Source organism: Psychrobacter sp. H8-1 (genome assembly GCF_904846575.1).
GTDB classification, from domain to species: domain Bacteria; phylum Pseudomonadota; class Gammaproteobacteria; order Pseudomonadales; family Moraxellaceae; genus Psychrobacter; species Psychrobacter fulvigenes.
Genome location: NZ_CAJHBG010000001.1, coordinates 115344 through 173014, shown reverse-complemented (window position 1 = coordinate 173014; position 57671 = coordinate 115344). Strand labels below are relative to the sequence as shown.

The 57671-nt window shown below is 44.3% G+C and carries 52 protein-coding genes (2 of these 52 cut by a window edge); 26 read left to right on the top strand and 26 right to left on the bottom strand.

The annotated features are described in order from the left end of the window. Window positions 1-786, top strand: the 3' portion of a protein-coding gene (locus JMY01_RS00785; protein WP_201573581.1) for an adenosine kinase. It extends 234 nt beyond the left edge of the window; 786 of the gene's 1020 nt are visible here — the last part of the coding sequence; its start codon lies beyond the left edge, outside the window; its stop codon occupies window positions 784-786. 154 nt (window positions 787-940) lie between these two features. On the opposite strand, the gene JMY01_RS00780 is transcribed toward JMY01_RS00785, so the two are convergent. Both JMY01_RS00780 and nfuA read right to left on the bottom strand, forming a co-directional pair. Beyond that, the gene (locus tag JMY01_RS00780) at window positions 941-2239 is read right to left on the bottom strand and encodes an O-acetylhomoserine aminocarboxypropyltransferase/cysteine synthase family protein (protein ID WP_201573579.1); all 1299 of its coding nucleotides are present in this window, start codon (window positions 2237-2239) and stop codon (window positions 941-943) included. Between the two features lie 195 nt (window positions 2240-2434). Continuing rightward, entirely contained in the window at window positions 2435-3118 is a 684-nt protein-coding gene (gene nfuA, locus JMY01_RS00775; RefSeq protein ID WP_201573570.1) for a Fe-S biogenesis protein NfuA, read from the bottom strand. Between the two features lie 455 nt (window positions 3119-3573). Between nfuA and JMY01_RS00770 the strand changes: the two genes are divergently transcribed. The 6 genes from JMY01_RS00770 (at window position 3574) to JMY01_RS00745 (ending at window position 9387) form a co-directional block, all read left to right on the top strand. Then, window positions 3574-3921 carry a carboxymuconolactone decarboxylase family protein gene (locus JMY01_RS00770; protein WP_201573563.1) on the top strand — a complete coding sequence of 116 codons (348 nt, stop codon included), beginning with the start codon at window positions 3574-3576 and terminating at the stop codon, window positions 3919-3921. 234 nt (window positions 3922-4155) lie between these two features. Continuing rightward, on the top strand, window positions 4156-5136 hold the full coding sequence (locus tag JMY01_RS00765; RefSeq protein WP_201573561.1) for an alpha/beta fold hydrolase: 981 nt from the start codon (window positions 4156-4158) through the stop codon (window positions 5134-5136). An 83-nt stretch (window positions 5137-5219) separates the two neighbouring features. Beyond that, window positions 5220-5870: a dual specificity protein phosphatase family protein gene (locus tag JMY01_RS00760; protein ID WP_201573559.1), complete on the top strand. Its 651-nt coding sequence runs from the start codon at window positions 5220-5222 to the stop codon at window positions 5868-5870. Between the two features lie 177 nt (window positions 5871-6047). Further along, the gene (locus JMY01_RS00755; protein WP_201573549.1) at window positions 6048-7106 is read left to right on the top strand and encodes a bifunctional nicotinamide-nucleotide adenylyltransferase/Nudix hydroxylase; all 1059 of its coding nucleotides are present in this window, start codon (window positions 6048-6050) and stop codon (window positions 7104-7106) included. A 32-nt stretch (window positions 7107-7138) separates the two neighbouring features. Then, window positions 7139-8536, top strand: coding sequence for a nicotinate phosphoribosyltransferase (locus tag JMY01_RS00750; RefSeq protein WP_201573547.1), 1398 nt, complete (start codon window positions 7139-7141; stop codon window positions 8534-8536). Beyond that, on the top strand, window positions 8530-9387 hold the full coding sequence (locus tag JMY01_RS00745; protein WP_201573545.1) for an SGNH/GDSL hydrolase family protein: 858 nt from the start codon (window positions 8530-8532) through the stop codon (window positions 9385-9387). Before JMY01_RS00750 ends, JMY01_RS00745 begins: the two co-directional genes overlap by 7 nt. A 182-nt stretch (window positions 9388-9569) precedes the next feature. Here JMY01_RS00745 and JMY01_RS00740 read toward each other — a convergent pair whose 3' ends face one another. Continuing rightward, window positions 9570-9839 (bottom strand): type B 50S ribosomal protein L31, encoded by a 270-nt coding sequence (locus JMY01_RS00740; protein ID WP_201573543.1) that lies wholly within the window; start codon window positions 9837-9839, stop codon window positions 9570-9572. 668 nt (window positions 9840-10507) lie between these two features. Here JMY01_RS00740 and JMY01_RS00735 point away from each other — a divergent pair. Beyond that, window positions 10508-12136, top strand: coding sequence for an FAD-dependent oxidoreductase (locus JMY01_RS00735; protein ID WP_201573534.1), 1629 nt, complete (start codon window positions 10508-10510; stop codon window positions 12134-12136). Between the two features lie 314 nt (window positions 12137-12450). Here the strand turns inward: JMY01_RS00735 and JMY01_RS00730 are convergent, their stop codons facing one another. Then, entirely contained in the window at window positions 12451-13128 is a 678-nt protein-coding gene (locus tag JMY01_RS00730; protein WP_201573532.1) for a TIGR00730 family Rossman fold protein, read from the bottom strand. Between the two features lie 404 nt (window positions 13129-13532). Here JMY01_RS00730 and JMY01_RS00725 point away from each other — a divergent pair, with 404 nt between their 5' ends. Then, the gene (locus JMY01_RS00725; protein ID WP_265089830.1) at window positions 13533-14516 is read left to right on the top strand and encodes an alpha/beta fold hydrolase; all 984 of its coding nucleotides are present in this window, start codon (window positions 13533-13535) and stop codon (window positions 14514-14516) included. Between the two features lie 202 nt (window positions 14517-14718). Here JMY01_RS00725 and JMY01_RS00720 read toward each other — a convergent pair whose 3' ends face one another. Next, complete coding sequence (locus JMY01_RS00720; protein WP_201573530.1) at window positions 14719-15435, bottom strand: putative quorum-sensing-regulated virulence factor; 717 nt, start codon at window positions 15433-15435, stop codon at window positions 14719-14721. Between the two features lie 210 nt (window positions 15436-15645). Between JMY01_RS00720 and JMY01_RS00715 the strand changes: the two genes are divergently transcribed. Continuing rightward, on the top strand, window positions 15646-16236 hold the full coding sequence (locus tag JMY01_RS00715) for a M23 family metallopeptidase (protein WP_227677610.1): 591 nt from the start codon (window positions 15646-15648) through the stop codon (window positions 16234-16236). Here the strand turns inward: JMY01_RS00715 and phoR are convergent. The 3 genes from phoR to dtd form a co-directional block, all read right to left on the bottom strand. Further along, window positions 16233-17315 (bottom strand): phosphate regulon sensor histidine kinase PhoR, encoded by a 1083-nt coding sequence (phoR, locus tag JMY01_RS00710; protein WP_201573520.1) that lies wholly within the window; start codon window positions 17313-17315, stop codon window positions 16233-16235. The genes JMY01_RS00715 and phoR overlap by 4 nt on opposite strands. Before the next feature lie 160 nt (window positions 17316-17475). Then, a complete protein-coding gene (gene phoB, locus JMY01_RS00705) occupies window positions 17476-18180 on the bottom strand; it encodes a phosphate regulon transcriptional regulator PhoB (protein WP_201573518.1) in 705 nt (234 codons plus the stop codon). Window positions 18181-18348: 168 nt separating this feature from the next. Next, a complete protein-coding gene (dtd, locus tag JMY01_RS00700) occupies window positions 18349-18804 on the bottom strand; it encodes a D-aminoacyl-tRNA deacylase (protein WP_201573508.1) in 456 nt (151 codons plus the stop codon). 118 nt (window positions 18805-18922) lie between these two features. On the opposite strand from dtd, the gene asd reads away from it, so the two are divergent. Beyond that, the gene (gene asd / locus JMY01_RS00695) at window positions 18923-19777 is read left to right on the top strand and encodes an archaetidylserine decarboxylase (protein ID WP_201573506.1); all 855 of its coding nucleotides are present in this window, start codon (window positions 18923-18925) and stop codon (window positions 19775-19777) included. A gap of 211 nt (window positions 19778-19988) precedes the next feature. Here the strand turns inward: asd and JMY01_RS00690 are convergent, their stop codons facing one another. The 4 genes from JMY01_RS00690 to fadB form a co-directional block, all read right to left on the bottom strand. After that, the gene (locus JMY01_RS00690; protein ID WP_201573504.1) at window positions 19989-20591 is read right to left on the bottom strand and encodes a DUF1287 domain-containing protein; all 603 of its coding nucleotides are present in this window, start codon (window positions 20589-20591) and stop codon (window positions 19989-19991) included. 103 nt (window positions 20592-20694) lie between these two features. Further along, entirely contained in the window at window positions 20695-21273 is a 579-nt protein-coding gene (locus JMY01_RS00685) for an isochorismatase family protein (RefSeq protein ID WP_201573502.1), read from the bottom strand. A 271-nt stretch (window positions 21274-21544) separates the two neighbouring features. After that, window positions 21545-22717 carry an acetyl-CoA C-acyltransferase FadA gene (gene fadA, locus JMY01_RS00680; RefSeq protein WP_201573500.1) on the bottom strand — a complete coding sequence of 391 codons (1173 nt, stop codon included), beginning with the start codon at window positions 22715-22717 and terminating at the stop codon, window positions 21545-21547. A gap of 229 nt (window positions 22718-22946) precedes the next feature. After that, complete coding sequence (gene fadB / locus JMY01_RS00675) at window positions 22947-25106, bottom strand: fatty acid oxidation complex subunit alpha FadB (RefSeq protein WP_201573491.1); 2160 nt, start codon at window positions 25104-25106, stop codon at window positions 22947-22949. Between the two features lie 587 nt (window positions 25107-25693). Here fadB and JMY01_RS00670 point away from each other — a divergent pair. The 3 genes from JMY01_RS00670 to JMY01_RS00660 all read left to right on the top strand — a co-directional run bounded on the left by JMY01_RS00670 (window position 25694) and on the right by JMY01_RS00660 (window position 28120). Then, a complete protein-coding gene (locus JMY01_RS00670) occupies window positions 25694-26734 on the top strand; it encodes a polyprenyl synthetase family protein (RefSeq protein ID WP_201573482.1) in 1041 nt (346 codons plus the stop codon). 37 nt (window positions 26735-26771) lie between these two features. After that, window positions 26772-27587 carry a DUF72 domain-containing protein gene (locus tag JMY01_RS00665; RefSeq protein WP_265089829.1) on the top strand — a complete coding sequence of 272 codons (816 nt, stop codon included), beginning with the start codon at window positions 26772-26774 and terminating at the stop codon, window positions 27585-27587. Between the two features lie 191 nt (window positions 27588-27778). Continuing rightward, entirely contained in the window at window positions 27779-28120 is a 342-nt protein-coding gene (locus JMY01_RS00660) for a hypothetical protein (RefSeq protein ID WP_201573480.1), read from the top strand. Here the strand turns inward: JMY01_RS00660 and JMY01_RS00655 are convergent, their stop codons facing one another. The 3 genes from JMY01_RS00655 to JMY01_RS00650 form a co-directional block, all read right to left on the bottom strand. Next, window positions 28121-28663 (bottom strand): IS630 family transposase, encoded by a 543-nt coding sequence (locus JMY01_RS00655; RefSeq protein WP_265089828.1) that lies wholly within the window; start codon window positions 28661-28663, stop codon window positions 28121-28123. Beyond that, window positions 28614-28967, bottom strand: a complete 354-nt coding sequence (locus JMY01_RS14005; RefSeq protein ID WP_227677608.1) for an IS630 transposase-related protein — start codon at window positions 28965-28967, stop codon at window positions 28614-28616. The genes JMY01_RS00655 and JMY01_RS14005 overlap by 50 nt, the downstream gene beginning before the upstream one ends. Window positions 28968-29723: 756 nt before the next feature. Then, window positions 29724-30353 carry a superoxide dismutase gene (locus tag JMY01_RS00650; protein ID WP_201573479.1) on the bottom strand — a complete coding sequence of 210 codons (630 nt, stop codon included), beginning with the start codon at window positions 30351-30353 and terminating at the stop codon, window positions 29724-29726. 536 nt (window positions 30354-30889) lie between these two features. Between JMY01_RS00650 and rdgB the strand changes: the two genes are divergently transcribed. The 6 genes from rdgB (at window position 30890) to JMY01_RS00620 (ending at window position 38241) form a co-directional block, all read left to right on the top strand. Next, window positions 30890-31531, top strand: a complete 642-nt coding sequence (rdgB, locus tag JMY01_RS00645) for an RdgB/HAM1 family non-canonical purine NTP pyrophosphatase (RefSeq protein ID WP_201573477.1) — start codon at window positions 30890-30892, stop codon at window positions 31529-31531. Between the two features lie 398 nt (window positions 31532-31929). After that, a complete protein-coding gene (gene tig / locus JMY01_RS00640) occupies window positions 31930-33273 on the top strand; it encodes a trigger factor (RefSeq protein WP_201573468.1) in 1344 nt (447 codons plus the stop codon). Window positions 33274-33611: 338 nt separating this feature from the next. Continuing rightward, window positions 33612-34244, top strand: coding sequence for an ATP-dependent Clp endopeptidase proteolytic subunit ClpP (gene clpP, locus JMY01_RS00635; RefSeq protein ID WP_201576976.1), 633 nt, complete (start codon window positions 33612-33614; stop codon window positions 34242-34244). 116 nt (window positions 34245-34360) lie between these two features. Further along, window positions 34361-35635, top strand: a complete 1275-nt coding sequence (clpX, locus tag JMY01_RS00630; RefSeq protein WP_201573466.1) for an ATP-dependent protease ATP-binding subunit ClpX — start codon at window positions 34361-34363, stop codon at window positions 35633-35635. A gap of 225 nt (window positions 35636-35860) precedes the next feature. Beyond that, a complete protein-coding gene (locus JMY01_RS00625; RefSeq protein WP_201573456.1) occupies window positions 35861-36883 on the top strand; it encodes an SDR family oxidoreductase in 1023 nt (340 codons plus the stop codon). A 407-nt stretch (window positions 36884-37290) separates the two neighbouring features. Further along, complete coding sequence (locus tag JMY01_RS00620) at window positions 37291-38241, top strand: c-type cytochrome (protein ID WP_201573447.1); 951 nt, start codon at window positions 37291-37293, stop codon at window positions 38239-38241. Between the two features lie 104 nt (window positions 38242-38345). Here JMY01_RS00620 and JMY01_RS00615 read toward each other — a convergent pair whose 3' ends face one another. The 3 genes from JMY01_RS00615 to argS all read right to left on the bottom strand — a co-directional run bounded on the left by JMY01_RS00615 (window position 38346) and on the right by argS (window position 42254). Continuing rightward, window positions 38346-39437: a PTS transporter subunit IIC gene (locus tag JMY01_RS00615; RefSeq protein ID WP_201573445.1), complete on the bottom strand. Its 1092-nt coding sequence runs from the start codon at window positions 39435-39437 to the stop codon at window positions 38346-38348. Between the two features lie 125 nt (window positions 39438-39562). Beyond that, window positions 39563-40372: an SPOR domain-containing protein gene (locus JMY01_RS00610; protein WP_201573443.1), complete on the bottom strand. Its 810-nt coding sequence runs from the start codon at window positions 40370-40372 to the stop codon at window positions 39563-39565. Between the two features lie 52 nt (window positions 40373-40424). Then, window positions 40425-42254 carry an arginine--tRNA ligase gene (gene argS, locus JMY01_RS00605; RefSeq protein WP_201573441.1) on the bottom strand — a complete coding sequence of 610 codons (1830 nt, stop codon included), beginning with the start codon at window positions 42252-42254 and terminating at the stop codon, window positions 40425-40427. 577 nt (window positions 42255-42831) lie between these two features. Between argS and JMY01_RS00600 the strand changes: the two genes are divergently transcribed. Beyond that, window positions 42832-43050, top strand: a complete 219-nt coding sequence (locus JMY01_RS00600; RefSeq protein ID WP_201573439.1) for a DUF2788 domain-containing protein — start codon at window positions 42832-42834, stop codon at window positions 43048-43050. A 36-nt stretch (window positions 43051-43086) separates the two neighbouring features. On the opposite strand, the gene cmoB is transcribed toward JMY01_RS00600, so the two are convergent. Continuing rightward, on the bottom strand, window positions 43087-44133 hold the full coding sequence (gene cmoB, locus JMY01_RS00595; protein WP_201573437.1) for a tRNA 5-methoxyuridine(34)/uridine 5-oxyacetic acid(34) synthase CmoB: 1047 nt from the start codon (window positions 44131-44133) through the stop codon (window positions 43087-43089). Window positions 44134-44195: 62 nt separating this feature from the next. Next, entirely contained in the window at window positions 44196-44981 is a 786-nt protein-coding gene (cmoA, locus tag JMY01_RS00590) for a carboxy-S-adenosyl-L-methionine synthase CmoA (RefSeq protein WP_201573435.1), read from the bottom strand. Between the two features lie 292 nt (window positions 44982-45273). Between cmoA and msrA the strand changes: the two genes are divergently transcribed. The 3 genes from msrA (at window position 45274) to JMY01_RS00575 (ending at window position 47303) form a co-directional block, all read left to right on the top strand. Beyond that, window positions 45274-45795: a peptide-methionine (S)-S-oxide reductase MsrA gene (gene msrA / locus JMY01_RS00585; RefSeq protein WP_201573428.1), complete on the top strand. Its 522-nt coding sequence runs from the start codon at window positions 45274-45276 to the stop codon at window positions 45793-45795. 117 nt (window positions 45796-45912) lie between these two features. After that, window positions 45913-46593, top strand: coding sequence for a thiopurine S-methyltransferase (gene tmpT / locus JMY01_RS00580; protein ID WP_201573419.1), 681 nt, complete (start codon window positions 45913-45915; stop codon window positions 46591-46593). Then, window positions 46590-47303: a DUF1499 domain-containing protein gene (locus tag JMY01_RS00575; protein WP_201573410.1), complete on the top strand. Its 714-nt coding sequence runs from the start codon at window positions 46590-46592 to the stop codon at window positions 47301-47303. The genes tmpT and JMY01_RS00575 overlap by 4 nt, the downstream gene beginning before the upstream one ends. A gap of 103 nt (window positions 47304-47406) precedes the next feature. Here JMY01_RS00575 and JMY01_RS00570 read toward each other — a convergent pair whose 3' ends face one another. Beyond that, a complete protein-coding gene (locus JMY01_RS00570) occupies window positions 47407-48621 on the bottom strand; it encodes an IS256 family transposase (RefSeq protein ID WP_201573408.1) in 1215 nt (404 codons plus the stop codon). 230 nt (window positions 48622-48851) lie between these two features. Here JMY01_RS00570 and JMY01_RS00565 point away from each other — a divergent pair, with 230 nt between their 5' ends. Next, on the top strand, window positions 48852-50324 hold the full coding sequence (locus JMY01_RS00565; protein ID WP_201573406.1) for a lytic murein transglycosylase: 1473 nt from the start codon (window positions 48852-48854) through the stop codon (window positions 50322-50324). A gap of 139 nt (window positions 50325-50463) precedes the next feature. On the opposite strand, the gene JMY01_RS00560 is transcribed toward JMY01_RS00565, so the two are convergent. From JMY01_RS00560 to JMY01_RS00545, 4 genes are all read right to left on the bottom strand, one after another. Continuing rightward, a complete protein-coding gene (locus JMY01_RS00560; RefSeq protein ID WP_201573404.1) occupies window positions 50464-50766 on the bottom strand; it encodes a hypothetical protein in 303 nt (100 codons plus the stop codon). A 503-nt stretch (window positions 50767-51269) separates the two neighbouring features. Next, complete coding sequence (locus tag JMY01_RS00555) at window positions 51270-52238, bottom strand: DUF4062 domain-containing protein (RefSeq protein ID WP_201573402.1); 969 nt, start codon at window positions 52236-52238, stop codon at window positions 51270-51272. 47 nt (window positions 52239-52285) lie between these two features. Further along, a complete protein-coding gene (gene murI / locus JMY01_RS00550) occupies window positions 52286-53146 on the bottom strand; it encodes a glutamate racemase (protein ID WP_227677950.1) in 861 nt (286 codons plus the stop codon). Between the two features lie 524 nt (window positions 53147-53670). Further along, window positions 53671-54375: a DUF1285 domain-containing protein gene (locus JMY01_RS00545; protein WP_227677607.1), complete on the bottom strand. Its 705-nt coding sequence runs from the start codon at window positions 54373-54375 to the stop codon at window positions 53671-53673. 595 nt (window positions 54376-54970) lie between these two features. Here JMY01_RS00545 and JMY01_RS00540 point away from each other — a divergent pair. Beyond that, complete coding sequence (locus JMY01_RS00540; RefSeq protein WP_201576970.1) at window positions 54971-56608, top strand: electron transfer flavoprotein-ubiquinone oxidoreductase; 1638 nt, start codon at window positions 54971-54973, stop codon at window positions 56606-56608. A gap of 147 nt (window positions 56609-56755) precedes the next feature. Here JMY01_RS00540 and JMY01_RS00535 read toward each other — a convergent pair whose 3' ends face one another. Further along, window positions 56756-57671: the 3' portion of a sodium:alanine symporter family protein gene (locus JMY01_RS00535; RefSeq protein WP_201573398.1), read on the bottom strand. Its footprint extends 587 nt past the window's final position; the window shows 916 of its 1503 coding nt (coding positions 588-1503); its start codon lies beyond the right edge, outside the window — the gene reads right to left on this strand; the stop codon is at window positions 56756-56758.

Here is a 57671-nt window from a genome sequence, read left to right as displayed (position 1 = left end):
TTTTATGCCTGCCGCGTCGGTGATGATCAGCAGGGAGCCTTTTATCTAAAAGACCTCAATGAAGCAGGCGTTGCAACCTCTGAGAAGTCTATCCATAAAGGCGGCGTAACTGGCTCATGCGTGGTGGCCGTGACTGAAGATGGCGAACGCACTATGCAGACCTACCTTGGCACCTCAAGTGACATCACGGCTGAAAATGTCGACTTTGACGCGCTGATGCATGCAGACTGGCTGTACTTAGAAGGCTACCTAGCAATGTCTGAAGGTATTCAACCAGCCATGACTCAGCTGCGACAACAGGCGGGTATTCATGGCGCCAAAATCGTGGTTGGTTTTGCAGATCCAGCGGTCGTCAGGTTTGCAAAAGACGGTTTACTCAATATGTTAGGCAATAAAGTCGAAGTGATATTCTGTAATGTCGAAGAGGCTCGTCTATTTACGGATAAAAAACAAATTAAGGCTGCTGCTCGTGCCTTGCTTGACCACTGCCGAATTGCGGTCGTTACCGACAGTGCCAATGATACGGTTATCGCTCATAAGCCAGATGATGCTGCAGAAATTGCTATTTACCAAGTGCCAACACCCGCCGTAGCGAATGTTATTGATACTAATGGTGCTGGTGACAACTATGCGGGCGCGTTTTTGTACGCCCTATCACAGCAATATACTTTACCAGAATGTGGACGCCTCGCTGGGGAGATTGCTTCGCAAGTGGTGCAGCAGTTTGGCCCACGCCTAGCGTCAAAGGACTACAGAGATATCGCCCGCCGCGTGTTAACTGCATAGACATAATTGAATGCCTGCTAGCCATAGATTGATGTCTTTTAAAGATGGACTAGACAGCTAAATTGAACATAAAAAAGCCCATATCAAATGATATGGGCTTTTCGTTTGCTAATGATTGAGTCAATCGTTTCGTTAAACCAACAGCTTTTTAAGCTTAAGCTGAAGCCAACGCCTGCGCCAAATCTGCTTTGATATCGTCAATATGCTCGATACCAATCGACAAGCGCACCATATCTTCACTGACGCCGGCTTGCGCAAGCTCTTCTTCATTTAACTGACGGTGAGTAGTGGTCGCAGGATGGCTGGCTAGAGACTTTGCATCGCCAATATTGACCAAACGGGTGATGAGCTGTAGCGCATCGATAAAACGTGCACCCGCTTCACGGCCGCCTTTGACACCGAAGGTCAAAATAGCAGATGGCGTACCTTTCATGTATTTCTGCGCCAACGCATGGTCTGGATGATCTTCTAAGCCTGCATACTTAATCCAAGCGACTTTATCGTGACTCTTCAGATATTCAGCTACCGCTTGCGCGTTTTGCACATGGCGCTCCATACGTAAGCTTAGTGTCTCTATTCCTTGGAGGATACTAAAGGCATTCAGCGGGCTTAAAGCAGCTCCCGTATTACGTAATGGCGCAACACGAGCACGGGCGATAAAGGCCGCAGCACCGACGTCTTTGACGAAGTTTACGCCATGATAGCTCACATCTGGCTCATTCAAGAGTGGAAAACGTTCAGGATAATCGCCCCAAGCAAACTTACCGCTATCGATAATTGCCCCGCCGATAGACGTACCCGTACCGCTCATGTATTTGGTCAATGAATGCACCACGATATCTGCCCCAAACTCGAACGGACGGCAAAGTGCAGGCGTCGCCACCGTATTATCAATGACAACAGGGACCCCATACTCATGAGCGATGTCACTAAGGGCTTGGATGTCAACGATATTGCCTAGAGGGTTACCGATGCTTTCAGCAAAGACCATTTTGGTCTTATCATCGATTAAGTCGCGAATAGATTCAGGGTTGTTATGATCGAAGAAGCGCACTTCAAGACCTTGACGCGGCAAGGTATGAGCAAATAAGTTATAAGTACCACCATACAGCGTCGATACTGCCACGATGTTATCGCCTGCTTCACAGATAGTCTGCACCGCATAAGTAATGGCCGCCATACCAGAAGCGACTGCTAGACCGCCGATACCGCCTTCGAGCGCCGCTACTCGTTCTTCAAGTACCGCATTGGTTGGGTTCATAATACGGGTATAAATGTTGCCTGCGACTTTTAGATCAAATAAGTCTGCACCATGCTGAGTATCATCAAATGCATATGAACTGGTATGGTAAATAGGCACTGCCACAGCTTTGGTAGTAGGCTCTACGGTGTAGCCAGCGTGAATGGCTAGGGTCTCTAAATGCGGTGTGCGCTCTGCTTGCTCATTACTCATGAAGTGCTCCTTAATATAAGTTTGGTATTATCGATACGTTGATTCGCCAATAAAGCATTGGCCATAAAAAAGCTGGGTTAATCATAACCCAGCTTATATATGAATAAAACATCAATTTTTTCATCAGCTAATGACTATTATTCATAAGCAATAAAAGTAACCAGATTTTTAGCGGCTGTTGTTGGTATTTAAACCTTACTTATAATACGCATTTTCAGCGTAAGTATGGTCAGTATCATCAATCACTTGCGTCAGCTCTGGTATCTGCTGCTTAAGCTGTACTTCCACGCCTTGACGCAAGGTCATCTCTACTGCTGAACAGCCTTGGCAACCACCACCAAACTTCAATACTGCGGTTATGCCCACACCTTCTTCTTCAATCAGCTCAAGTAAATCGACCATACCGCCATGAGCAGCTAGGCTTGGGTTAATCTCAGACTGCAATACGTAGTTGATACGCTCTTCGAGACTGGCGTCCTCCCCTACTTTTGGTACTTTGGAGTTCGGCGCACGAAAGGTCAGCTGCCCACCAAAACGATCTTTGTTGTAGTCGATGACTGCATCTTCTAGATAAGGAACTGAGGATGCTTCAATAAAAGCATCAAAGTCATCATAGCTGAATTTTAAGTCAGCACTGTCCTCTTCACCTGGCTGATTGTAAGCCATGCAGCATTCAGCACGCGGCGTACCAGGATGTTCGACGAAAATACGGACACCAATACCATCAGTGCCTTGCTTGGACAACAAGTCGGCTAGGTAAGATTGAGCTGACTCAGTAATGGTAATATTACTTTTTACTTCAGTCTGCTCAGTATCTAACGCTGATTCATAATCAGCGGACTGATCTAATTGGGTGTCAGCTTGGTTAAGTTCACTCATAATATTTCCTATGCGTTATGACACTGAATACTATGTCTGGCATAGCTACCGTGTCGTCAATGAGAGATGTATGAAAGTTATTATTCATGCAAGATTATAGTTATATAGGTCTGATGGTGTTGGCTATCAAGTGATGACACCCATTATAACGTAATTGTACGTTAATTCCGACTGCGCTACTGTGATTTAACTGTGACTGCTACTCATGGTTGTTATTTATTTTTCTTAACCTTGTCTGGATAGCTGTATTTTCATTGCTCTTTTATAATACTCATTTTTATCATTTCTATTTACTTAAGGAATAAATCTTAGCAAAAAAACATACCCAATGACACTGAGATTTGAGCACTCAAAGGGGCTATCTCGCTCAATTAACTTGACTTAATATACATTTTTATATATTATAATCTGCATTATTAAATCACTTTTAACTTTGTTTCCCTGAGGAGTTTTTTATGAGTAAATCTTTTAATGACATCACCAAACACGTCTCAAGCAATATGATGAAGCTGCACAAGAATATCCCTGATACCACCAAAGCATTCTCACAGCTCAGTAAAGCGGGAACGGCAGAGGGTGTATTGGACGAAAAAACCAAAGAGCTAATCGCCCTAGCACTTGCTGTTGGCGCACGCTGTGATGCTTGTATCGGCTTTCATACCAAGGCATTGGTCAAACTTGGTGCTACTGAGCAAGAAGTGGCTGAGACCTTAGGTGTCTGTGTGGTGATGGGCGGTGGCCCTTCAATGATGTATGCAGCAGAAGCAGTGGCATCATTTGAAGAGTTTAGTAAAGAGGGTTAAGTTTTAGCAAAGCCTCTACTTAAAAGAAAACATAACTGCCAGTGATTGCATCATTACTGGCAGTTTTTTTGTGCTGGTAATTTTGCTCAAAGCTACTGCTAGACTCGTGAATTATACCAACTGGATATGGCGTGAGTTTAGCGCCAGTGTAGTCTATACTTTTGCTCTACAATTAACACTAACATCGTCAAGCAGTGTCAGTATGCTGCTCATAGTTTGAATGAGACCATCTTTATGATTACAGAAAGTCTAAAGCTAGTAACCACTAAAGATGGCGAGCAAGTAGCTGTCTGGAAGGTTTTTGATAGTAGCGTTTTTAATAATGATAATAGTAATCATAATAGCCGTGATACCGCTGGCCACCCTACTGCTAACGGGCAGAATATACTACTGACGCACGGAACGTTTTCTGACAAACATACCTGTCTTAGAATCGCAGAATATTTGGCCAAGCTTGGGCATGCCTGCTATATCATGGAGTGGCGTGGTCATGGCCATAGCCCATTACCAAAAAATGAGTTTAACTTCGAAACCATCGCTACTTATGACTTTGCAGCCACATTCTGTTATTTATTTGATGAGTTGAAACTGGATAACTTGCACTGTGTTACCCATAGCGGTGGCGGCGTTGGCTTGACCATGTTCTTAGTTCAAAACCCACGCTATATCGACAAGGTTAATAGTAGCACTATGTTTGCCTGCCAAGCCTATGGCGCGGTAGTGAGTCGCCAAAATTACGTAAAGATTCTCGCAGCCAAAGTATTTACGCGAGTATTTGGGTACATCCCTGCAAAAAGGCTTAAACTTGGCCCCGTCAATGAAAGCTACTATACAATGAACCAGTGGTATGACTGGAACCTCCAAAAGAACTTTCAAAGCAGTTTTATCAAACAAAGTGATAATTTCAAAAGTAACATCATTAGTATTGATGAAGAGTTCAATCATGACGAAAGCTTTGACTATCGACAGCATATGCCCTTGATTACCACGCCTATCTACGCCATCAGTGCCAAAGGTGATAACCTTATCTCTCCAACCCCTGGTTGTCAGCTGTTTTTTGACGACTTTGATAACCCTGCTAGCGTGTTTCGTGAATACTCAATCAGCAACGGTGATTTGGAGGACTATAGCCACAGCCGCATCATGATCAGCCGCAATGCTGCAAAAGAGGTCTGGCCAACCGTCGCCGCTTGGATCGAAAAACATACAAAATGAGGATCAGGCAGCGGTCATTATATAAATACCGTCAAACTTATAAAAAAGATTATTTTGTAAGTTTTAAATTATTAAGGTCTGCCATGGATCAGCTACCTAGCAAATCACTTACTGCCAACCTTTTTAGCCGGCATTGGCAGCCGCACTATAGATCAGCTTTCGCTATAGGCTTGATAAGTCTGCTAGTAGGCTGCCAAGCGACATCTTGTACCTCATATGACAACAATAGTGCGCCTTTACCCAGTCGGGCAACCTTAATCGATGACGCCTCTAACTTATATCAGGTTGATGGCTCATTATTTCGAAGTGAGCAGTTGAGCACCACTGACACCCCATTACTTATCGACAATGACATCGATGCTATTATTAACCTGCGTTTTTTCGGTCGAAATGATAACGATGAGCTATTAAATGATATCGTAAGTCATGCATCTGTAGACTTATACAATCAGCCTCTCAAGTCATGGTATGTGACCCCACAAGAGGTGGCGCAGATACTCACTCAAATAAAAGCATTACAAGCGCAGAATAAACGGGTGTTGGTACATTGTTATCATGGCGCTGATCGAACGGGGCTAATCGTCGCTATGTATCGAATCATTGAACATGACTGGTCGATTGAAGAGGCTAAGCGCGAAATGACTGCTGGTGGGTTTGGCTATCATCCCATTTGGATAAACCTTGAAAAAATGCTCAATCCTACAACGGTTGCTGCCGTTCGTGCACAGCTATAGATGATGCTTACCAGGGCGTGTGGTACATGCAAAAATCAGCAGTGCCATGGTATTCGTACCATTATGTATCACTAGTGATATTTAGACTTGTCAGTGACCAAACAGCTGTGTCAGTATTGGCATCATTGAATCTTTAAGAATAAAAATTGGTAATGATGTCGCAAGGAGTTTGCGTTTATGAGTGAGTTAACTGCACAAATTACAAACAAAAAAAACCAACAGAGTACTAAGCAATATCGCTATTTGGTGTTTATCGGCCGTTTTCAGCCGTTTCACTTTGGACATAAGGCCGTGATTGAGCAAGCTCTAGAGTGTGCTGATGAAGTCATTATGCTCATTGGTTCAGCCAACTTGCCACGCAGCTTGCGCAATCCATTTAGCGTGGCAGAACGAAGTGAGATGATTAAAGGCGCTTTTTCAGCTGATGAAGCTGCACGTATTCATTGCGTTGGGCTGGACGATGCCCTATACAACGACACGCGTTGGCTACAATACGTCCAAGCAGGTGTGAAATCAGTCACCGGTGATCTAAATGCTGATATTGGCTTAATCGGACACTCCAAAGACAACTCATCGTACTACCTGTCACTATTTCCAAACTGGAAATCCCTGTCGGTACCCAATTATAAAAACCTATCGTCAACGCCTATTCGTGAGGGCTACCTCATGGGTGTGTCACCTTGGCTATATACCCCTGAATCCACTCATCAAGTATTGAGCGACTTCAAAAAAACACCTGAATATCAGCGACTGCATGAAGAAGCATGCTTTATTCATGACTACAAAAAACAGTGGGAGTCTGCACCTTATCCACCGATATTTATGACCACCGATGCAGTGGTTGTACAGTCGGGACATATACTGCTCGTAGAGCGGCGTAATCTACCAGGGCGTGGGCTTTGGGCATTACCTGGTGGGTTCGTTGACCAAAAAGAAAACTTGTTTGATGCCTGTATTCGAGAGCTTCGTGAAGAGACTCATTTGCAAGTTTCCGAATTGGCGTTACGTCGTTCTCGCCATAGTCAACATACCTTTGATGATCCATACCGCTCGGCTCGTGGTCGTACCATTACCCAAACGTATTTTTTTCATTTAAAAAATGACCCAAAAGGCTTACCAGAGGTACATGGTGGTGATGATGCATTGAAGGCATTTTGGTTGCCGCTGGCCGAGCTTGACGCCAAGATGATGTTTGAAGATCATTATGCGATTATTATCAAAATGGTTGGGTTGTAGGTTATTATCATTCAAAGAAGAGGGTTTATGCGATGTATAGCAGTAACTTTAACAACCTTATTTTAAATTCAGACAGCTATAAAACCTCACACTGGCTACAATATCCACCTGATAGCCAGTATATGTCTAGCTACGTCGAAGCCCGTAAAGGTGATCACGACGTGGTGTTCTTTGGCTTGCAGGCTTTTATCAAGGAGTATCTGCAAGCACCGATTACCACGGCTGATATCGATGAAGCCGAAATGGTCATTACTGCCCATGGCCTGCCGTTTAATCGTAGCGGCTGGGAGCGTTTGGTCGAAAAGCACGACGGCCGACTACCGATTCGTATTCAGGCCGTGCCTGAGGGCAGTATCGTGCCAGTGTCCAACGTTGTCTGCCAGATTGTTAATACCGACCCTGAGTTTTATTGGCTGCCGAGTTACCTCGAAACCGCTCTCCTGCGTGCTATTTGGTATCCCTCTACCGTCGCAAGCTTGTCTTATTTTTGCAAAAACGTGATCAAATCAGCGTTAGAAAAATCTGCCGATAATACCGATGGATTACCATTTAAGCTCCATGATTTTGGCGCCCGTGGTGGCTCAAGCATGGAAACCATTGCGCTAGGCAGCTTGGCGAATTTAGTCAACTTCTCCGGCACTGATAGCATGACAGCGTTGGTCGCTGCCAGCCGCTGGTATGGCATGGACAAAGACATGCCAGCATTCTCTATCCCTGCAGCGGAGCACAGCACCATGACCGCATGGGGCCGTGAGCGCGAAACACAGGCTTATGCCAACATGCTTGAGCAGTTCGGCGGTGAAGGCAATCTAGTCGCTGTGGTGTCGGACAGCTATGACTTATGGAATGCCATTGATAATATCTGGGGCGACACGCTCAAAGACAACGTCGAAAATATGGGCGGTACATTAGTGATACGCCCTGACAGTGGTGATCCTGCCAAGGTCGTATGCGAAGCACTTACAAGACTGGCAGTGAAGTTTGGCTCAACCACCAACAGCAAAGGCTACAAGGTATTGCCTGATTATGTGCGCTTGATTCAAGGCGATGGGATCAACCCGCAAAGCCTTGGCAAGATACTCGATGCAGTTATGGCGGCTGGCTTTAGCGCCGACAACGTCACCTTTGGTATGGGCGGTGGTCTACTACAACAAGTCAACCGAGATACCATGAGCTGGGCGATGAAAGCCAGTGCTATCTGTATCGCTGGCACTTGGAAAGATATTTATAAAGACCCCATCACCAGTCAGTCGAAGCGCTCAAAAAAAGGCCGCTTGGCGCTTATTAAAGACAGCAATGGTCAGCTACAAACTATCAAAGAAGATGAGCTGTCAGGCAAACAAGACAACCTATTACATGACGTTTATGTCGACGGCACCCTATTGATAGAAGACACCCTCACCACTATACGGAAGCGCACAGGATGGTAAACAATTCCAAAATAAAAGCCGCTGCGAAGGATGTGTTGCTAGCACCGCTCTATCTGTATCAAGGTCACAAAGTGAAACGCGACACTGTCCGCCTTCCAGAGCCAGATGGCGAGCGCTCAGGGCATATTAAGCTAACATCTGATCAGGATAAGGGCGACAGCTCTGCAAAATCAGTCGCTGTACATTCAGATGCGACAAAGCAAACGCTCAGCCTAATGATCGTTGGCGACTCTGCTGCGGCAGGCGTCGGCACTTTGACGCAACAAGAAGCGTTGGCTGGCAGGCTGATACCTGCTTTGCAGCAGCAGCCTTTTATCACTGCTCACTTTGATGAGCTGGTATGGACACTGCAGGCGACGACTGGACACACTAGCTTTGATATCCTACGCAGGCTTTATATCCTCACCACTCCTAGCCAGCCAGTCGATGTGATGGTACTGAGCGTTGGCGCTAATGACACTACAGCAAATGTCTCAGAAGCCAAATGGCAACAGCAGCTCGAACAGATCATTGCCATTGCCAAGCGCAAATTTGGTGTGCGCGAGCTGATTTTTTCCAGTCTTCCGCCAATGGCGCAGATGCCCGCATTGCCTAAACCATTAAATGGTTTTGTCGGTGCCAAATCAGACAGACTTGATCAAATACTACAGCAAGTATGCGCGGCCCATAATGACGTACACTATATGCCAGCCGATTTTGAACGACTGGCGCAAGAGCACTCTGATGGTGTACCGATTGAGGCAAAAGCCATGTTTGCTAGCGATGGCTTCCATCCTAGCAGTTTAACCTATCGTTTTTGGGCGCAGCAATTATCAGAGCTGATTTCACAATTACTAAAGGCTAGATGCTAAAAAGACAATTCTCACTGAGCATGGATGGTTGTAAGCCAACCAAACGTTGAGGACAGAGGTTCTAAAGAATCTGCTAAAAATTAAAGCAAAAAAACCGCTGAATCATCAGCGGTTTTTTTATAGTACTGCAACTGCTTGTATACCAACGCTTGAGCAAAATAAGCTCGGGCGTTAAGTAAATATTATTCAGCAGACTTTTTCGCACGGCCACCAAAGGCACCAAAGCGCTTGTTAAAGCTAGCAACACGGCCTTCAGTAGACGTTTTACGCTGCTCGCCTGTGTAGAATGGATGCGAAGCACTTGAAATATCAAGTGGGTAGTATGGGTATTCTTTACCTTCATACTCACGAGTTGCTTTTGTCTTAGCCGTTGAACGCGTTAAGAAAAACACGTCAGCGTTGGTGTCGTGGAATAAAACTTCTTGGTAATCAGGGTGAATATCTTTACGCATAATATGCTCTCTATGTCCGATGTATGCACGGTCTATATGATCAACTACTGCATACGTAACTGAGGCACTAAGGACATCTACAAGTCTGGCAATTGCATCACTGGCTTATTCCAGCATCCAACACCATACATCTGCTCGCTTAGCCTTCCCCAGCGGGAAAATTAAAGAGCGATTTTAACGGTTTTTAGCGGTTGGTGCAAGTAAATGTAGCGTAAGTTATCGTTTAAACGTCAGTATCACTCGTCATCCGACCGTAAGCTTCAAGTTTACTCAAGTAACGCTCATCAACTGGCCGCAAGTCAAAGTCGCTGATTCTGTCTTCATCAATAAGTATTATATTCACTCTCTCACCAAGATTGACTGCCCCCTCCAAAAATTTATATTGATATGCTCTTCCCTTAGCGATTTACTGACAAAACTCATGTAAGCACTTACGTATTTACCCTCCTACTACTGATCAAATCTCGTAGAATAAATCCAGTATTCAGTCAATATAAATAAGCGTTTGTGAGTATGACTATGACGACGGAATATAGGCATTGAACTTGACGCTATCTGCACGCATATCAGTAGCCACAATACGATTAATAAGCAATTTATAATAAGACATTCAATCAATAGGCAAGGCATGACTCTACGCTGAGGCTATCAAGGATATAACAACGACAATGATCCAATCGGTTAATAAAAAATCTCAATTAAGCAAAGATGAGACAGCGGTTAGTACAGTAGCTGATATCTCAAACAATAATCAATCAGCAAAACGTGTTGGTATTTTGGGCGGTGGTACAGCAGGCGCAACAATAGCCATTCGTCTTGCAGCACTGGGTCTTGAAACCTACGTGTTCGAAAAGAAAAGCTCTCTGATTGATGGCCCTCCGATGTGTCATCTGCATGCGGGCGGCAACCTTTACCGTGAGATTTCTGATGAAGACTGCGTCGCATTACTCAAGCAATGCATCGATATATTGCGTCTGTACCCCTATACCGTTGACGTACGTCCGACTGTATTTGCCGTGCCGACTCGCGATGAGGGGTTGCCAGAAGACTTGCTACCGCGCCTTGATATCTTAACAGACGCCTATCGCGAATTGATCGCAAAAGATCCAAGCAATGAAGTCTTGGGTAAGCCTGAGAGTTATTATCAGCTCTATAGTCATAAACAATTACTTGAGCTCTCTGAACGTGAGCAAGTCGCTACTCCTAGCAGTGTCGATGAATGGATGATACCGGTTGCCAAATACTTGGATCTCAACAAAGTGAAGTTTCCACTAATTGTGGTACAAGAATATGGCTGGAACATCTTTCGCCTAGCCGCTTCCGCGCAGTTGGCGCTAGAAGAATATGATAATGCACATATCTTTACCGATACCCAAGTGCAGCAAGTGGTAGCTGTTGACTGTGACAACTGCTCAAATGCTGACCATCATGTGACTAGATGGCGTATCGACTATCAACTAAATAACAGTGATAACAGCCATGCAAAAGAAGATGCTGAATCTATTGAAGTTGATTATCTGATCAATGCTTGCGGTTTCCGTACTGGCGTGATCGACGATATGGTCGGTGTCGACGTCAAACGCATGGTAGAGTTTAAATCTTCCTATATTACCCATTGGGGTGATGCTGGCGGACAGATACCTGAGATTATTGTCTATGGTCAACGTGGGACGCCAAATGGTATGGCACAGTTGACCCCTTATCCAGGTGGTTATTTTCAGATTCATGGTATGAGTAAAGCCATTACCTTGTTCGCTGATGGTTTGGTGGCTTCTAACAAATACAGCGCCCAACCCAAACTACCCAATCAGTACGTGCGCTATATCGAAGATGGCTGGGACAAAACTCCGCTACAGGCTCGCAGCCAGCAATCCATTGATTACATCGCTGAGTTTGTCCCGACCTTCAATAGCGCACGCAGCGTTGGCAATGCCCTGTACGGCGGTCAGCAAATTCCTGGTACGGATGATACGCTGCGAGTAGCAGATGTGAGCCTATACCCTAATATACGCTATGCACGCGCTGAAAACGTCAAAGCGTCATCAACCTTGATAGCGGCTGATGAAATCGTCGATCAACTCATGGAGATTGGTCTACTAGACCACGACTTGCCAGCCAATCATGATCGTTATTCTCATCGATGGCAGTATCTTGCTCATAATAGTAGCGTGACTGTCGATAAGCTGGCGCATACCTTAGCTGCAGCACGTGGATTCCCAGTTGCGATGGCCAAGGTTAATAATAGCGTTGAGCAAGTGACGATAAATAGCTCAGCATCAGTTCAAGCGCTATCTTAGTTTGTAAGAGTTACAACTATAATAGCCTGCTGCTGGTATAAATTTATTTCTTATAGTGGATCGACCATAGCATGTGTCTTTAGCTTTCATAATTAACACAAATCATGAGCACAAAAAAACGGGAGCAATGACCTAACACTGGTCATTCACTCCCGTTTTTAATGTTTTGAAAGTGTCGTTCATAAACGACTATTATACTATTTCCAAAAATTAGAGTAACGCGGAAGACTTGCGCAGGTACTATACCTAGTAAGCTTAGCAAGTTTGACAAAGTTAATCGCACTTTTTGGATTTGGTACTTTTTGGGTTTGGTATTACTTTCCTACCATTTTTTCTGTGTCTACTTCATCATCAATCTTGACTATCATGTGTAGTAAATCAATGGCTTCATCGATGGTGTTGCAGACCACCAAACGATCAAGATCCTGCTGCTTCATAAAGCCTTGCTCAGTCGTATATTCTAAATGCTCAATCAGCTTATCGTAAAAGCCGTTAATATTTAGAATAATCATGGGTTTTTCGTGTTGATACAGCTGACGCCAAGTGGCGATTTCCATAATCTCTTCTAGCGTGCCAAGGCCACCCGGTAAGGTGACAAAAGCGTCAGCATATTCTGCCATTACCGTCTTGCGCGTATGCATGGTGTCAGTCAAATGCAAACGTGTCAGCTTTTCGTGAGCGATTTCGTGCTTAAGCATAAAGGTTGGAATCACGCCCACTGCTTCGGCGCCAGCATTGACTACTTCATCTGCCACTGCCCCCATAAGGCCGATACTTGCGCCACCATATACTAAGCCCAAGCCGTTTTCAGCCAATGCTTGACCCAAGTCACGGGCGGCTTTTTCATATACTTCATCATTGCCTGAACGTGAGCCACAATAAACAGCGACCAGTGGCATAGTGAGGGTTGCCTTATCCACTGCTCTTTCAATATGCGTAATATCCTGACTGGTTAATACTTCATAATTTGTATTGTTAATATTCATTTGCATATGGTTTCCTTAAATTTTGTAAAGTGTCATTTTTGCGAGATTGTTATTCGTTATTTATTTTAATAAATATCTATAGTGTTTTAACCAACTGTTTTTATACTCGTCATATCTTTTTATCCGTTTTTTAACGACGTTATCAACGTTATACTAATGACGCACCAGATTAACGAGACAAGCTGAATCAAAACAGACCGTAAAGAGTCTGAAAGTCGCTCATAAATAAAATACTTTTCTTGCCAGCACCTATACTAACATAAGCCATGCTATCACACGCTAACAACGGTTTATCACTACGCATTTAATACGTTTTTTGTAAACTCCCGAAAGTAAGTTAACGCCCATAAACGGCTGCTCATCAACCCTCTTAAAAATGAACAAACCACCAAGACTGTTAGGATATATCAATGCATAACCATCAAATACCGTCCTCTTCAAACCAAAAAGACAATGCCATGAGTAATACAGTTGCGGCCACTCTCAACACCGATATCGAGAGTCATTCAACAGAAACCCCTTCAATTGAGCGTTATTCTTTGACCATCATGACCGATAGAAACCATCCGCTAGCGGCGACTGTTTATCGCCCTAAAGAGGAGGTAAAAACAGCAGTCATGATCGCTCCAGCCACCGGTATCAAACGTCAGTTTTATCACAATTTTGCTAACTTTTTAGCCCAGCAAGGCTTTGGGGTCATTACCTTTGATAATGAAGGTATCGGTGAATCACTCAGCACTGATTTGGCTAAATGTGACGCTACCCTGATAAGTTGGGGACGTCATGATATGCCAGCCGTCGTTGATGCCTTACAAGATGAGTTTGCTGACGCCAGTTATCACTTAATTGGTCACAGCGCTGGCGGTCAGCTGATTGGTCTCATGCCAAATTACGATGCGATCGCTTCTGTATTCAACGTTGCCTGCTCATCAGGCCGTATCAAAAACATGAACATGCCATATAAAGCAAAAGCAATGGGTTTTATGGATGTCTTTATCCCTATGAGCAACCTAACCCTCGGGTATACCGCTTCAGATAAAATCGGCATGGGAGAGCCTTTACCGCGCGGCGTGGCTAGGCAGTGGCGAGAGTGGTGCAATGGCGCAGGCTATATCAAGACTGCCTTTGGCAAAAGCGTACACACGCATTTCTACGATGAGACTAGCATGCCCGCTTTATGGCTCGGCTTTAGCGATGATGATATCGCCAATAGTAAAAATATGGATGACATGATTCGCGTGTTTACCAAAATGCCTGTCGAAAAACGCTTTTTTGAGCCAAAAGACTTTGGGCTGAATAGCATCGGACACATGCGTTATTTTAGTAGTAGAACCAATGCAAAAGCACCACAGCTTTGGCAAATGGCGGTGGATTGGCTAAATAAGCAGCAATAGTCTCAAGGCTCTCTTTGATTTATTTAACATATCTATTACCCCATTCTCAACTAACTAAATATATTGGCGTAGGCTGCGGCTTTAGCCCAGCTTAAATCTTTGCAAAAGCAAAATGCTGGGCTAAAGCCACAGCCTACGATAGTCCATAATAAGTTGAAAGTCAGGTATATAATGCCAAGTAACTTTACATAGTATTTAGCATTTATTCTTTTGCGTTGCTAGCTGCTGCTTCTGCTTTGATACGCTTGTTCAAAGCAGAATGTAATGCAGGCGTCAGGTTATGGATGTTACCCAGCATCCACTTTACATAGCTGATTGGCACGTCTTTAATGAGCTTGCCTTTATGCTTTCCAAACGGCATCTTGCTCATAGGATTGGCTTTATTAGAGATAGCATGAGCAGCAGAAAAGTCTGTTGGCGCAATCTCTAAGCGCTCACAGCAAGCCTGATAGAGCAAGTAGCACATACGTGCATCGCCCAGCGCGTCATGAGCCGCAACCGTCATCCTGCTTGCTTCGCCCTTACCTAATAACTGCTCGATACATTTGGACTGACCATAGGCACTCCATTCTGGAAAGGCCACTCGTGCCAGCCGCACGGTACAGATAAGCTTAGCAGACGGACTACCAATCACTCGCCAGTCAAAGCGGACGTTATGACCAATCAAGTACGTTGGCAATTCAAACGCTTCCAAATCAAAGCGCTCAAGTCCAGCGACATCATCATCGGTAATGCCATGAACCCTAATCACGACTGGTGAAATAGATCGGCCACTATTAAAGTACTTCATCCACTCAAAACCAGTCGCCACATTAATGGTAGCAACTTGGATAGGTCTCGGATCGCGGCCTTGATCGGTTTCGGTATCGATAATAAGCGCCGTATCAACAGCGTTAACAGTTTTGAAAGCGTCAGTCATAGAGTTAACCATAGCAAGTTGGATACAAATGACAGCCAGTTTTCACCATTTAAAACGAGTGTTGTATTCGATGAAGTTATCTCTACTGCCTGTTCATTTATGGGGCTAAAAGCCAAATATAACAACCACATATAACAATGCTATACAAACCTAGCGCCCAAGACTTCTATAATATCAGTGTAAACAATAAAATAAATATAAGAGATGTCGATGCCAGTGACTCAAAAAGAACAGCAACCAAAGCCAACTTTTTTACGCCGTGTATTAAGCGTGCTAATGAAGGCTGCTGTGTTACTAGCGCTACTATTTGTATTCGACAAATTGCTACCAAGCATCAGCCAGCAAACCCAGTCGTTTGTCGTTGCTAAGTGGCAACAACTCAGTTTATTACAACAAGAGTTGCCAACAGAAAACAGCCTGCCCAGCCCGCTACCAGAACAGCACCTAACTGACACTTGGGGCGCAGCGCGTAGCCAAGGGCGCTCTCATGAAGGCATCGATATATTTGCCCCGCGAGGCACACCGATACAGTCAACGACACAAGGCATCGTCAGCAAAGTTGGGGAGAATACTTTGGGTGGGCGCGTGGTGGTGGTCGTTGGGCCTGGCGGTGCGGGACATTATTATGCACATCTAGAAGATTATGCGGATATTAGTCCAAACGATTGGGTGGATGCTGGCGATGTCATAGGCTATGTCGGTGACAGCGGCAACGCCAAAGGCACACCGCCACATGTGCATTACGGTATTTATATTAATGGCAGCGCCGTCAACCCGTATCCGCTTTTGCAAAAGGATTAGACCGTGGGAGCGGAACGCACATGATTGGCTGGAAATACGGCACTAAAAGTCGAGCCTTTGCCTTCTGTCGACTCAATTTGCAAGTTTGCATCATATTGATATAAGACGTGCTTCACAATGGCTAGACCCAATCCTGTACCGCCCGTGGCGCGACTGCGACCTTTATCGATACGATAAAAGCGCTCGGTCAAACGAGCGATATGCTGCGGCTCGATACCGATGCCATCATCTTCAACAGCAAACTGGCAGCCTTCTGAGGTTTTTGCCCAACTGATGGTTATGTTGCCACCTTTTGGCGTGTATTTAATTGCATTGATGACCAAGTTGGATAAGGCGCTATTTAGGTACATCTCCGAGCCGTACAACCCATCATAAGTATCTATCTGCAAGTGAATACTATGCCCATACTCGCTATTATAAGCCTGCGCATCATCATAAATATGAGTGAGCATTTTGGTCATATCAATATAGTGCAGCTCATGGGTCTCTTCGATTTCGATTCGAGACAGCAGCAATAAGTCGTTGACAATCCTATTCATACGCGCTGTCTGCTGGGTCATCAGATCAAAACCGCGCTGCCAATGCGGCGGCATATCTGGCTGATCAGAGAAGTTCTCAAGATAGCCCATCATTACTGTCAATGGTGTGCGCAGTTCATGCGAGACGTTTGCCACAAAGTCACGACGCATTTCCTCTAAATGATGCAAGCGCGTCACATCATAGATAATCAATAGCTTTTCGTCACCAAAAGGTGTGAGCTCACATTTAAGATAACGCTTAGGATCTCGCCATGATGTCATATGGACACCATCGTTGGGTGTCGTCATGCTCTGATAGTACTGACGAAATTCAGGAACAGTAATAAAGTCAAAAATACTCTTGCCCTTATCGTTTGACTGTAACAACAATAAGTCCTCAGCAGCCTGATTCCACCATTCCAAACTATCATCGTCATTTAGTAATATCACCGCATCTTGCAATGCCCGTAGTGAACTTCTGATCTTTTTAAGCTGACCCATCACGTCTTGCTGAGCGACTTGATCTTGCTGCATAACCTTTTGTTCATTTTCCATAGTCATCTATCATCCTCACTACTAGCCACTGCAATTGACCTACTACTTTTGGAAACTGCTTTATATAGTCAAGGAGTTTTAAAATCGCTACAAGGTGACCGACCGCAGATAGTACACTAAGTACATCTAGGCCGGGTAACACCGTAGCGGTTTAAAAGTGCTCCGACTATATGTTTTCAACCAGACTAGAAAAGCGATAGCCCGTACCGCGAACGGTTTGGATCAAAGTGTCGCAGTCGTGGGGCTTTAATAATTTACGTAAGCGCCTGATGTGTACATCAATGGTCCGATCTTCGATATAGACGTTACCGCCCCAAACCTGATCTAATAGCTGCGTTCGCGTATAGGCACGCTCTGGATGACTCATAAAAAATGCCAATAGACGATACTCTGTCGGGCCAATCTCAATGGTTTTCCCAGCAGCGGTGACGCGTTGGCTTTTGGGATCTAGGCTCAGCTTACCTACTTCGATGGACTTGTCAGCGCTGAGCGCACTACTGCGACGCAATACTGCCTTGATTCTCGAAATCAGCTCACGCGTTGAGAAGGGCTTGGTCATATAATCATCAGCACCAGCATCAAGACCATGAACCTTACTATCTTCTTCACTTTTGGCCGTCAGCATAATGACAGGTATCTCAGCGAGCAATTCATCATTTTTGAGCATTCGACAAAAATCAATACCGCTTTTGTCTCCTGGTAGCATCCAATCTAATAAGATGAGCGCAGGACGGTGATCAACCACTTGCTGGTGCGCCTCTGATACGTCAGCTGCCTGCAAGCTATCGAATCCAGCCATCTCTAATGTCATTACAACCATCTCACGAATCGCAGGCTCATCTTCGACAATCAAAATCTGCTCATTATACATACGACAACCTTATTATAAAGCGTTGGTAAGGATTATAGGGTGCGAGAATTTAAGGTGCAAAAAAAGACGATAAATACTCGTCAATGTGCGTCTATTAAACGCATTAATTATGACAGTTTGATGACAATTAAGTTTTAAACCACTTTTAGCGATTTAAACCATAGCGATTCACACCACCTCTAATAAAAAGTTTAGCGGACCATCATTGATGCTTTCGACCTGCATATTGGCACCAAACTGACCAGCTGCGATCTTTGGATACTGAGTCTTGGCATAAGCAACTAGCTGCTCAAACAAAGCTTGGGCAGCATCAGGTGCCATTGCTGGGCCAAAGTCAGGGCGACGGCCTTTGTCTGTCTTTGCCATCAAGGTAAACTGCGGCACCAACAATAACCTGCCAGCAACTTGCTGCACGTTTAGATCTAGCTTGCCATACTTAGCTGGGTCGCTTTCATTCTCAAAAATACGATAGGTGAGGATTTTATCGATCATCCGCTGCGCATTTTGGAAGGTATCATCATGTCCCAAGCCAATATATGCCAGTATACCCTGCTCAATTGAGCCAATACAGCTTCCATCAACAGAGACGCTAGCACGATTGACCCGCTGGATAAGTGCTTTCATTGATTAGCTCCTTTAACGATTATGGTCATACAGTCAGCTGCTGACCATGATAAAATATCAAGATTAATGATTCTCTAGTGCTACTTTCTTATTTTAATAACTATTTTGGTCACCTATCATGAATTTATTTACTACCATTCAACAGTTTGTGCCACAACAAAAAATCAGTAAAGCTGCTGGACGTCTAGCCGCTAGCCGTCATCCAATGGTGAAGCGTGCTTTTATCCGCAGCTTTGCCAAGGCCTATGATATCAGCTTAGAAGATTATGAGCGTCAGAGCCTGAATGCTTATGAAAGCTTTAATGATTTTTTTACTCGTGAGCTCAAAGACGATGCCCGTGCTATCGATACCACCGCACAGGGCATCGTCAGCCCTGCTGATGGGTTGATCTCTCAGTTAGGGCAGATACAAGACCACAAGCTACTACAAGCTAAGGGCAGACATTACGACATTGGGCAGCTACTTGCTAATAACGAAGATGGCAACTATTTCGCTGATGGCAGCTTTGCCACCGTCTATCTCGCCCCTAGCAACTATCACCGTGTACACATGCCGTTCGCGGGAACTTTGATCAAGACCCGTTATGTACCAGGCACCCTGTTTTCAGTCAATACCACCACTGCCGCCAATGTTCCTGATTTGTTTGCGCGCAACGAGCGTTTGGTTTGTCTGTTTGATACCGAATACGGTAAAGCTGCTGTTGTATTGGTCGGGGCGATGATTGTCGCCGGTATCGAAACCGTAGCCACAGGCAAAATTGCGCGCACCAACGATATTCAAGAAGCGGATCACGACATGAAGCTTGAAAAAGGCGATGAGCTTGGCCGCTTTTATCTGGGCTCAACTGCGATTGTCGTATTACCGAAAGCCGCCAAAGCTGACTGGCAAGATAATATAATGGCTAATACTGCTGTACAAATGGGGCAATTGCTTGGCTTAGCTAATAATATCAGTATCGAAGAAACTGAGTAATACCAGATCCAAAAAATACGATTAACTTTGTCAAAATTGCTAAGCCTACTAAGTGTAGTACTTGCGCAAGTTTTCCGCATTACTCTAATTTTTGGATTTGGTATAAGCTTAAAAAGATAAAAACCTAAGCAGTAAAAAATGCCAATAATATGAGCCATACTATTGGCATTTTTGTGACCAGACTGTGAGAACTGATAGCGAAAATGAAAAACTAATAGCGAAGATGCTTGGTGATAGGATAAGCAAACAGAATATTTTCTTCTTGCGTACCACGGCCAATATTATGAATAATGAGCGGCGTGCCATCCGCGGCCTTATTATCAGAGACGATACCGATATGGGGTAAGTTACCATTTGGCAGCCGCCAAGTTACAATATCACCAGCTTTAAAACTGTCTTTATCGGTAATAGATAACGACTGGCCGTGACGCTCAAAGTAGACTTCAAGGTTGGGTACACGGCGATGATCGATGTTTCTATCGGTTGATTTTAGTCCCCAATGCTTTGGATACGCTGACCAGTTCGTCTTCATATCATGGTTGACCAGCTGCTGCAAATCGATGTTTTGCAAGCGATACGCACGCACTATCACGTCAGTGCAGACGCCAGTCTCTATTGGCACATCTCCGCGAGGAAACGCCAACTTACGATACGCAGGATCGTAGCTGACAGTGACACCGATTTGTTTTTTGGCATCCAGCGCCAGCTTGTTACCACTACTAATAGGACTCGCAGCAACGGTAGGTTGTATGAGCATGACTGACAATACAACAGCTAGAAGACTCTTTGAACCGTAGCGCTTGGTCCTATTCATTCATTCTGCCTTGCTCTGATGGGTATTTAAGTTATGTCATGGTACTAAAGGTGAGCATTGAGCTCTATTTTCCTAAAAGCATGTAAAACCGTTAATTTTCTATCTATTTAATCAAATTACTAATGGTCTTAAATGCAGGGTCTTTACTGCTACGGCATAATTCAAACAAGATTGATTCAACCGTCGTTATAACCGCGCCCGCACGGCGGATACGGCGAATGGCTTGCTTTTTATCATAAGGGAACCTTGAGCCAACCGCATCAGCAATGATGACTGGCTGCATACCGTTATCGAGTAGATCAAGCGCTGTTTGCATCACACAAACATGAGCTTCGGTTCCGAACAATAAGACAATACTACGGTTTTGCTGCGCAAGATAATTCCATGAATCATCATTATCACAGGCGCTAAAAGTTACTTTTTCAAAGCTTTTGGCATTATCACCTTCTAAGACTTCAAGAATTTCGGGTAAAGTATCGCCTAGACCTTTTTTATATTGCTCATTGAGCATGATTGGAATATCAAGCGCTTGCAGTCCCTTAACCAAAGTAATGATCTTTTTGACGATGTTCTCATTGTCATAGATGTGTGGCGCCAAACGCTCTTGGACATCGATCAGCATGGCTTGCGTGTTTTCACGGGCAATACGATAGGTGCGGTCGGTAATTATAGTAGATGACATAGTACATACACTCCTTGTACGCTTGCAGCAACTGGCTGCAGACCAAATAACGGGGTTATTTATAGTTATAAGATACGCTCTTATTTAGTCATATTTTGTTCAGTCCGTCAATGAACATCCTCTGCAGTAACAACTTATGAACACTGTGTCATCAATAACACACTCTGCTGTGCACAATAAAAAAGCCCCCAGCCAATAACTGAGAGCTTTTACTAATACAACTATTTATCTTTTACCAAATCACTGCAAATTGCATTGTAACTCTAAAAACTTACACACGCTCAATGATAGTAGAGATACCTTGACCAAGACCAATACACATAGTCGCAAGGCCAATTTCAGTATCCATCTGCTCCATTGCGTTTAGCAAAGTAACCGTGATACGCGCACCTGAACAGCCGAGTGGATGACCAAGAGCAATCGCGCCACCATTGATATTGATGATGTCTTGCTTATCCGTCAAGTTCAGCGCTTTTAGTACTGATAAGCCTTGTGCTGCAAACGCTTCGTTGAGCTCGATAGTCTGCATATCATCGATGCTCATGCCAGCACGTTTCAGTGCTTTTTGCGTGGCAGGGACAGGACCGTAACCCATGATAGCGGCATCACAACCAGCGACTGCCATGCTACGGATACGAGCACGTGGCTTGAGACCAAGATCTTTGGCTTTTTGAGCGCTCATGACCAACATTGCCGCCGCACCATCAGAGAGTGCAGAGGACGTCGCCGCTGTCACCGTACCGCCTTTTGGATCAAAGGCTGGACGTAGCTTTTGCATTTGCTCCAAGGTGGCATCTGGACGAATCACTTCATCGACGGTACATAACTGCAAGCGTCCAGCTTCATCATGCCCTTCGATACCGACGATCTCATTGTCAAAACGGCCTTCGGTAGTCGCAGCCCATGCGCGGCGATGTGATTCAAGACCAAAGGCGTCTTGCTCTTCGCGGCTGATGTTATTCATACGACCAAGCATCTCAGCCGTCAAGCCCATCATGTTTGAGGCTTTGGCATAGTGCTTAGAAGCCGCTGGGTTTAGATCGATGCCATGCATCATCCCAACGTGACCCATATGCTCAACACCACCGATGATGAAAGTATCGCCTTGATTGGTCATGATTTGCGCAGCGGCAGTATGTAGCGCTTGCATAGACGAGCCGCACAGACGGTTAACCGTTTGACCGCCAGCTGTCTTTGGAATACCAGCCAGTAGACCGATGTTACGGCCGATGTTCATGCCCTGCTCTAGTGTCTGGTTGACACAGCCCCAGATAATATCTTCGATATCATTGGTATCAAAGTCATTACGCTCAATCAACGCACGTACTAGCTCAGCTGATAGATTGTCTGCACGTACATGACGGAACATACCGTTTTTGGTTTTGCCCATCGCTGAACGTACACCGTCTACGATGACCACATCTTTTGGACTTAAAGTTGTCATACTATCTTCCTTTTCAATTTTTATTGTCAGTGTAGTCAATTCACTTTAATTCTATTAAATCATTCATCTCGCTTAACATACGATGTGTACCTTTATGCTTGATTTGCTGATATTAGAATCTAATCGAACCAACTATAACCGTACGTCTGTCATTGAAGCCTATCGATCATTCAATAGTTGTCGCTCTCAAGAGCAAACGTACGGCACTTATCCTATTTCGGTATGCTCATTAAGCGGTTGGGTAAAAAGTCTCGCCTGCGGCTGCCATGTCGCGAATCTTTTGCGGCGCTTCATAGGCTTTGCCAAGGTGCGCATACTTCTCGCACAGTGCCAAGTAATTCTCTAGACCCATCTGGTCGATATAACGGCAAGGACCACCACGGAACGGCGGGAAGCCAACGCCCATGATCATCGCCATATCAGCTTCGCTTGGTGTCGCTACGATGTTGTCCTCTAGGCAACGTACGGTTTCATTACAGAAAGCCAGCATGGTACGGTCGACGATGGTTTGATCATCAAACTCTTGCTTGTTGCTGTCAGTGGTTTCTTGCAGCAAGGCATAAGTGGCATCATCAGCGACTTTCTTTGGCTTACCACGCTTGTCAGTTTCATACTTATAGAAACCAACGCCGTTTTTCTGACCCAAACGCTCGTTCTCGTATAGATGCTTGATGGCACCTTTATAGTCAGGCTTCATGCGATCTGGGAAACCTTCTGCCATGACTTCTGCGCCATGTACACCCGTATCAAGACCGACGACGTCGATTAGATACGCAGGGCCCATTGGCCAGCCGAATTTTTCCATGACTTTATCGACATGAACGAAGTCAGCGCCTTCTTTAAGGAGCAAATCAAAGGCACCAAAGTACGGGAACAGGACACGGTTGACTAAGAAACCTGGGCAATCATTGACCACGACAGGTACTTTGCCCATTTTGGAGGCCAGCGCAACGGTCGTCGCAATGGCTTCTTCAGAAGACTTCTCACCGCGGATAACTTCTACCAGTGGCATACGATGTACTGGGTTAAAGAAGTGCATGCCGACGAAGTTTTCTGGACGCTCAAGTACCGTCGCCAGATGCGTGATAGAAATCGTTGAAGTGTTAGATGCCAAAATCGCATCTTTTTTCACTAAGCCTTCTACTTCTTTTAGTACCGCATGCTTAACTTTTGGATTCTCTACGACCGCTTCGATAACGATGTCAGTATCGCCAAAGTCACCATAATTGAGCGTTGGACGAATACGGCTTAAGGTCTCACCCATTTTGGCTGGCGTCATCTTACCGCGATCAACCATTTTGGCCAAGATTTTGCTGGCCTCACCCATACCCAAATCCACTTGCTCAGATTTGATGTCTTTCATGATGATTGGCAAGCCTTTACTGGCTGCCTGATAAGCAATACCGCCGCCCATGATACCAGCGCCTAGTACGGCAGCTTCGTTGATGTCATGTGCTTGCTTGCTGTGTTTTTTCGCTAGTTTTTTGACCAGCTGATCGTTTAAGAACAGTCCCACCAAGCTTTCTGCTTGTGGTGTTTTCGCCGCTTTGGCGAAGTAAGTCGCTTCCACTTCAATCGCTTTGTCACGTGGCAGATTCACATGCTTTTCAATCGCTTCAATAGCGAGCGCAGGCGCAGGATATTGCTTAGGATTGGCTTTGGCAAAGATCATGCCTTTGGCGCTATTGAATGCCATCGCTTGCTCAAGCTGATTGAGCTTAACTGGATTTAGTTTCTCTTCACGCTTGGCTTGCCAATCAAGCTCACCTGAGATACATCTTTTGACCAGATCTACTGCCGCATCTTGTAAATCATCAGCAGCGACGGTGGCATCAACCAAGCCTAGCTTTAAAGCATCCAACGCTTTTTGGGGCTTACCAGTCGCGATGAGCTCAAGCGCATTATCGATACCAATCACACGTGTACTACGAACCGTACCACCAAAGCCTGGGAAAATACCCAGTTGAGTTTCAGGTAAACCGATGATTGCCTTATCACTCATAACGCGATATTCACAAACCAAGGTCATCTCACAACCGCCTCCAAGGGCAGCACCATTGATTGCCGCTACTTTTGGGAATGGCAGGTCTTCAAAGCGGTTAAAGGTGTCATTGATACCAATAACCCAATCTTTAATGTCACTTTCTGGCTTCTTAAACGAGCCAACGAATTCAGTGATATCAGCACCAGCGATGAATACGCCTTTGCTTGAGGTGACGATTAAACCTTTTACCTCATCAGACTGCTCAAGTGCATTAACTGCTTCGGTAAACTGCTTATTGGTTTCAGCATCGAACTTGTTCACGCTCTCATTTTCGGCGTTGTACTGCATGTTGGCGATGCCATCCTCTAGCATTGTCACCGTGATGCGATTTCCTTGGTATACCATTTGAAACTCCTTGCTATGTAATAAAAGCTATGTATTAAAAAATTATAAAAGCTACGTTTTAAACTTAAAAAATAGCCGTTTATTGTTAGTAAAACGAGTAAAATCACTGCCAATCACAGCAGTGGCGATGTCTTTATTATCCAGCGCTCAATTGCATGGCGCGTCGTTATTATCCTGAGTGTTTTTACTTAAGTTTAAATCTAATGACTTAAACTGTAAGCTCATAGGCCATTAGACCATTTTTGACGTCAATTAGTGTAGGGGATTATGCCCCTGACTGTCACAGCTTAATGCCAGACTCGTAAGTCACTATTAAATCTATGCCAAGTATATCCATGACTATCCTCTACTTTAGAAGAAGCCTTTTTTATACTTCTATCAACGTCTAAAACAGGATTTAAAATATACAAATTATTTCGGGCTAGCTCAATAACTTACTCTCTCATCAAAACATATGCAACCAACAAGTGAAATCTTCAATACCTAATCAATGGAGACCTTCATTCAAGTATGCGTGTAAGCCGAATAAGCTATCATGTTACACTAGCACCATTTCTACTTTTATTCACCTTGTGGTTGGTTGAGTTATGTCTATTTCTTCTGCGCCTCGCTTTGTTCCTTTCACCGATTTTGAGCAGTTTCACAGCGCTTTGCGTACGCAACTGGCGCAAGATATTGATTTATTGTTTACTTACGCGAATCTGCCAAGTCCGTTAGTTGATGCTTGCCGTTATGTGATGACGGGTCAAGGTAAAGGCGTACGTCCGTTATTGGTTGCGAGTAGCTTTGCCAGTATTGCTACAAGTGTTCATCCGACTGATCTGTTAGCTGACGATGCAACGCTTGCAACCACAGCGACAACGGATAGTCTAGAGACGCTTTTGGACGATGACTCACGCTACGATATGTGTCGGCGTGCCGCTTTGGCAGTAGAGCTACTACACACCTATTCACTGGTACATGATGACTTGCCTTGTATGGACGATGACGACCTACGTCGTGGACAGCCGACCGCCCATATCGTCTTTGAGGAATCGACAGCACTGCTAGCAGGCGATGTACTGCAAACATTAGCCTTTGAAGTATTGACTGCCGACCTACCAACCTTTGCGCCTTTTGATGTTCATATCGCCAGTCAGCTGTTAGCGGTTTTTGCACCGCGTGCGCGACGTATGGTCTCAGGTCAGATGCTCGATCTAAACGCAGAGGCCAGCACTGATATTTCACAAGAGGATCTAGAAGCCATCCACCGTGATAAAACAGGAGCACTCATCGAAGCTGCTATGCTCATGGGTGGGATTTGTGCTGGTGCGACTGCTCCGCAGCGTATGGCATTACAAGAATGCGCGCAACATATTGGTCTCGCCTTTCAAGTACAAGATGACATCTTAGACGTCACCACCAGTACCGATGCTTTGGGCAAACCTGCTGGCAGCGATGAAAAGTTAGACAAGTCTACTTATGTGAAATTGATGGGCGTAGACGCTGCCAAAAGCTACGCGCAGTCACTGTTTGATGACGGACGCGCAGCCATCGTTCGTGAGTTGAGCAGTCGTGAACTTAATGACAGTGCAGATAATCAAGCGCTTATTGCTCTAATAGAATGGCTCTGGGCACGTAAAAAGTAAGCGCTCGCTATAAGTATAAAAAAGGGCTATATAAATAATGGCAAACCATCTTCCCCGTATTTACCTTGGCACTGGCGGTTATAGCGACACCGACCTGCTCGGTACGCTATATCCAACTGGCACCAAGAAGACGGACTTTTTACGGGAGTACGCCAAGCAATACGGCGCGGTTGAGATTAATAGCACCTTTTATGCACCTATTGGACAAAAAGCCTTTGCCGGTATGGTCAATAAAGCCTATGTGCAGGCGGACAGTGAGTTAAAGTTTGCCGTCAAGCTACATCAAGACTTTACTCATGCACGCAGAGGCACTGCCGAACATGCGCAAGCGTTTCTTAATGCTCTCACGCCACTTATCGAAGCCAACGCTCTAGCGCCACTACTGCTGCAATTCCCGCATGGCTTTGATCGTACCCGTGAGCATCGTCTATATCTGGCAAATCTGGTCAGTTGGTTTAAGGACTATCCGTTAGCCGTTGAGTTTCGTCATAACGGCTGGCATACCCCGCAAGTGGTCGATAGCTTTATCGAGCAAGGGTTGATTTGGTGTAGCGTTGATTATCCCAAAGTCAGTGGTCTACCGCCGTCACGACTGATATTTACTGAGCGTACTGGCTATCTGCGTATGCATGGTAACAATCTAAACTGGTGGGATGCGATGAGCGCAGCCGACCGTCATGATTATCGTTATAGTCACGAAGAAATGAACGACTGGGCACAAGCCATTGCCAATCAGCGTCAGCATTTTGATACGCTGTATATCTTCTTTCAAAATACCGTCAATGCGCATGCGTATTATAATATTGCGATGCTCAGGGAAGCGTTAGCGGCGCATAACTTTGAAGTATTGTAGGGTGTCGCCTTGCGCATCTTTAAGCTTTGAACTATAAACCTATATAAATAACGGAAATATCTTCAACTATATAAAATTCATGTTGTTGACTATGTATAAGATGGTGCGACGGGTGCGTCCTCACTATTCTTTAACTAAAAAACTTGCCTTAGAGTTTTCAAAAATTACAATTTTACGGATTAAAGTATTTCATGACAGGTGATATTGAAGATACAAAAAAGACTATAAATGATTATATAGAATGGATATTTAGCCATATTTCTATTGTAGTACTTATTCCCTCTTTTCTAGGAGCAGTTTGGCAGATTTTAGAATTATCGAGCATTAATGTTGCTTATATTAGATTCTTTTCTATTAGTCAGATACCTATTGACGGTACTCTCATACTGTTTTTGCTTATATTTCTATTTGGCATGAGTAAGATTACGATGGCACTTGTAAAGCATAGTTTCGAGAAAAAAATTGAAATGTTTGAAGATGAAAGCTTACTTGAGAAAACTAAACTTAAATTAAATCAGGATATAATAATATAGTCAATCCACAATAAAAGAGATACAACCCATATCATGAAATAGCTTAGGCAGATTATTCTCCATCCAGCCTTGGCGTAGAAACTTAGCTTGAGCCCATTTCTTTTCAATGGGATTAAGATCAGGACTGTACGGTGGTAGCCACAAAATACGATGACCATGTCTGTTGAGTAGTTTTTGGATACGCTTATTTTTATGAAACCGAGCATTATCCATGACAATAACGCATTTGGTTTTAAGGCTTGGGATTAGTGTTCGTTTGCACCAGTTGTAGAATATGGTGCTGTTAATATTCTGCTCAAAGTAATCAAGCGCAAACAGCATTTTTTCATACAATGCCCCGATGACATTCGTACGCTTTTTTGCTTGCCAGTTGTAGCTATCTATACAGGGTGTACCTATCGGTGCATAGCCATGAGAGCGGATAGTCTCGTGCTCAAAGCCGCTTTCATCCATATAGACAATGGGATAGCCTTGCTGTTTAAAGTGATCAAGCCTACTCTGGAATATCGCTCTTTTGATCGGACAGGCTTTTGGATGTTCCAAGGTCTTTTTTTTGACTGATACCAAGACGCTTTAAGGCAATCTCAATGCCTGATTTGCTACAATTTAAACGCTGTGCTCGCTCATACATGTAATCGTCTGGATATTGCGCAACGTCTTGAAGAAGTGCTTCATTTGGTATTTTACTGGGTGCTTTATCCCGAGATTGTTTGATTGTTGGGTTTTTCAACCAGCGTTGTAATGCCGTCTTGCTAACGTCATAGAAAGTACACGCTTCACGAATAGTCATGTCTTTGTTTTTGACGCTTTTGATCACTTGCGCCCGGAAGTCTGCAGAATAAGTCATCGTTATTAATATCTTTCTCTTAGTTTTAATAGTATTGTATCTTATTTATAAAAGACCGACTATAGTCAGTGTCGTCTGTATAATATTAATATGCTCAACAGCATACTTTATACCAACTCTTTATGCAGATATGTTTCCTAACGCACCTATCGCCACAATACTTCTCGTATATGTGAATATTTCCGGCCTAATGTTATATCTAGCTCAGCTTTTTGTACTTATCGGTGTAAAATTGGGGGTTAAAGATAAAGACACCAATCATGATGTTTTTAAACAAAGAGTTAGAGATTTTCTTGATAGACATAAGCAACCAATCTTTTGGTCTTTTGTTTTTAGCCTAGTGATTATCATCTCTACTTTTTTTGTGCTTTTAAAGCTATTTAGTCAAAGCTTCATATTGCCTACTAACTTATATAATACTAAAAACCTAGAGGCAATAATATACAACGAATTTAAGACCAAAGATTATAATGTAGAGTACTTTAACGACAAATATATTTTTGTTGAATTATGCACAATTAATAAATGTAGCCATCCGTTAGACAGAGAAATTGTTATATATCCCACGGAAAAAGTTTTGTTTAAAACTACATATGGAAAGGTATGGACTGGGTATTTTACAACTTCTGAACCTGTCGATAATTAAGATAATCTCTTGTTAGTCGTTTCTTATAGAACCATTCAAGAACCATAACACTAAAAAAAGGACGCCTCGCAGCGTCCTCTTTTTTTAATCAAATACTAAGTGATTAAAGATTACTCTTCAACACCAGCATCTTGACCTTTATATTTTGCATTTGCGTAGTCCCAGTTCACTAGCTTGTCTAGGAACGTATCAACATAGTCAGGACGACGGTTGCGATAATCGACATAGTACGCATGTTCCCATACGTCACACGTCAATACAGCTACTTGACCATTCGCTAGTGGTGTACCAGCATTGCCAGTCTTAGCAATTGATAGTTTGCCGCCTACTTTGTCAGCGACTAGCCATGCCCAACCTGAACCAAACTGAGTCAATGCTGCGTTTTTGAACTCTTCACGGAACTTATCATAGCTACCGAAATCTTCTTCGATTTTAGCTTTTAGATCGCCCGTTGGCTCGCCACCACCATTGTCTGGAGTCATACAGTTCCAGTAAAACGTGTGGTTCCATACTTGTGCTGCTTGGTTAAACATACCTTGCTTGCTATCATCATTAGCTGTTGCTTCGATGATTTCTGGCAGTGTTTTGTCTTCTAAGCCAGAACCAGGTAGCAATTCGTTTAGCTTGTTTACATAAGCTGCGTGGTGCTTATCATGATGGTATTCTAGAGTTTCGGCACTGATATGTGGTTCAAGGGCGTCTTTTGCATACGGTAGGTCTGGTAGAGTAATCTTTGACATAATTATTTTATCCTTGCTTATTTGGCCACTCATATTTTGGCTATCTTAAAAAAAGATACAACAAAATATCGAGCTAAATTGGCTGAGTTTATTGTTAATGAATGTTTATTATTGCTTGATGTGCTATTGCGCACCAAAATGAATCTAAGTAACAAAGAGCAATAAGTAACTTCGTACTTATTGTATTGTTAACTTTAAATTCACAAGCGATAAGCTATAATTCACTGTAGCTTGATAACCATTATAGCAATAGTAACCGACAATATCAGTTACCGAATGTTATAGACAGCGGTTACTTGGTACTAATTTGTCAAAATCCAGTGAAAACTTGCAGAAATTAAGTACTTTCTGACCAAATTTGACAATAACTGCCCTAAAGCAAAAGCTGCTCTAGAATAAGTGCTATCCTAACAAGTCACCTGCTGACTATTAACAGTGACAATCCTATACTAGATAATGGTCAAAATACAACCGCAGTATCAAGCTATCTATATTCGTTTTAGTCTCATTCATTCTTATATTTACGGACATATTTTATGAGCGCTGCTGTATCGTCTTCCGCATCTAGCCACAACCAATGGGTACTCGCCAGTAATAACAAAGGCAAACTATCAGAGTTGCAGAGGCTTTTCGCTGAAGCTAATCTTGGTATTAGCATCGTACCTCAAGGGCAGCTGGACATCGAAGATGCGGTTGAAGATGGTTTAAGCTTTGTCGAAAACGCCATTATCAAAGCGCGTCACGCCAGTCGCATCAGCGGATTGCCTGCGATTGCTGATGATTCAGGTCTGTGCGTGCCAGTACTCGGCAATGCGCCAGGCATCTACTCTGCCCGTTATGCTGGCGAACACGGCAATGATACGATGAACAACGCCAAACTCATCGCAGACTTACAACCTATTCGGGAGCAGCAGCCTGACGCTCCTATTAAAGGGATGTTCGTTTGTGTACTGGCACTGGTACGCCACGCTGATGATCCACTGCCCATTATCGCGCAAGGTTTATGGCAGGGTGAGATTTTAGCGTCGCTACAGGGCGATGGCGGCTTTGGTTATGACCCACTGTTTTGGTTGCCTGAGCTGCAAGCAACGGCTGCAAGCTTAAGCGCTGCTGAAAAAAACAGCATCAGCCATCGTGGACAAGCTATTCACAAACTTTTAGCACAGTTGCCTTTATAGAATGTACCCTATATAGAATGAACAGTATTATAAGGACGGCTTACTTTAATATAATGCTGTTTTAGCTGACTGAATTAAAAAACTGGCGACTTAACTGCTACAAAGTGAATCGACCGTAAACAGATAACTTTTACTTTAATTAACAGATAGATTATACTGTTCTACTTTTAAAATTTTATTGTAAGAAGCCAATTGTCTTTACCGCCTATGAAAGAGCGTGATTATTCAAGCGCAGTAGGTAAAATAGCTGGCGACTTATTATTGATATTCGATGCCAGATAGTGCCATTCGCATTATCTGGTTATTAATGTCCCCTATTCATTCCAATGGCAATCAGCCACCCTGCACGCTTTGAGGACTGATTGTTTGTTATTTTAACCATTAAAGGTGTAATCAACATGGCTACAGATTTACAGATCACAACCAACAAGCTGTCTGAAAAAGAAACTCAGCTGACTGTTAAAGTTCCCGTTGAAAAAATTCAAAACAAAGTCGAAGGCCGCATTCGCCAAGTTGCGAAAACTGCCAAGATTGACGGTTTCCGCAAGGGTAATGTGCCGATGTCACATATCCGCTCTCAGTACGGTGCTGGCATTCAGCAAGAAGTGATCAACGATGTGATCCGTGATACCGTATTTGAAGCCATCAAAGCTGAAGACATCCGCGCTGTAGGTATGCCAAATATCGACGACGTAAAACTTGAAGACGACTTCTTGGTTTATCAGGCGACGGTTGAGATCTTCCCTGAAATCGACGTGCAAGGTATCAATGAGATCGAAGTTGAGCGTCATACTGCGTCTGTGCAAGACGAAGACGTTGACACTATGATTGAAAACCTACAAAAGCAGCGTGCTGAGTTCGTTGAGAAAAAGGGCATGGCGGCCAAAGACAACCAAGTCACTTTTGACTTTGAAGGCTCTATCGATGGTGAGAAGTTCGAAGGCGGCTCAGCTGAAGACTTCAAACTCATCATGGGTAGCGGTCAGATGATTCCAGGCTTTGAAGATGGCATCAAAGGCATGAAAGCAGGCGAAGAAAAAGTCATCGACGTGACTTTCCCAGAAGACTACCAAGCTGAAAACCTAGCAGGTAAAGAAGCTCAGTTCAAAATCAACGTAAAATTAGTTGAAAGATCGAAAATGCCTGAAATCGATGAAGAGTTCCTTGAGCTGTTCGGCGTAAAAGAAGGCGGTGTTGAGAAGCTTAAAGAAGACGTACGCAAAAACATGGAACGCGAGATCAAAAATGCTGCGCGTAGCCAGGTTAAGCAAGCGACTTTTGATGCACTATTAGAAAAGAATGAATTCGATGTGCCTAACGCTATGCTAGAGCAAGAAATCGACCGTCAACGCAACATGATGATGCAGCGTTTCTCTCAGCAGTTCGGTGCCAGTGCTGACAGCTTTGATAAAGACATGCTGCCTAATGAGCTATTTGAAGAGCAAGCATTACGTGCTGCCCGTCTTGGTATCATCGTAGCCCGTGTCATCGATACGCAAAATCTAGAAGTGGATCAAGACCGCGTTGAAGCATTCATCAAAGAAGCGGCAGAAAACTACGAAGATCCAGCAGAGGTAATTGAGTACTACACCAATGACAAGCAGCAACGTGCTAACATTGAGTCTGTGGTTCTAGAAGACCAAGTGGTTGATTATCTGATTGATCAAGGTAACGTCACTGATAAAGAAGTCAGCTACCAAGACCTACTGGCTGCTCAGCAACAGCAGCAGCAAGGTATGTAATCCAGCGTATTCGCGCTACTGATTTAGAATTTATGATGAATGCCCTAACAACTTGTTAGGGCATTTTTATTCGTGGATTATGTGCTAACCCCTTGATAAAGGTATACAGACCCCTTATTAATAAGGGATAATTGTTCACATAGCCACGTTTACTACTATAATCATAACCATACTATAACCATATCAGCTACATACATACTGACTGATTCTTTTATTGATTAGTATCTAGGTATTTACCTTATATAATATAGCCCTTTATTTTATACACTTCCTTATTTATAGGACATTTTATGACAGATTATGATCGCATTACGTCTAACCCTCACTTTGATACTTTAATGAGTGCACACAATGCTCAAGGTGCCCAAAATGCTCAAAACGCCTTAGTACCGATGGTTGTCGAACAATCCTCACGCGGTGAGCGTTCGTTTGATATCTTCTCACGTCTATTACGTGAGCGCGTTATCTTTTTGACGGGTCAAGTCGAAGACAACATGGCCAACTTAATCGTGGCGCAGCTGCTATTTTTGGAAGCTGAAAACCCTGATAAAGACATCCACTTGTATATCAACTCACCAGGTGGTGTGGTGACCGCAGGTATGGCAATTTATGACACCATGAACTTCATCAAGCCTGACGTGTCTACCATTTGTCTAGGTCAAGCTGCCTCAATGGGGTCGTTCTTGTTGTCTGCTGGTGCAAAAGGCAAACGCTATGCCCTTGCAAACTCACGCGTCATGATTCACCAACCACTGGGCGGTTTCCGTGGTCAAGCTTCGGACATCGAAATTCATGCCCGCGAGATCATTGAGCTAAAAGCCAAGCTGAATCGTCTACTCGCAGAGCATACTGGTCAGCCTGTTGAGCGTTTGGATAAAGACACCGACCGCGATAACTTTATGAGCGCTGAAGCCGCCAAAGACTACGGCTTAGTTGATGAAGTACTAGAGCGCCGCCCTGCTTCTTTATAAAGACAGTCGCTCTATCGCTCAGCAACATGAGACAAATAATAATACCAATTCAGAAAACTAAAGAGTAAGGCGTTTTTTGGATTGGTATAAGCTTTAAATTTTAGGAGTGCCTTTATATGGCAGAAGATAATAATCCGCAGTGCTCGTTTTGCGGTAAAGCCAAAAGCGAAGTCAAACAACTGATCGCCGCTGACGATGCCAATATCTGTAATGAGTGTATTGAACTATGTACTGACTTAATCGCTGACAGCGCCGAAGAGGGTGATGACGATAGCGAAATTGATACTTCTTGGGTCAATAAAAAGCTACCAACCCCGAAGGAGCTGCGTGCCAAGCTTGATGAATATGTCATCGGACAGGACGCAGCCAAAAAAGCCTTGGCTGTTGCGGTTTATAACCATTACAAACGCCTCAAAGTCAGTCAAACACTCGCAAAAGACAGTAAAAAAGCCAAGATTGGCGCTGATGATGCGATGGTAGAGCTTGCTAAAAGTAACATCTTGCTCATCGGTCCAACGGGCTCGGGTAAGACCTTACTGGCGCAAACTTTAGCACGTCTGCTTGATGTGCCGTTTGCGATGGCGGATGCCACGACCTTAACCGAAGCAGGCTATGTCGGTGAAGATGTGGAGAACATCGTACAAAAGCTGCTGCAAGCTTCTGACTATGATGTCAGCAAAGCTGAGCAAGGCATCATTTATATCGATGAGATTGACAAAATTAGCAAAAAAGGCGACAACCCGTCTATCACGCGTGATGTGTCAGGCGAAGGTGTACAGCAAGCCTTGCTAAAGCTTATCGAAGGGACGGTTGCCGCTATTCCTCCTCATGGTGGACGTAAGCATCCGCAGCAGGAGCTGATTCAAGTTGATACCAGCAACATCCTTATTATCGTTGGTGGTGCATTTGCTGGTCTTGATAAAGTCATTCAGCAGCGTACTGAAAAGACAGGCATTGGCTTCAATGCCGATGTTAGCTCAAAAGATGACAGCCGTCGCAGCTCAGATTTATTGCAACAAGTAGAGCCTGAGGATTTGATTAAGTTTGGTCTCATTCCTGAGCTGATTGGTCGTCTGCCAGTCCTCGCTGCGTTACAAGAGCTTGATGAAGAGGCCTTGGTACAGATTCTCACAGAGCCAAAAAACGCGCTTGTGAAGCAGTACAAATACCTGTTCGATATGGAAGGCGCTGAGATTACCTTCACTCAAGAAGCACTGGATGCAATCGCCAAAAAAGCAATGGCGCGCAAAACAGGGGCTCGTGGCCTGCGCTCTATCTTAGAGAACGCTCTGCTTGAGACCATGTACGAGCTACCATCGATGGAAAACGCAAAGCTGGTCACTGTCGATGAAGCCGTCATCAACGAAGGCAAAACACCGAAAGTTGCGTAGTCTGCTTTTTCTTAGTCTGACTTTATACCAATCTAGTCTATAAAAACGGCGTCTGGCATCATTGCTAAGACGCCGTTTTTATATCTGTGATTTGTAAAACTTTTAAATAAAGTGACATATGCGTTTATCAATCGTTCTGAGTACTGGATACAAATCATGCTAAGGTAAACCTTAAAATCTTTACTTTAAATCCATCAATATCAATGATACAAAGGACTGTTTATCATGGCCAATACCATTACTGCAATATTGCAGAAGCGCACTCCCCTGCTTGCAAACCTTTTGCCAACCACTGCTAACGATACCGATATAAAAGACTACTATCACAACCATGTCGCTGCTATCACTGGTGCAGGCTCTGGGATGGGCCGTGCCCTTGCTATGCATTTGGCCAAGATGGGCTGTCACGTGGCGCTATCAGATATCAACGCCGAACAGCTCGCAGAAACCCAAGAGCTGCTCGTCGGTTACGATATCAAGGTCACCACTACCGTACTCGACGTCTCAGACAATAAAGCCGTTGAAGCATGGGCGGACAGCGTGATGAGCGAACACGGCAAAGTGAACTTTATCTTTAACAATGCTGGAGTTGCGCTGTATTCTACTGTCGAAGGTAGCAGCATTAGCGAGCTTGAATGGGTGATGGATATCAATTTTTGGGGCGTGGTTTACGGTACCAAAGCCTTCTTGCCATTGATTAAAAATAGCGTAAAACTCAGTGAAACCGATAACGATGGCAATCAGAACAATAAATCACGTCAGTTCACTGAGCATGGTCATATCATCAATATCTCAAGTTTGTTTGGCTTGACTGCGCAGCCTTCACAGTCTGCCTATAATGCCAGCAAATTTGCCGTGCGCGGCTTTACCGAAAGCCTGCGTCAAGAGCTTGATATCCAGTGCTGCGGCGTGTCAGCGACCTGTATCCATCCAGGGGGTATCAAGACCAATATCGCCAATAGTGCCCGCGGCAATAATAGTATAAATGATATCGGTATGCGCGCTGGCCCCAAAGCCATCAAGAGCTTTAATAAGCTTTTAAAGTTCGACGCCAACGAGGCTGCTTGGATTATCTTGCAAGCGGCAGCGGCAAATCAGCCGCGCTGTTTGATTGGCAACGACGCCAAGATGATCGATGCGGTGCAGCGTGTCTTTCCAGCGCGTTATAGCAAGGTACTGAACGACGTCAATAAGCTCTCGCGTAAGCTAAAACCACGCCGCAATAAAAAACCCAGCGCCACGATATAATCTGTTTTAGCAACATTACGCAATGAAAAAGCGCTCAAACACCATCCGTGTTTGAGCGCTTTTTTTGTATAGTCAAGGAATTTTAAAATCGCTACAAGGCGACCGACCGCAGATAGTACACTAAGTACATCTAGGGCGGGTAACACTGTAGCGGTTTAAAAGTGCTCCGACTATAGATAAGCTATTAGGACTTATTTTTTATATTTAGTAACGTTAATTCGCATTGCACTCGCAGTTAAAAACACTATACGTATTTGTATTTGATACAATCATGTCGCTTGAATCTTACTGGTTGATTACCCATTCAACCTTTTACGCAAAAATTGAGTTTATAACTGTCACTGTGACAAATAATTTATCATAAAACTATAGAGTTACATATTACTTTTTATAATAAGGTTATTCCAATGAAAAAAATTTTACGGGCCAAGCCTTCTTCTTCTCTTCTTATGGCTGCTATCCTCGCTATCGGTGCTACCAGCATGACAGCTTGTAGCGATTCAGGCACCAAAGCCGTTGATCGTGTCGAAGAAGCTGAGGCTTTAGCACGAGTAAAGTCACTCGAATCACGCGCCGCAGCAATCAAAGACGAGATGGCTGCCAACCCAGGTGCCAAGCTGAATATCAGTATGCCAGCTGAGTCAACTATCCCTGACGACGAGTATGGCGCTGCCGTGCGCCGAGGGTTGGAGCTTGCCAACCATACCTATCGCGAGCTTCCCAACAATGTTGGCAATCAACTTAACTGTACCAGCTGTCATCTGAGCAATGGTTCAGAAGCTTATGCTGCACCATGGAATGGCTTGCCAGGTATCTTTCCTATCTATCGCGGACGTGATGCACGTGTTAACTCGCTGCAAGAGCGCATTAATGGGTGTTTTCAGCGTTCAATGAATGGTACGCCATTAGATATGGACTCAGACGAGATGAACGCCTTTATGTCTTATATGACGTGGTTGTCACAAGATATGCCGATTGGTATCTCTCCAGAAGGTCGCGGTTTTGTAGAAATTGACAATACGCTAACACCAGATCCTAAAAATGGTAAAAAGCTATTTGCCGAGACTTGTGTCTCCTGTCATGGTGAAGACGGTGAAGGCCAATACAATGACGACGACACTTATATATATCCAGCGATTGCAGGAAGCAACTCTTTCAACGATGGCGCTGGTATGGCACGTACTTACAAAGCCGCTGCCTTTGTAAAAGGTAAAATGCCATTTGGTCAAGGTAATACCCTAACGGACCAAGAAGCGATTGATGTTTCAAGCTACTTTACTCAGTTGCCACGCCCTGTCAAAGCCAATAAAGACAAGGATTGGCCAAAAGGCGGTGCACCGGTAGACGTGCGTCGTTAGAATAAAACCAATCAGCAATAACGAATACTTTTCATACAAAAAGCCCAGTTCAAAGTTCGAACTGGGCTTTTTTAATCATTAACATCATTAAAAAACAGCAAAACTTAAGGTAGCTTCATATCGCCCGCTACAAGCCAGCCCATACGCCGCATCATATAAGCAACACCCCAAGCGATTATCGCTGGTAAGACAAACATCAAAAGAATGATTGCCGTCCACATCTGAGTACTACTCATTAGTCCCTGCGACGCCTCAATCACCCCAAACACACCGACCAATCCAGCCGTTCCCATGCCCGCTCCTGTCGCCGTACAAGCAAGCCCAAACCCTACCGTCGCGATAGGGCCAACGATGGCACTGGCAATCACTGCTGGCAGCAATATAAGTGGTTTTTTGAGCACATTGGGTATTTGTAGCATACTGGTACCCAAACCCTGAGAAACCACGCCGCTCATGCCATTGTCTTTGAAACTTGCAACGGCAAAACCAATCATATGCGCCGCACAGCCAACGACAGCCGCGCCGCCAGCCAAACCGCCAAGCCCAATAGCAATACAAATTGCCGCGCTCGAGGTTGGCAGCGTCAGTAAGATACCAACCACCACTGCAATCACTATACCCATCAATAACGGCTGTAGCTCTGTGGCAGCTTGAATACCTTGCCCAATCGCATTCACAGCAGCGACCACTGGTGGATTAAGTACGGCACATACCAATAAAGCCACCGCACAGACCAATAATGGAATCAGCAAGATATCAAGCTTCGTCTTGCCCGCGACCCAAGTCCCTGCTCGATAAGCAAATACTGATGTCAAATAAGCGCCTATCGGGTTACCGGGTAATGCAAGGAAAGTTGCAGGTCCAGCTTCTTGCGGAATAAACAGTGTCCCTGCCATCAGCGCTTCAGAATGCGCTCCCAGCATACCCGCCACCAAGCAGCTGAGCATCACTAGCGTCGGTGCTTTGAGATAATAAGCGATACCCACGCCAATACCTGCACCCATCATGATCGATGCCAGTTTACCGACCGCGATTAATGCAGGCAGCTGCATCCACCCCCCGATTTGCGAGATAATCAATCCTGCAATGAGAGTAACAAACAACCCTAACGCCATACCAGTAAAGGCATCGATAAAGTATTTTTGAAAAAATGCTTTAACAATGCCGTGGGGTGCTGCTGAGTTAGATACAGTCATAGCCATACTCTTTGTAAAATTTGTGATGAGATATAAGAGACCAACAGAATAGAATTACTAAAAATAAGAGATAAAAAAAGCGTCATGGCGACGCTTTTTTTATTAATAAACCATCAAAACTCACTCTAGCGGCGCTGTTCAACGATGATAGAATCAATGCCGTTATTTTGTAGACGCTGCTGAGCACTGGTAACCGCTTGACGGTTGCTCATAGAGCGCGAAATCACCTGATAAATAGGTAAGCCATTGGCCGTGGTGTTTTTGACCACTTTGGCATCGACGCCCGCCATCAGTACTTGCGCACGGCGACGATCCGCTTCATCAGCATTGCCAAAGCTATTGATCTGTAAAATATAAGTCGTAGCAGGGGCAGCTTGTTGGACACTGGCAGTCCCCGCACCGGCGTTATTTGCAGTGTTGCTATTGCTGGTGGTTGGCGTACCGTCATAAGTCGCGTTTTCTTCAACAATAACGATTTCATCACCGCCATCGCTAGCAGCATTATTACCACGGCTAGGCTCTATAGTCGTATTTTCAGAGACACCAAGGTTGTCCGTGTCTTCATTACGACTGCCCGAAGCATCTTCAGGTTGGGTAACGACCACGTCTGGCTCAAAAGCACTGATATCACCTATGCGATCATTACCCGTCTCACCGATGTCTTCATCAGGAATGGTGGCCATCTCTTGATTTGGCAAGATTTCATAAAACTCATAATCGCTATTATCCGTATCTGTCTCAACGCGCGGTTGCACTTGCCGATCAGCGTCAGCCCCAGTATCACTACCAGCAGGACTGAAGTCAAAGAGTGGTGACAGATACAAAAACACCCCTATCATCAGGGTCAAAACCGCCCCGACAAACATCCACAGTAAGCCTGATACACTACTTGATTTACGTTTTTCAGTGGCGCCTTTGGGTTTTTTGGCTAACATGGATCTCTTTCTCCCTACTGAATCTATGATTGACAGTTACTTTTTTAATCTACTACATACTAGTCGGTGCCGACAAGCCTAATAAACTCAGCCCATTAGCCAATACCTGCTTTACTGCTTTTGACAAACGCAAGCGCGCTTGCATCATATCAAGCTCTGCCTGACTGGGTGTTTCACCTGAGGTCAAGCTCACTGGCAAGATGCGATTGGTGACATACCAGCCGTGATACAGTGCTGCCAGATCTTTTAGATAGTTAGTCAGTACATGCGGCTCGTAACCTGTCGCTGCGCGGAGCAACGTCGCTGGATAGCCAGCCAATAATTTGATCAGCTCATCCTCATTAGGTTCACTGAGCAAGTTTTGCTGCTGTGCCCCTACAGCATCGTCTACAGCCAGACCGCTGGCTTGCAGTTTCTCTAGCACTTGGCAGACACGCGCATGGGCATACTGAATGTAATAGACCTGATTGTCTTTACTTTGTGATTTGGCAAGCTCTAAGTCAAAGTCAACATGCACTTCAGGCTTACGCGCCACATAATAAAAACGCGCAGGATCATTACCTACTTCATGACGTAAATCACGCAAGGTCACAAACTGACCTGAACGTGAAGACATCGGTACTTTTTCATCCCCGCGCCAAAGTGCGACAAATTGCACCAGTACTACATCGAGACGGTTATCATCTATACCTAACGCTGATAGAGCAGCCTTGACGCGCGGCACGTAACCATGATGGTCTGCCCCCCAGACGTTGATAACCTTGTCAAAGCCGCGATCAAACTTATTCTTATGATAGGCAATATCAGAGGCAAAATACGTCGTTTGACCATTGGCGCGGCGTACCACACGGTCTTTTTCATCGCCAAAATCGGTCGATCTAAACCAAATATTGCCATCTTTTTCGTACAAATAACCTTTTTCATCTAAAATTTGCAGTACTGGCTCAATCTCATTATCAATCGATCTTTCACTGAACCAACACTCATAGCGTACACCAAACTCATTTAAGTCGTCTTTGATATCAGCCAAAATACTGCTAAGCGCTGCATTTAAAAACAGCTCATAGCCATTGCCCAGCAAGGATTTGCTATTGGCAATCAGCCCATCGATATGTGCTTCCTTGTCACCCGATACCAGCTCCTTTTCACCATCAGCTTTGATATCAAACTGCGCATCTTGTGGCACGCCTTTAGCGACTTGTTCAAAGCTATGCACATAGCTGGCGCCATGCTGCGTCTTAAGCGTCTCTGCAATATCACGGACATAGTTTCCCTTATATGCATTAGACGGGAACGTTACCTGCTCACCATTGACTTCAAGGTAACGCAAATACGTGCTCGTGGCCAAAATATCCATCTGCCGGCCAGCGTCATTGACGTAATACTCACGAGTAACCTCGTAACCGACAGCCTCGAGCAAGTTTGACAAGCTCATACCAAATGCTGCACCGCGACCATGACCGACATGCAGGCTCGACGTTGGATTGGCTGAGACAAACTCAACTTGGATTTTTTGCCCATCAAACTGATCGCTTAAACCAAAGCGGTCTTGCAAGCTAAATATGTCTTCTAATACCGCAAACTTAGCGTCGCTATTTAAAAACACATTGATAAAGCCAGGACCTGCAATCTCTATTTGGCGAATATCTTGATTTTCAGGCAGCGCATTGACGATTTTTTCAGCAAGCTGACGTGGATTGGTCTTAGCAGCTTTTGCAGCAGTGAGAGCGATATTACTGGCAAAATCACCGTGGCTAGCATCCTTTGTGCGCGTGATCTGGCTATTATTCTGCCAATCAGCAGGTAGAGCACCTTCAGTTTGTAAGGTTTGGATAGCTTGTGCAAATAGCGTGGCTAAGGTATCAATTTGGGCTTGTGACATAGGGTTATAAACTCAGTTAAATAAATAACAAAAACGGTGTGAAAATGGTGTGAATGTATGCAGTCGATAACTGCTTATTATAATAGCGAATGACTTCGTAGGGGAATAATTAACACAAAAAGATAAGCAACCTATAAATATAACAATGTTTGCGCTGTATTGCACCATTTACGGTGAAATTAGCGCCAAAAGACAACACTTTGCCCACTTATAAAATGATGAGTACCTTTATAAGACAGATTGATTGTAGGGTTACTGTTGTCTAGAACTTAGCAGTAGTTTATACCCAACGCATTCCACGTTATAATGACGGTTTGTATTGCTGCCTTTCTATTTATTTTACATTCGTTTGCTTGATTGCCACTTATTTTGTGAGTAGTGGTAATTTTTTGAGTCATCGTTATTAGAAAACCCATAAAACAATCGAACCAAAACCAATAGATGCCGCGTTACTATAGTCAAGGAATTTTAAATCGCTACAAGGCGACCGACCGCAGATAGTACACTAAGTACATCTAGGGCGGGTAACACCGTAGCGGTTTAAAAGTGCTCCGACTATACTTTATAGGACAATGCCATGTTTGCTATTGCTGCCAGTACCGTCACCAGTTGGGGACTGTACGTATTACTACCGATATTCATTGCATTCTTGTTTTTTATTATGTGGGATATCTCCAAACAATCTGACGCTGGGCGCGCTGGAACTTTTTGGATATTTTTAGCCTTGGGTACAGGCTTTGTGGGTTTCTTACTCAAGCTTTTACTAGAAGTCGCCTTTAAAAAGTGGCTGATTTGATCAGTCTTTTTAGCGCACTAGGCTTCAAAATCAATGTTATTTCTTGGCAATGATGGTCGCACGCATCGGTGCAGGATAGCCTTCCACGGTCTTTGTAGAGTCATTGGGATCTAAGAAATCTGCTAACGAATGATAAGTCATCCATTCGGTTTTGCGCTGCTCCTCAGTCGAGGTTACCGCCACATCCACGCAACGCACGTCAGTGAACCCTGCTTTTTCTAACCAACCGATTAATGCCGCCACCGATGGTAAGAAATATACGTTATTCATCTGCGCATAGCGGTCATGCGGTACCAGTACGGTATTGGCATCGCCTTCAATGACTAAGGTCTCAAGTACTAGCTCTCCGCCTTTTACCAGTTGCCCTTTGAGCTGTTGCAAATGCTCAAACGGTGACTGACGGTGATACAGCACACCCATGCTAAATACCGTATCAAATAGCTGACTGTGCTCAGGCAAGGCTTCAAGCGGTACGGGAATATAATGGGTACGGTAGCGGCCTGTCTCATGAGCGTCTGCCGTACCAACAAAATGACGAATCGCCATAAACTGATGGTAAAACAAGCAAGATGGATCAATGATGATCACCGTATCCGCGCCTGCCCCTGCCATACGCCAACCATGATAACCAGAGCCGCCACCCACATCGAGTACACGCCGACCTTTTAATGTGCCCAAATGCGGTGCGACTCGCTGCCATTTCCAATCACTATGCCATTCGGTATCGATCTTAATACCTGACTCATCATCGCCAATCTTACCACCAATTTGAAACGGCCCTTTACGCCACGGCATCAGCTGCTTGAGCAGTGCTGTCGTTTGTTTGCGCTGAGACTCATTAAGACTTGCCTCAATCGTTAACGTATCGCTGTTGAGATTGACATTATTGACGGTTAGTTCTGGCAAACGCGCCACCGACGCTTGGTAAGCAGGCGCGTGCGCATAGTTGGCTTTGTCTTTGATATCACCCAGCCACGTTGGTAATTGCTTGAGCCACTCATAAGCACTTGGCTGCTGCTGCGCCAGTGCTAGCAAGGTTAAATACAGTTCACGTTCGGCGTGGAGAATAGTGTCGTTAAGCATAAAAGCGGATTACCATGTTAATCAAAGGATACTGTAAAAGACGGTATTGCCAAGAATGGTTTTTATTTAAACGCCACAATCGACACAAAGTTCAAAAACTGAAACCACGTCAGATGACGCGCGAAACCTACCTTATCCAGACGCGCATGATGCTCGTCTAAGGTATCGGTAATGAGGACGTTTTCTAGCGCATTACGTTTGCCACTGATTTCCATCTCGGTATAACCGTTGGCACGTTTAAAATCATAATAACGTTCAACCAACCACGCATCGTACTGCTCATCAAAAGCATGGGTCTTTTCGGTCAGCACCAGTATGCCGCCTTCACTCAGCGCGTTATAGATAGTTTCTAATACCGCCACCCTATCTGCAGCTGGTAAAAACTGTAAGGTTAAGTTTAAGATGACCATGTCACATGGCTCAAGCTTGACGTCGCGGATATCAGCAGTGATGACTTCAATATCATGTTCAGGATAATTATCCTTAAGTAAAGTAGTCGCTTCAGTTGTCATCGCCGGTGAGATATCTATCGCTTTAATCTGCAAATCTTGCGGCTCAAACTCGCCCGCCAGTGTCATGCTTGCTGCGCCAAGTGAGCAGCCCAAATCATAAATTCGGCTGACACGCTGACCACTATCGCTCTGCTGGCGATACTTACAATGACGACGGGCAAATATAGGCAGCATCGCCAACACTTGACCATAACCAGGAACACTGCGGCGAATCATATCGGGGAAGCACGCCACCACTTGCTCATCGAAAGAAAAGCGCGCCGCTTTATCAAGTGGCGTGGTGAATAGAGTATCGTGTTTGATAGCAGGCTTAGATTGGCTCATGGTGCGACTCATTTTTGATTTTTGGTTTCCATAATGGAACTTTGATTGGGAAGTGTTCAGAAAATTCGATTGATGCCATTAGCCCAGAGCAGACTAACGTAGCAAAAGCCCATTATAACATTACTGTTTGTTACTTATCGCGTTTGGCTCACCTGCTAAGCTGATTAGCAAGCGCTGAGGCTAAAAAATTATTGTAAGCAATAAGTTATCAAAAGTAATCTGTCATTGAAAAATGAAAGCATTACAACCAAATAAAGACCTTAGCTCACCTTTATAACAACAGATATAATAATAGGAAAAAATTATGCAAACCATTATATTAGGCGGTGGCTGCTTTTGGTGCACCGAATCAGTCTTTTTATCAGTAAAAGGTGTACAATCCGTCGTCTCAGGCTACATGGGCGGCGATGCGGCTAAAGCCAATTATCGCGCAGTATGTGGCGGTAACAGCGGTCATATTGAAGTCATTAAAGTTGAGTTCGATGAATCTATTGTCCCGTTAGAAGTGGTACTCGATGTGTTCTTTGCTACTCATGACCCTACCACCAAAGATCGTCAAGGCAATGACGTCGGTAGCCAGTACCGCAGCGTGGTGTTCTATACTGACGAAGCGCAAAAACCAACCGTCGATCGTACCATTAACAAATTGCGTGATATGGGCGTCAATGTGGTCACAGAAGTCCATCCTGCTGTAGAGTTCTATGCTGCTGAGGATGAGCATCAAGACTTCTTTAACAGAAACCCAGGACAAGCTTATTGCAACTTTGCGATACCGCCAAAGGTTGCCAAAATGCGTAAAGAATTTAGTCAATACATGGTGAGCTAGACATTTAAAGGTATTCTTATATGCTAGAAAAGCCAAGGGTTAAGACGCTTGGCTTTTTTATTGCGTTTGGCGGTATGATAGTCAGTAATAACAAATTTTAGAGTTGGGAACAATCTTATGAATCCAGAGTTTTGGCAATCGCGTTGGGGTGAGGGTCGCATAGGCTTTCATAAGTCTGAGGTCAATCCGCTGTTACTCAAATACTTTACAGCCTTACAGCTAAAAAAAGGTAGCCGAGTATTAGTACCTTTAAGTGGTAAATCCATAGATATGGCGTGGCTGGCTCAGCAAGGTTATGAGGTCGTCGGTATTGAGCTGGTCGAATCCGCGGTGCAAGCATTCTTCGCTGAGCAAAATATCTCGCCAACTATACATCAGCATGCGGATAATCCAGCTGTTAAATATTATCAGGGTCAGCTTGCAGAACAAACCATCACACTATGGGTCTCTGATATTTTTGCGCTGACAGCTGAGGATATCGGTAACGTTGATGCAGTTTACGACCGCGCAGCCTTGATTGCTTTGCTAGAAGATATGCGTCTACGATATAGCGAGCAGATACGTAAAATGAGCGGCCATGCTCCGCAACTATTAATCACGCTCAATTACGACCAGAGTAAAAAAGACGGGCCGCCATTCTCAGTGAATAGTGATCAAGTACAACAGTATTATGGCAATCATTACCAAATCACTGAGCTTGAAAATGAAGCCTCGACATTGAATACCAATGCAGCGCTGAGCGTGACCGAGCATGTTTGGTTATTGAACGCAGCTAATGATAGTAGTGAACTCTCATGAAAATTTTAATCAGCTTAGTAAGTTTCATTGGCTTTTTACTGGTGGTATTGCCTGGCCCATTATACAAATACGGCATCATTGATTTGGGTACTGCGTTTGCAGGGTTTACCTTAGGAATGATGGCTGGCGGTGCTGCGTTGATCATGCTGTTATTACAAGCGTTATTCAAACGTCAAACGCTCACACTTGGCAGTGCTATCATCACCGTTATGTTCTCCGCTATCGCTATCATTATGCCGCTCAGCATGTTGAGCAAAGCCAAAAGCGTGCCGCCTATTCACGACATCTCAACCGACCTGAAAAATCCGCCTGAGTTTGTCGCTATTATCCCACTACGCGCTGATGCTCCCAACCCTGCTACCTACGCTGGCGAGGACACCGCAGAACAACAGCGAGAGGCCTACCCTGAGCTGCAAACATTGACCTATTCGCAATCAAAGTCTGAACTGGTAGAAGCTAGTGAGCAAGCCGTCAATAATTTAGGCTGGGAGTTGGTTAATAGTGATGCGAGCGCTGGTATCATTGAGGCAACCGATACCACCGTCTGGTTTGGCTTTAAAGATGATATCGTCATGCGTATCAATGATGGTGGCATTGAACGTCTGGTCGATATTCGTAGTAAATCACGTATTGGAAAGAGCGACTTGGGTAAAAATGCCGAGCGCATTCATGCCTTTATTAAAGAGTTGGATGATGTACTAGTTGAATAACTATTTTAGAAAGTAAGTATAAAGCTATTAATCTCAAATGGTGCTTAAGGTTTTGGTTTTAACTAGGCTCTCGAGCCCATCCCAGATTCTGTGTAACTGCCATTTAGATTAAATGCTTACTAATACGGTCATCAAACATAATCATAAAGCGATTCAAAGCAGACGTCCAGTTACGAATCGGCATCGACCACTTTTTGGATGCCTGCTGAGTTGCTAAGTACACCACTTTGAATGCAGCTTGATCAGAGGGGAATACTTTACGCTTATTCACCGCCGTCCGAATCACACTGTTTAATGATTCTATAGCATTGGTGGTATATATGACTTTTCTGATGTCTTTCGGATACTCAAAGAACACCGTTAAGCCCTCCCAGTTATTGCGCCAAGACTTGACCACATGCGGATAACTTTCGCCCCACACCTCATCAAAGTGCTCAAGATTGGCCTCTGCCATCTCAAGGGTATCAGCGCCGTAGATGGCTTTTAAATCAGCCGCTACGGCCTTTTTATCCGTCCACGGTACGAACTTCATTGAGTAACGCACCATGTGTACGATACACAGCTGAACCTGTGCCTTTGGATAGACGGTGTTAATGGCATCAGGGAAGCCCTTTAGACCGTCAACACAAGCGATTAAGATGTCTTGTACGCCACGGTTTTGAAGCTCGGTAAGAACACCTAGCCAGAACTTAGCGCCTTCATTCTCTGAGAGCCACATACCAAGCAGCTCTTTTTTACCGTTAAGGTTAACGCCTAGGGCTAAGTAAATGGCTTTGTTGATGATCTGCTTGTCTTGACGTATCTTCACGACGATGCAGTCTAGATAGACGATAGGATAAACACTGCTCAGCGGCCGGTTCTGCCAAGCAGTGATGTCCTCTAATATGTTATCGGTGACTCTTGAGACAAGAGAGCTTGAGATGTCGACATCGTAGAGCTCTTTAATGCTCTCTACGATCTCAGTGGTGGTTTGACCCTTGGCGTAAAGGAATATGATTTTATCATCGAGACCTGAGATACGGGTTTGATGCTTACTAACGAGTACAGGCTCAAAGCTGCTATCACGGTCTCTTGGGGTAGAGATTTCAAGATCGCCTGTATCACTGCGGACGGTCTTTTTAGTGTGTCCGTTGCGCTTGTTTGGTTTATCTGCTTTCTCATGCTTGGGGTAGCCGAGATGGTCTTCCATCTCAGCCTCTAAGGCAGTATCGATAAAGGATTGCATGAGCTGCTTTTGAAAGTCTTTGATGTCATCAAAGCTGTTCATGCTACCAGCCATTTGCTCGGCCAGTTTTTTAATGTCAGATTGGGTAGTCATTGCTTATTCTCCTGTTAGGGGATTATAAGCAGTTACACAGTTTTTAGGAAACTCCCAGGCTCTCTATCCAAAGCCCTCTCCTAACCTCACGCCACCGTCAATTTATAGTAACAGCGTACTTCAATACCTTTTCTTTACTATGTAGATTAGTTACTCTTAGTCATTATCATTGGTATACACGCTTTGCTCCACTTCATTAATGGCCATTTTGACGTTTATAGGATATTTTCATGCGTTTGACTCAGCTCTCCACTCTCTCTTTACTCACAGCTGCTATCGGCTTTAGTCTTGCCAGCACGGCGCAAGCTGCTCGTCCACCTGCGCCAAACTTATCCAATGCTGAGTTTCAGCAATGTCTTGATAGACTAAAAAACTCTAGCAAGTTTCGCGGTGTAGATAGTTTCACCTTTAACAACTATCGTCCAGCCCAGCCTGACCCTAGCGTCATTCAGTCGTTAAACTATCAGCCTGAGTTTCAAAAAGACGTCTGGGATTATTTATCGGTACTGGTAGATAAAGAACGCGTCGAAGACGGAATCCGTGCCAAGCGTCAATGGGGTGACACATTACGCCAAATCGAATCTCGCTATGGCGTGAAACCTGAGCATGTACTCGGCGTGTGGGGCGTAGAGTCAAACTTTGGTCAGACATTGGGCAAGAAGCCGTTGTTTGAATCCTTAGCGACATTATCATGTTTCGATCGTCGCCAAAGCTACTTCCAAGGTGAGTTTGCCAATGCGCTCAAAATCGTCCAACGTGGTGATATTGCACCAAGTGACATGACTGGCTCTTGGGCAGGGGCGTTTGGGCAGACGCAGTTTATGCCGAGCACCTTTTTAGAGCTAGCAGTAGACTTCGATGGTGATGGTCGTCGCGACTTGGTCAATAGTGTACCAGATGCGCTGGCCTCTACCGCCAATTTCTTAGCCAAGCGCGGCTATCGCTCAGGTGAGCCGTGGGGTTATGAAGTCAAGCTTCCTGACGGCTATTGGGCAGCCTCTAGCCGCAAAAACAAAAAGTCGATGAGCCACTGGCGTAATCAAGGGTTAACGCTGGCCAATGGCAGCTCGTTACCTTATGACCTTGGTAGCGCAGGATTGCTATTACCTGCAGGTATTGACGGTCCTGCCTTTTTAGTCGGTAAAAACTTCGATACCTTCTATTCTTACAATGCTTCAGAAAACTATGCATTGGCAATCGCTCACCTATCAGACTTAATCACACGCGAGGACAGCAGCAAAACGGACTTTGTTACCGCATGGCCAACCAGCGATCCAGGTATCAGCCGCCAACAAGCCAAAGACATTCAGCAAGCGCTATTAGACGCGGGTTATGATATTGGCGGTGTCGATGGCATCATTGGTGACAATACCCGTACCGCTATTCAGCAATATCAGACTAGCCGCGGCATATTCCCAGCTGATGGCCGTGCAGGACAGAATTTTTACCGTGCCATTATTGGTACTACTGCTCCCAATAGCAGCCAATATGGCAATCAATACGGCCAACCAACAAACCGTCAACCATTAACGCCCGCCTCTGGGGATAGCATGGGACAGCTGATTCAACAACAATCAACCACGCCTAGCACTCCCACTTACTCAGCGCCAACCTCCGCGCCGCAGTCAGGCAATGTTCGCTATCGCCGTGTCGTGGGTAATGACGGGGTCACTCGTCTCGTACGAGTTGATGATGGTTCATAACATGACGTTGATTGAATTGATCAGATAGTCCAAGTAATGATAAATCGAAAAAGCCACGCTCATATGAGTGTGGCTTTTTATTTTGATAACAGAGTGAGTGAGATTTCACCCAAAAAATACATTAGTTAGACTATAGGAATTAAACGATAGGTGGTGGTTTGGGTTTGCCACTGTCACCATCCCAGTTTTCACGGGCTTTGTCGTCGAGATCTTCTGGCGTTTTTGGTTCCCACTTACCATGTTTTTTCCATGTTTCATCGCCCCAATCTTCCTCTTCTTCTCTTTTGTCCCAATCTTGATAGGCCTTACTAGGATCGATACCACGGCGCTTCATATCTGCTATTTGCTCTTCTAGCGTATGAAATTGATCAGCCTCACGCATCTGTTCTGTCAAAGTATCAATCTCTTTATTTAATTCGTCAAACTTATTAGGGGTAGTCATTGCGCGCTCCTTAATTATGCAAAGTCTTTCATGTCTAAATTTATAGTTTGCTTTTAAGCACATATCTTAAAAATAAGTTATTTATAGTATGTCTTATCTGTATGACTTTATATTGCTTACTACCAATTATCTCTAGTCTACAACAGATTAACAACTACAGACACGTATGCTTTGTATTACAAAACGTAGCGCAATACTTGATACCGCTCTAGCATTGAATATTAAATTTTGAGAGCACACCTAAGATATGGTTAAGACACTTTAAAACGATACTGTGTAGTGCTATTGGGGTTAATTTTGCGCAGCCTCTGTCGGCATAGTAACAGCAAGCAAGTAAAATTTATAATAGCAGTACGCGACAACAAACGTGTCAAGTTTGTTTAGGAGTGACTTTACTATAGTCAATCCACAATAATAGTGATACAAGGAAACCAAGCACAAGCTATACATGTGTATGCTAAGCGAGGTTGACGCCGTAGCGGTTTTATTGTGGGCAGACTGTACTATTTACTCAATACGGGAACGTTCTCTATCTGACTACTCTCAAGCAGCTTTTTGGCATAAAAAGTCAGCCTCCATAGCTCTTGTGATGTTTTTAAACTCGAGGCGGTTAACTGAATACAGTTCGCAGTGACCAAGAACTGTTGTAGATGATTCAAATCACTATGAAAAACCTGGTAACGAGACACGGCATGCACATTGGGCATTTGCTGTTTGATATCCTTTTCAGCATGACTGGCGATCAAACGATTGATACAAACTTGTAGACTATAGCTAGAAAAAGTCGCGGAAATCAATGCGATGGCTTGCAGGATTTGCTGCCAGCTCAGTTTTATGGTCATTTTTATATCACTGAGGTTACCATCTTCATAAGCTTGTGCACTGTACCTTATTTCAACAAGCTCTGATAATTTAAATGGTTGATCAATATTATTGGCAGCCGTGTTTTTTTCAGAGGACAAACCTGACAGTTTCTGAGCTTTATCAGCATTGCTACTTTTTTGCATACGCGTCCAACTTGCGACTAAATTATGCTTTTTAACCATCTTTGTATGCACATCAATGAGAAGCTTTGGAATATCAGTTTTATCATCATAATAATAGACGTCGTATACTTGCTGCTCAACCAAGCGCGTAAAATCTCGCAACTGCCGACTTGCCTTTTTACTTTTTCCTAAGCTTTTAATCAATACCAACATAGGCTTAATTTTGGTTCTAGCACTCAAGTAACTTAAGTGTAGTTGGCTGACGCTGTTTTTTTCCGCCGAGCCGTAGCTGTCTCCGATGACGACTATGGTGCAGTCACAGTCATCAATACATTGTCGGCTATACACAGAAGCTTGGGTCGAGCTGGTGGCGATATCATAAGTTAAAAAAGCAATATTTTGGAAAAAAACCGCCAAACCATCTAAGACCATTGGCTGATCATGAGCGACGCATATGACGTGAATGTGATAGCGATGATTTGGCACAATAACCTCTATAGCTATATGAAGGCTGGTTGATTAGAGTATCTTGATCAAATAATATATTTAACTTGAGTTTGCGGACCTACCAATCGTTGTACCACATTTTTTAATCGATCGTTGTTTTCACTAGCATAGAACACCAAAGGATGACCCTTATGCTCAGTATGGCTGACTGACTCAGTTGTCGCTAACAGCCGTTGCTCTGCCAATAACGACTTTACACGCGTTGCAATTGCTTGCCCAGAGTCAACGACCTGTAGGGCTAGCTGCTGTGCCTCTATTTCATCGAACAAAAAGCCTTTAAAAAACGGATAATGCGTACAGCCCAATATTAAGTAGTCCACATCAGCGGATGCAAACGCTTGCAGCTGCTGACGCAAACGCTGCGCCGTTTCAGAAGTCTCTGGCATACCAGCTTCTACCCACGGCACCAGCTTCGGATCAAAATACTTAATCACTCTTGTGCCTTTAGGTGCAGCCACCTCACTGATGACTTGGTTTAATAGGGCGCCATCCAAAGTCGCTTTGGTTGCCAATACAGCGACATGCCCGCTTGTGCTAGCCAGTACCGCAGGCTTCAGTGCCGGCACTAAACCGACGATCGGCAGCTGCGGATAACAACGGCGCGCTGTCTGTAATGCGTGCGCAGAGGCGCTATTACAAGCGATAACGATGAGCTTACAACCTTGCTGATAGAGCCACTCTACTGCTGTTAGCGTCAACGCTTCAATATCTTTACTGTCACGGTTGCCATACGGCACATGCAAGGTGTCAGCATAATAAATATAACGCTCGGCAGGCAACTGTTCTGCCAAGTGTATATAAACCGACAACCCACCCACACCAGAGTCAAACAGCCCAATCGGCGCACGGCTATCCTTACTACCGACTCTCAGCGGAGCACCAGTCATTTTATCATCAGCACTTAATTGGCAAGTGGCTGTCTTAATAGTGATGCTCATAAACTATGACTACCATCAATGTTTGTTTTATTCGCCAAACATTGCATCAGGTATTGGTTATTTATATTCACAATATATTGCCATGCCCGTTAAGAAGTAAAATTAAGGGAGAAACAAAAAATAGCATCAATGAATTTATATCAATATCATATAGTGGCCTGTTTTGTCATTCAACCATGATACTGACAAAGGCTATTCATTAGACGATGTAAGGTAAAAATTTCTCGTTAGGGTATAGTTAAAATGATATAGCGCTACTGGGATGCTTTCTTTTAAAATACAGTTGCGCAGCCTCTGGGAACGCAGCACGCAAGTAAAACTTATACCAGTAGCGCGTCTAAATCTATAACAGTTTTATTTTTAATTGACTATGCCAATATTAACATTGGTAAGTGTTTTGTCTGAAATCAGGCTTTTTAATTCGAGCGACGCTGACTGCTTAAGTCTGATTAATTAAATCTCGTTATTCATGCTTATTTAGGCATAGAAAGCTGATAAGACTGTCCACCACTCTGCAGCGTTAAGATAGTATCGCCGTTTTGCTCTGTTAATTCACCAATTTCAGTCAAATGATAAAAGGTATTGCGCCCAATAAGCGCTTCTAAATCATTACGCACCAACATATAGGGACGGATTTGTATATTATCTTCTCCGACTTGAGTAGAGTCATTAGTCTGATAAGGACGCAGCTCAATCGGATGCAGCTCGTCTAAGCGTACGACATCACCCGTTGTTGTTGTAAATTCTAGCCAGCTTACTCTATCCTCAGTGACGATACCGACATCATTAATGAGCAGCGGCACGTCTTCAACTTGGATACGGAGCTTTTGGACAGGTGTTTTTAAGAAGTACTCAATCACACCCTCATTTTCTTCTTTCCATAAAATAGTTGCAAACAGGCTGACCAATGACTGCCTAGTCATGTGTCCACCTTCATGCCACCATTCACCATTTGCTTTGATGACCAGATCCATATCATCAATTTGCTCTGGATGCCATTTATCTAAAGGCGGTATAGCGCGCCCCTGACGCTCACTAGCACTATGCTTTAAGTACTGGCTTAGAGTATCTAGGCTACTCAAGTCTGGCATGGCCTTAGCGCTACCTTCTAATGCTTGCTCATTGCTCTTACGAGCGTCATTGATATCGTTAACATCATTATTAGTACTGTTTTTCATTACCTTATTTCCTAATATTATTCAAAGTTTGGTGATGACAGCATTACTATTAATTTAAGTTTCGGGTATGATAAAGCAATATAGACTTTGCATACTCATCATATTACCCTTACCTTAACACTGATATCTAGAAATGCGTATCGTGTTTGTAGGGCTTTTCTTTTATAATGAGTAACGATTTTTTATTAGAATGACTTTATAACCGTCATTTATATTGTTCTTTTGATGTGAGTCATTGATGTGATCTCAATGATAATGTTGTCAATTGATGCCGCAAAGACAGTTTTTATCGGGCAGCCATATATGTCTGAGGTGCTTTAGTGTCGCAAGCTTGATTATTTAATTGCGAGCTGTACTGCACCCATAGATAAGCCACTAAAGTTCAGGAGTAGGTATGCAAGAGCAAGATAAGCAAACGCCAGTTGTTGATGCTGATAGCGTCAACACTGATGCACCAGTAGCTGTAGATACATCTAAGCCAGAGCCCACAGAGCCGACGCAAGAGGTTGCCATCGAAGAAGCGCCTGTTGAGGAAGTCGCTGTTGAGCAAGCACCTGAGCCTGCTCCAGTAGAGCCTGAAATCGAGCGTGAGTCGATGGAGTTTGACGTCATCATCGTCGGTGGTGGACCTGCGGGGCTATCTACTGCTATCCGTTTACGTCAGTTAGCTATTGAAGCTGGCAATGATGAGTTTATGGTCTGTGTGGTCGAAAAAGGCTCTGAATTTGGTGCACACACGCTTTCTGGCGCTGTCATCGAGCCACGTGCGTTAGATGAGCTGATACCAGACTGGAAAGCCAAAGGCGCACCTCTCAACGTGCCAGCGACTGAGGACCGTGTCTATATGCTTGGCTCTGCGACCAAGTCAACCAAGCTCCCCGACTCCATCGTTCCAGCCAGTATGCATAATAAAGGCAACTATATCGTCTCACTTGGAAATGTCGTACGTTGGCTCGCTGAGCAAGCCGAAGAGCTAGAGGTCATGATGTTCCCAGGCTTCCCTGCTTCTGACATCCTCTATAATGATGACGGTTCAGTGAAAGGTATTTTAACGGGTGATATGGGCGTTGCTGCAGATGGCGAGGCCAAACCTAGTTTTGAGCCAGGTTATGAATTACTGGCAAAGTATACCGTCTTTGCTGAAGGCTGCCGTGGTCATCTCGGTAAGCGCTTAATCAGCCGTTTCAATCTCGATAAAGACAGTGATCCACAGCATTATGGCATTGGCCTAAAAGAGCTATGGGAAGTTGATCCAGCCAAGCATGAAGAAGGCGTGGTCATGCATGGCTCAGGTTGGCCACTGACTGATACGGGTTCTTCTGGTGGCTGGTGGTTGTATTTTGATGAAAACAACCAAGTCAGCTTTGGTATGGTCATCGACCTATCCTACTCAAACCCTTACATGTCACCGTTTGATGAAATGCAGCGTCTAAAACTGCACCCAGTCATTCGCAATGTCCTAGAAGGCGGCAAGCGTATCTCTTACGGAGCACGTGCGTTGACCAAAGGCGGGCTTAATTCACTGCCTAAGTTCACCTTTCCAGGTGGCGTCTTAGTCGGTGACGACGCTGGCTTTTTGAACCCTGCAAAAATCAAAGGCACACATACCTCAATGAAGTCAGGCATGCTCGCAGCCGAAGCTATCTTTGAAGCGCTGCAAGCAGATCGTCAGCATGATGACGTTATTGCATATAGCACTATGTTTAAAGAGTCATGGCTCTATCAGGATAACTACGAAGCACGTAACTTCTCTCCAGCAATGCATCGTATGGGACAATGGATGGGTGGCGCCTTTACCTTCCTAGAGCAAAACCTGCTCAAAGGCAAAATGCCACTGACCATTCGTGATAATCAACACGATTATGATCAGCTAGAGCGTGCAGCCCATGCTTATCAGCCTGTCTATCCTAAGCCTGATGGTAAGCTGGTATTTGATAAGCTGTCCTCGGTATTTATCTCCAATACCAACCATGCCGAAGATCAACCCTCGCATCTAAAGCTGACAGACGCGACAGTCCCTGTTTCAATCAACTTACCGTTATATGCTGAGCCTGCGCGTTTATACTGCCCAGCTGGCGTTTACGAAATAGTCAAAGATGCTGAAGGGGCCAAGTTTGTCATCAATGCGCAAAACTGCGTACATTGTAAAACTTGCGACATCAAAGACCCATCGCAAAACATTACTTGGGTCTCGCCAGAAGGTGGCGGTGGTCCTAACTATCCAAACATGTAGGTGCTAAAATATGTAAGCATTGAACTAAGTCTAATAAAAAACCCCGTTCGATATTCGAACGGGGTTTTTTATTTTTTAATGATACCAACGACTGTTCATTCTATTAGGGTCTGTTGACCAGTCAAATAATATATAAAACTAACAACCCTAGTCTGTCCAAGCATCACGGTTGGCTTCATCTTTTAGCTTCACAAAGTCATTAGGATCAAACTTAATCTGCTCACCTGTTTTGCCTTCTTTTACTTGGCGTTCATAGTCACGTAATATTCTAAGTGCAACTGGAGACAATAGTAAAATAGCCACCAAGTTAACCAATGCCATGAGACCCATAGATAAATCTGCGAAGTTCCATATGGCAGGCAGACTAGCGATTGCTCCGATAAATACCATACCTAGCACCATAAAGCGGAATATCATAATCATCACTTTGGCGTTTTTGGCACCAGAGATAAATTCGAGATTCGACTCACCATAGCTATAGTTGGCAATAATAGATGTGAATGAGAAAAAGAAAATCGCAATCGCCACGAAGACCACGCCCAAATCACCGACATATTGTGACAATGCTAGCTGAGTTAGCTGAATACCCTCTTGCTCGACATTGGGATCGACGACGCCAGATAAAATAATGATGGCAGCGGTCGCTGTACAGATAACCAACGTATCCATAAACACGCCCAGCATCTGCATAAACCCTTGCACCGCTGGATGGTCGGGATGACTTTTTGCCGTTGCTGCCGCATTAGGCGCAGAACCCATACCCGCTTCGTTCGAAAATAAACCACGCTTGATACCATTAATCATTGCCTGAGCAATACCATAACCAATGACACCACCTGCCGCTTGCTCAAAGCCAAATGCTGACTTCACAATCAAGGCAATCGCTGCAGGAAACTCAGTAAAGTTAGTGATGATGATAAATAGGGCTAATAAAATATATAAGGTAGCCATGACTGGTACGATTTTACCCGCGATACGTGCAACCGAACGCAAACCGCCGAATACTACTGGTGCCACCAATGCAACCAGTATGATACCTGTCATCCATGTTGGTATACCAAAA

Excerpts from the sequence above, each read along its gene's own strand:
- JMY01_RS00780 (WP_201573579.1), bottom strand. The coding sequence starts at position 2,239 with ATGAGTAATGAGCAAGCAGAGCGCACACCGCATTTAGAGACCCTAGCC.
- nfuA (WP_201573570.1), bottom strand. The coding sequence starts at position 3,118 with ATGAGTGAACTTAACCAAGCTGACACCCAATTAGATCAGTCCGCTGAT.
- JMY01_RS00770 (WP_201573563.1), top strand. The coding sequence starts at position 3,574 with ATGAGTAAATCTTTTAATGACATCACCAAACACGTCTCAAGCAATATG.
- JMY01_RS00765 (WP_201573561.1), top strand. The coding sequence starts at position 4,156 with ATGATTACAGAAAGTCTAAAGCTAGTAACCACTAAAGATGGCGAGCAA.
- JMY01_RS00760 (WP_201573559.1), top strand. The coding sequence starts at position 5,220 with ATGGATCAGCTACCTAGCAAATCACTTACTGCCAACCTTTTTAGCCGG.
- JMY01_RS00755 (WP_201573549.1), top strand. The coding sequence starts at position 6,048 with ATGAGTGAGTTAACTGCACAAATTACAAACAAAAAAAACCAACAGAGT.
- JMY01_RS00750 (WP_201573547.1), top strand. The coding sequence starts at position 7,139 with ATGTATAGCAGTAACTTTAACAACCTTATTTTAAATTCAGACAGCTAT.
- JMY01_RS00745 (WP_201573545.1), top strand. The coding sequence starts at position 8,530 with ATGGTAAACAATTCCAAAATAAAAGCCGCTGCGAAGGATGTGTTGCTA.
- JMY01_RS00740 (WP_201573543.1), bottom strand. The coding sequence starts at position 9,839 with ATGCGTAAAGATATTCACCCTGATTACCAAGAAGTTTTATTCCACGAC.
- JMY01_RS00735 (WP_201573534.1), top strand. The coding sequence starts at position 10,508 with ATGATCCAATCGGTTAATAAAAAATCTCAATTAAGCAAAGATGAGACA.
- JMY01_RS00730 (WP_201573532.1), bottom strand. The coding sequence starts at position 13,128 with ATGCAAATGAATATTAACAATACAAATTATGAAGTATTAACCAGTCAG.
- JMY01_RS00725 (WP_265089830.1), top strand. The coding sequence starts at position 13,533 with ATGCATAACCATCAAATACCGTCCTCTTCAAACCAAAAAGACAATGCC.
- JMY01_RS00720 (WP_201573530.1), bottom strand. The coding sequence starts at position 15,435 with ATGACTGACGCTTTCAAAACTGTTAACGCTGTTGATACGGCGCTTATT.
- JMY01_RS00715 (WP_227677610.1), top strand. The coding sequence starts at position 15,646 with ATGCCAGTGACTCAAAAAGAACAGCAACCAAAGCCAACTTTTTTACGC.
- phoR (WP_201573520.1), bottom strand. The coding sequence starts at position 17,315 with ATGACTATGGAAAATGAACAAAAGGTTATGCAGCAAGATCAAGTCGCT.
- phoB (WP_201573518.1), bottom strand. The coding sequence starts at position 18,180 with ATGTATAATGAGCAGATTTTGATTGTCGAAGATGAGCCTGCGATTCGT.
- dtd (WP_201573508.1), bottom strand. The coding sequence starts at position 18,804 with ATGAAAGCACTTATCCAGCGGGTCAATCGTGCTAGCGTCTCTGTTGAT.
- asd (WP_201573506.1), top strand. The coding sequence starts at position 18,923 with ATGAATTTATTTACTACCATTCAACAGTTTGTGCCACAACAAAAAATC.
- JMY01_RS00690 (WP_201573504.1), bottom strand. The coding sequence starts at position 20,591 with ATGAATAGGACCAAGCGCTACGGTTCAAAGAGTCTTCTAGCTGTTGTA.
- JMY01_RS00685 (WP_201573502.1), bottom strand. The coding sequence starts at position 21,273 with ATGTCATCTACTATAATTACCGACCGCACCTATCGTATTGCCCGTGAA.
- fadA (WP_201573500.1), bottom strand. The coding sequence starts at position 22,717 with ATGACAACTTTAAGTCCAAAAGATGTGGTCATCGTAGACGGTGTACGT.
- fadB (WP_201573491.1), bottom strand. The coding sequence starts at position 25,106 with ATGGTATACCAAGGAAATCGCATCACGGTGACAATGCTAGAGGATGGC.
- JMY01_RS00670 (WP_201573482.1), top strand. The coding sequence starts at position 25,694 with ATGTCTATTTCTTCTGCGCCTCGCTTTGTTCCTTTCACCGATTTTGAG.
- JMY01_RS00665 (WP_265089829.1), top strand. The coding sequence starts at position 26,772 with ATGGCAAACCATCTTCCCCGTATTTACCTTGGCACTGGCGGTTATAGC.
- JMY01_RS00660 (WP_201573480.1), top strand. The coding sequence starts at position 27,779 with ATGACAGGTGATATTGAAGATACAAAAAAGACTATAAATGATTATATA.
- JMY01_RS14005 (WP_227677608.1), bottom strand. The coding sequence starts at position 28,967 with ATGACTTATTCTGCAGACTTCCGGGCGCAAGTGATCAAAAGCGTCAAA.
- JMY01_RS00650 (WP_201573479.1), bottom strand. The coding sequence starts at position 30,353 with ATGTCAAAGATTACTCTACCAGACCTACCGTATGCAAAAGACGCCCTT.
- rdgB (WP_201573477.1), top strand. The coding sequence starts at position 30,890 with ATGAGCGCTGCTGTATCGTCTTCCGCATCTAGCCACAACCAATGGGTA.
- tig (WP_201573468.1), top strand. The coding sequence starts at position 31,930 with ATGGCTACAGATTTACAGATCACAACCAACAAGCTGTCTGAAAAAGAA.
- clpP (WP_201576976.1), top strand. The coding sequence starts at position 33,612 with ATGAGTGCACACAATGCTCAAGGTGCCCAAAATGCTCAAAACGCCTTA.
- clpX (WP_201573466.1), top strand. The coding sequence starts at position 34,361 with ATGGCAGAAGATAATAATCCGCAGTGCTCGTTTTGCGGTAAAGCCAAA.
- JMY01_RS00625 (WP_201573456.1), top strand. The coding sequence starts at position 35,861 with ATGGCCAATACCATTACTGCAATATTGCAGAAGCGCACTCCCCTGCTT.
- JMY01_RS00620 (WP_201573447.1), top strand. The coding sequence starts at position 37,291 with ATGAAAAAAATTTTACGGGCCAAGCCTTCTTCTTCTCTTCTTATGGCT.
- JMY01_RS00615 (WP_201573445.1), bottom strand. The coding sequence starts at position 39,437 with ATGACTGTATCTAACTCAGCAGCACCCCACGGCATTGTTAAAGCATTT.
- JMY01_RS00610 (WP_201573443.1), bottom strand. The coding sequence starts at position 40,372 with ATGTTAGCCAAAAAACCCAAAGGCGCCACTGAAAAACGTAAATCAAGT.
- argS (WP_201573441.1), bottom strand. The coding sequence starts at position 42,254 with ATGTCACAAGCCCAAATTGATACCTTAGCCACGCTATTTGCACAAGCT.
- JMY01_RS00600 (WP_201573439.1), top strand. The coding sequence starts at position 42,832 with ATGTTTGCTATTGCTGCCAGTACCGTCACCAGTTGGGGACTGTACGTA.
- cmoB (WP_201573437.1), bottom strand. The coding sequence starts at position 44,133 with ATGCTTAACGACACTATTCTCCACGCCGAACGTGAACTGTATTTAACC.
- cmoA (WP_201573435.1), bottom strand. The coding sequence starts at position 44,981 with ATGAGTCGCACCATGAGCCAATCTAAGCCTGCTATCAAACACGATACT.
- msrA (WP_201573428.1), top strand. The coding sequence starts at position 45,274 with ATGCAAACCATTATATTAGGCGGTGGCTGCTTTTGGTGCACCGAATCA.
- tmpT (WP_201573419.1), top strand. The coding sequence starts at position 45,913 with ATGAATCCAGAGTTTTGGCAATCGCGTTGGGGTGAGGGTCGCATAGGC.
- JMY01_RS00575 (WP_201573410.1), top strand. The coding sequence starts at position 46,590 with ATGAAAATTTTAATCAGCTTAGTAAGTTTCATTGGCTTTTTACTGGTG.
- JMY01_RS00570 (WP_201573408.1), bottom strand. The coding sequence starts at position 48,621 with ATGACTACCCAATCTGACATTAAAAAACTGGCCGAGCAAATGGCTGGT.
- JMY01_RS00565 (WP_201573406.1), top strand. The coding sequence starts at position 48,852 with ATGCGTTTGACTCAGCTCTCCACTCTCTCTTTACTCACAGCTGCTATC.
- JMY01_RS00560 (WP_201573404.1), bottom strand. The coding sequence starts at position 50,766 with ATGACTACCCCTAATAAGTTTGACGAATTAAATAAAGAGATTGATACT.
- murI (WP_227677950.1), bottom strand. The coding sequence starts at position 53,146 with ATGACTGGTGCTCCGCTGAGAGTCGGTAGTAAGGATAGCCGTGCGCCG.
- JMY01_RS00545 (WP_227677607.1), bottom strand. The coding sequence starts at position 54,375 with ATGAAAAACAGTACTAATAATGATGTTAACGATATCAATGACGCTCGT.
- JMY01_RS00540 (WP_201576970.1), top strand. The coding sequence starts at position 54,971 with ATGGAGTTTGACGTCATCATCGTCGGTGGTGGACCTGCGGGGCTATCT.